Below are 56,949 nucleotides of genomic sequence, written 5' to 3'. Positions count from 1 at the left end.
GTGTCCTCACACAAATATTAAATTCACCGGGAAACCAATGTGGGAGCGAGCTTGCTCGCGATGAGGCCTGCACATTCAACATAGATGTTGTTTGACAGTCCGCCATCGCGAGCAAGCTCGCTCCCACAGGGGATCTTCGTTGGGCAGAAGATCTCTTACAAGATACGCACGCGCAGCGAACGGCCTTTGATCTTGCCATCATTCAGGCGCTGCAAGGCTTGCTTGGCGATCCCGCGTTCCACAGCCACATAGGCCTGGAAGTCGAAAATCGCGATCTTGCCAACCTGAGCGCCCGGAATACCCGCATCGCCAGTCAATGCGCCAAGAATGTCGCCCGGACGCACTTTGTCTTTACGGCCAGCGCCGATGACCAATGTGCTCATCACCGGCAGCAGCGGTGCGCCGCCCTGGGATTTGAGGTTGTCCAGCTGATCCCAGCTCAACGGCGAATTCTGCAGTAGCTCGATGGCTTGGGCGCGGTGCGCTTCGGACGGTGCGACCAGGCTGATCGCAATACCTTTCTCACCCGCACGACCGGTACGGCCAACACGGTGGATGTGGATTTCCGAATCACGGGCCAGTTCGACGTTGATCACCATGTCCAGCGCATCGATGTCCAGACCGCGCGCGGCGACGTCGGTAGCAACCAGCACCGATGTACTGCGGTTGGCGAACATGGCCAGTACCTGGTCACGGTCACGCTGTTCCAGATCGCCATGCAGGCCGACGGCGGAGATGCCTTTGGAGGTCAGGTGATCGACGGTTTCCTGCACCTGCTGCTTGGTGAAGCAGAATGCCACGGTGGACGCCGGACGATGATGCGCGAGGACTTTGACCACGGCGTCCATGCGCTCTTCCGGGGAAATCTCGTAGAAACGCTGCTCGATCTGCGTATCGTCGTGGAACGCCTCGGCCTTCACTATCTGAGGAGTGCGCATGAATTTCGCCGCCAACTGCTTGATACCCGTCGGGTACGTGGCGGAGAACAGCAGGGTCTGGCGACGCTCTGGGGTCTGGGCAATGATTTCTTCGATGGAGTCGTAGAAACCCATGTCGAGCATGCGGTCGGCTTCGTCGAGGATCAGCGTGTTCAGGCCATGGAGCACCAGCGAACCTTTGCGCAAATGCTGCTGAAGGCGGCCCGGGGTGCCGACGATGATGTGCGCGCCATGTTCCAGAGAGCCGATCTGCGGGCCGAAGGACACGCCGCCACACAGGGTCAGGACCTTGATGTTGTCTTCGGAACGGGCCAGGCGACGGATTTCCTTGGCAACCTGGTCGGCCAGTTCGCGCGTCGGGCAAATGACCAGCGCCTGGCAGCCGAAGAAGCGCGGATTGATCGGGTTCAGCAGGCCGATACCGAAGGCGGCGGTCTTGCCGCTGCCGGTCTTGGCTTGGGCGATCAGGTCCATCCCCTTGAGGATCACCGGCAAGCTTTGCGCCTGGATCGGCGTCATCTGGGCATAACCGAGGGAGTCGAGGTTAGCCAGCATGGCGGCGGACAGCGGCAAAGTATTAAAAGCGGTGGCGATGGTGGTCACGGGACTGGCCTGCAAAACAAAATGTCGCGCAGTGTACCAGTCTCGCTCTCTTCACCTGCAAATTCTGGACGAATAGTCGTAGCAGCTGTCGAGGCACGAGGCTGCGTTGGGCTGCGAAGCGGCCCCCGGGGGGCGGTCCTGCGGACACGCAACGCAGCCTCGTGCCTCGGCAGCTGCTACAGATCAGTGCTCTATATCGTGCTCGCGGTTGACCACCCGTCGGCCATCCTTTGGTGAGAGCTGGGAGAAGATGGTTGCAGCCAGCATCGCCATGATCCCGACCGTTACAAAGGTCAGCTGGAACGCGCCCAAAACCGTGCTCACGCCGTCGTTGCCAACTTTTGCGGTGAACCCGCCGAGCAAGGCGCCGGCACAGGCAACGCCAAGGCTCAGGGACAATTGCGCGACCACCGACAGCAAGCTGTTGCCGCTGCTGGCGCTGGCGTCGTCGAGGTCGATCAGGGTTACGGTGTTCATTGCGGTGAACTGCAAGGAGTTGATCGCCCCCAGAATCGATAGCATCACCAACAGCAGCCAGTACGGCGTTTGCTCGCTGACCAGGCCCATGCTCGCCAGCATTAGCCCCAGCGCCAACGTATTGCCGGTCAGCACCATGCGATAGCCCAAACGTTCGATCAGCGGTCGCGCCACCGACTTGGCGACCATCGCTGCCGCCGCCAGCGGCAACATGCTCATCCCGGCCTGGGACGGCGAGTAACCCAGCGCCACTTGCAACAGCAACGGCACGAGAAACGGCAGGGCGCCGCTGCCCAGTCGGGCGAACAGGTTGCCGAGGATGCCCACGGCAAACGTCCGGGTCTTGAACAACGACGGTGCGAACAGCGGATTCTCGATGTGCCCGGCCCGCAACCAGTACGCCGCCAGACAGGCCATGCCGGCGAACAGCAGCAGCATCACGCGCAAGTGCGGCAGGTGCATTTCGCCGAGACCTTCCATGGCGATGGTGATCAGCACCATCGCTGCGCCGAACAGTAAAAAGCCCAGGCTATCGAAGCGGGTGCGTTCGGTGCCGCGCAGGTCGGGGATGAATTTCCACACCGCGTAACAACCGACGACGCCCACCGGCAGGTTGATCAGGAAGATCCAGTGCCAGGTCAGGTATTCCACCATCCAGCCGCCCATGGTCGGGCCGATCAACGGGCCGAGCAATCCGGGAATGGTGATGAAGCCCATGATCCGCACCAGTTCCGAGCGAGGGTAGGCGCGCAACACCACAAGTCGCCCGACCGGCAACATCAGCGCACCGCCCAGGCCTTGAATCACTCGGGCACCAATCAACAGGCTCAGGGTGCTCGACAGTGCGCAGAGCAACGAGCCGAGGCTGAACAGCAGGATCGCGCCGAAGAAGATTTTCCTGGTGCCGAAACGGTCGGCAATCCAGCCCGAGGCAGGGATCAGCAAGGCGACGGTGAGCATGTAGGCGATGATCACCCCTTGCATGCGCAGCGGGTCTTCGGCCAGGTCTCGGGCCATGGCGGGCAGGGCGGTGTTGAGGATGGTCCCGTCAAGGGATTGCATGAAGAACGCGATGGCGACGACCCACGGCACCCAGCGGGCGGTGACAGCGTCGAGAGGCGGGCGGTTGGGCATGGGACCTCTTGTCAGTGAGAATCAGGTAGTCCGTGGTGACCTCTTCGCGAGCAGGCTCGCTCCCACAGGGTGTTCGCTGTCCATGTGGGAGCGAGCCTGCTCGCGAAGCTTTTTACAGGGTCAGCGTGAGTTTGCTGATCAGTGCCCCCGGCAACAACGCCGACGCTGTGGCCCGCTGGCTGTAGGTACTGGCCGACAACATCAGCTCGCGCTCCTCGGTCAACGCTTCCAGCTGCGAACCCAGCAAACTGTAAGCACTGTCATCAAACCGCATGGTGCTCACCGGCGCCTGAATCTCGCCGTTCTCGACCCAGAAGGTCGCAAACCGCGTCATGCCGGTCAGGCGTGCCGCCGGCTGATCCGAGTAGTTCAGGTACCACAGGTTGCTGATGTAAAGCCCCGTGCCCAATTGCTTGAGAATCTCTGCGTCAGGCAACGTACCGGCCGCCATGTTCACTGCGCTTGGCATTTCACCGCCGCTGGCGCCATTAGCGGTCAGGCCGTACTCGGCCGCACTGCGTGAACTGACCATCTGTGCGCCGGCCTTGCCGTTGACGATCAACCCAAGATCGCTGCGCGGATAACCTTCGCCGGAGAATGCCGGGCTCAACGAACCGCTGACCTTTTCATCAACGGACACCAACGGGCTGAACGCACTGTCGCCCGCATAAAGCTTCTGCAACGGGCTGTTTTTGCTGGCAATCGACTGCGCCGAGAAACCGCCCCAGCCCAGCATGTCCATGATTTCTCCCAGGGCCGCCGGTGCCAGATAGGCGCGGTACTGACCCGGCGCCAGGGTGTGTTGCGGTCTGCCGAGAAACGCCAACTGCTCGCGCGCCTGCGCAAAGCGCTTGGCAAAACCTTCGCTTTTCCAGTCGTGCCCGGCGTAACAGGCTTTAACCGCTTGGCCGTTTTCATGGACCAGACTGAAATCAAAGTTGAAGCTGTTGGCCTGATGCCAGCCGAACGCGCCCGAAGAACTGGCGAAGCCGCGACTGATCGGGCCGGCGGCGTAGAAACCCACCAGGTCCAGCCCTTCGGCGGCCTGGGTGATTTCAGCGACCACTTGCTCGGTGTCCGGCAGCGGATGATCTTGAACATTCTTGCTCTGCCAGCCGTTGTGGTTGAGCAGCAGGTAGGGATCCTGCGGCAGCAACGGCAAGGTTTCGCGCAGCTGTTGCAGACCTTCGGCCAGGCGCTGAGTATCGACTTCAGTATCACCGGAAAGGGTGATGTTCAGGTCGGCATGGCGACCGTCTTTGATCAACTTGAAACCGACGCTCGCCTGCTGCACCTGACCGGCCTGACGCACCTTGGCGTGGTTGAAGCGCACGAAGGCCGACGATTCCGCGGCGTAACTGAGGGTGAACTGTTCCGGCTCGCGAATCGCGTCGCGCAGCCAGTTGACCAAGGCCTTGAACGCATCGGCCTGACTTTTTGAAGTACTCATCAGGCATCCCCCCCAAACACATCAACGTTGCTGAACACACAGGCCGGTGACGCATGGCCGACGCGGATCACCTGGTTCGGTTCGCCCTTGCCGCAGTTCGGTGTGCCCAGGACCTTGACGGTGTTCGCATCGCCGACGGCGCTGAGGCTTTTCCAGAACTGAGCGGAAATCGCCCGGTAGTTGGGGTTCTTCACCACGCCTTTGAGTTCGCCGTTTTCGATCAACTGAGCCCATTCGCAACCGAACTGGAATTTGTTGCGCGCATCGTCGATGGACCACGAGCGGTTGGTACTCATCAAAATCCCGTGCTCGATGTTACCGATCAGCTGTTCCAGCGGTTGATCACCGGGCTCGATGTTCAGGTTGGCCATACGGTCGATCGGTGGGCGGTTCCAGCCGCAGGCACGGCTGTTGGCAACGCCGTCCATGCCGGCACGGAATTGCGATAGCGCGCCGCCCAATGGGCGCAGCAGCAAGCCTTCTTTAATCAGGAATTGTTTGCTCGCGGCAGTACCGTCGTCGTCATGGCCATAGCTGGCTAGCTGCTCGGGGATGTCCGGGTCGAAGGTCACGTTGAGCAGTTTGGAACCGTATTGCAGGCTGCCGAAGTCTTCTGCCTTGACGAAACTGGTACCGGCGTAATTGCGCTCGTCCCCGAGGATGCGGTCCAGTTCCAGCGGGTGGCCGATGGACTCGTGGATCTGCAGCATCATTTGGTCCGGCATCAACAGCAGGTCACGCGGGCCTTTCGGGGTGTTCGGTGCCAGCAGCAATTGCAGCGCTTGATCAGCGACTTTCGGGCCGGCACCGACCAGGCCGCAGCGGCTGATCACATCGAAGCCGCCCTGTTGGCCGAAATTTTCGCGGCCCAGGGTACGGGTCTGGCTGTCATTGCCGTCGTAGGCGGTGACGTCCACGCTCGGGTAGACGAAACGCTGGGCCTGGCGCAGTTCGGCGCCGGCGCTGTTGAGGTAAATCTGCTCGACGTTAGTGATGCCGATGCTCACCTGCCAGTTCACCAGTCGCTCGTCCTTGGGCACGGATGCGGATTCGGCGCCGAGCAGTTGGTAGCAATCGCTCAGGGACGGGAAGGGCTGGTCGAGGTTCGGCGAAAAGTAATCGGCGCGGTCGCTGGAAACGGCTTGCTCGCGCAGGTCGAGCAGGGCGTGGGGCTTGAGTCGGCGGGCTTGCTGCTCGGCTCGCTCCAGCGCGGCTTGCAGGCCGGACTGGGAGAGGTCATTGGTCGCGGCGTAGGCTTCGACGCCGTTGACCCGAACGGTCAGCATCGCGCCTTCGTCACGGCTCAGGCTCGGAGGTTCGGCGACATTCTTGCGCACCGAGAGGTACTGACCGGACTCGCGCACATAACGCAGCGAAAAGAATTCAGCGCCCGTGCGCAAAGCAGCAAAACGCTGCTTGAGTTGGGGATGGAAATCGAACATTCGGGAACCTCCTTGGTATGGAGTGGCGGTGTATCGATGTCGCGAGGGGGGAAACGTTTGCGTGGCGCTAGATTAGGCCTGCGCTGGGGGTAGGATCAAGCGCGGAGCGGTGTAGGAAGTGATTACCAGGAGAGGTGCTGTGTTTCGTAGGGCCCCTTCGCGAGCAGGCTCGCTCCCACATTTGGTCTTTGGTGTTCACAGAATCTGTGTTCACTGAAGATCCCCTGTGGGAGCGAGCCTGCTCGCGAAGGCCGCGCCTCGGTATAACGGTCTTACTGAGCAGTCAGGCTCACATCCCGCAACGGCTTGCCACGCACCGGCGCATCGCCGGCCACGAAGTAAGCAGCCTTGCTACGCGGCAATGGCTTGCGACCACGGATCTTGTCGGCGATTTTCTCGGCGATCATGATCGTCGGCGCGTTCAGGTTGCCGGTGGTGATGATCGGCATGATCGAGGCATCAACCACACGCAGGCTCTGCATGCCGTGCACACGACCTTCAGCGTCAACCACCGCCATTTCGTCGGTGCCCATCTTGCACGAGCAGGACGGGTGGAACGCGGTTTCGGCGTGTTCGCGGATGAACTTGTCCAACTGCTCATCGGTTTGCACGTCGATGCCCGGGCTGATCTCGCGGCCACGGAAAGCGTCCAGTGCAGGCTGCTGCATGATTTCACGGGTCAGGCGGATGCCGTCGCGGAATTCCTGCCAGTCCTGCTCGGTGGCCATGTAGTTGAACAGGATGCTCGGGTACTGGCGCGGATCCTTCGACTTGGCCTGAATCCGACCACGGCTCGGCGAACGCATGGAACCCATGTGCGCCTGGAAACCGTGCTCTTTCACACCGTTGCTGCCGTTGTAGTTAATGGCAACTGGCAGGAAGTGGTACTGGATGTTCGGCCAATCGAATTCTTCGCGGGTACGGATGAAACCGCCGGCTTCGAACTGGTTGCTGGCGCCGATGCCGGTGCCGTTGAACAGCCACTCGGCACCAATGGCCGGCTGGTTGTACCAGAGCAGCGACGGGTACAGCGAGACCGGTTGGGTGCAGGCGTATTGCAGGTACAGCTCGAGGTGATCCTGCAGGTTTTCGCCGACGCCTGGCAGGTCATGGACCACCGGGATGTCGAGCTTGTTCAGCAGTTCGGCCGGGCCGACGCCAGAGCGTTGCAGAATCTGCGGCGAAGCGATGGCGCCAGAGCACAGCAGCACTTCTTTGCGGGCGCGGGCTTCAACACGCTCTTCAGCGGCGCCGATCAAGTAACGCACGCCGACTGCACGCTTGCCTTCGAACAGAATCTTGTCGGTCAGGGCATGGGTGACGATGGTCAGGGTCGAGCGCTTCTTGGCGATGTCCAGGTAACCGCGAGCGGTGCTGGCGCGACGGCCGTTCGGCGTCACGGTGCGGTCCATCGGGCCGAAACCTTCCTGCTGATAACCGTTGAGGTCTTCGGTACGCGGGTAACCGGCTTGCACGCCGGCTTCAACCATCGCGTTGAACAGCGGATTGTTGCCGGCTTTCGGCGTGGTCACGCTGACCGGGCCGTCGCTACCGTGGTAGTCGTTCGCGCCGATGTCCCGAGTTTCAGCCTTGCGGAAATACGGCAGGCAGTTCAGGTAATCCCAGTCTTCCAGACCTGGCAGTTTGGCCCAGTTGTCGTAGTCCATCGCGTTGCCGCGGATGTAGCACATGCCGTTGATCAGCGAAGAACCACCCAGGCCCTTACCGCGACCGCATTCCATCCGGCGACCGTCCATGTGTGGTTCTGGATCGGTTTCGTAGCCCCAGTTATAGCGACGACCTTGCAGCGGGAACGCCAAAGCGGCTGGCATTTGCGTGCGGAAGTCTAAACGGTAGTCCGGGCCGCCTGCTTCGAGCAGCAGGACGGTGACGCCTTCGTCTTCAGTCAGACGGGTCGCCAGGGTGTTACCGGCCGAGCCGGCACCGATGATGATGTAATCGAATTCTTGGGACATTAAATGCACCCTCTTTGAAGTTGGTCAGGTCTGGCCAAGGCGAGTGCTTCGCACTCGATTCGCGAGCAGGCTCGCTCCCACAAGGACAGTGCATGACCTGTGGGAGCGAGCCTGCTCGCGATGACGGCCTCTCAGGCGAAGCAAACCCCGCCTTAGAAAACCGAGGCGTAATCGCCCAGTTCGACCTGTACCGATTTGATGCGTGTGAAGTTGTTCAGCGAGCTGATGCCGTTCTCACGGCCCACGCCCGACTGCTTGTAGCCGCCGACCGGCATCTTGGCGTCGGACTCGCCCCAGGCGTTGATCCAGCAGATACCGGCTTCCAGTTGATGAATCACGCGGTGAGCGCGGTTCAGGTCTTTGGTGACGATGCCAGCCGCCAGGCCGAAGTCGGTGTCGTTGGCGCGACGGATCACTTCTTCTTCGGTTTCGTAGGTCAGGATGCTCATCACCGGGCCGAAGATTTCTTCGCGAACGATGGTCATCTCGTCGGTGCAGTCGGTGAACACGGTCGGTGCCACGAACGCGCCTTTGGCGAATTCGCCTTCGGTCAGACGGCTGCCGCCGCACAGCACGCGAGCGCCTTCTTCCTTACCTTTGGCGATGTAACCCAGCACGCTTTCCATGTGGGCGAAGCTGACCAGAGGACCGAAGTTGGTGTTCTCGTCTTCCGGGTTGCCGACGCGGATGCGCGCAACGCGTTCAACGATCTTGGCTTCGAAAGCGGCTTTCAGGTGGCTTGGCACGAACACGCGAGTGCCGTTGGTGCAGACCTGACCGGAGCTGTAGAAGTTGGCCATCATCGCGGTGTCGGCGGCGCGATCGAGGTCGGCGTCGTCGAAGATGATCAGCGGGGATTTGCCGCCCAGTTCCATGGTCACGTCTTTCAGCGACGAGGCGGAAGCGCTGGCCATGACCTTCTTGCCGGTGTCGGTGCCGCCGGTGAAGGAGATTTTTTCGATGCGTGGGTGCTCGGTCAACCAGGTACCGACTTCACGGCCGCTGCCGGTCAGCACGTTGAACACGCCAGCCGGAACGCCAGCTTCGGTGTAGATCTCGGCCAGTTTCAGCGTGGTCAGGGAAGTGACTTCGCTTGGCTTGAAGATCATCGCGTTACCGGCCGCCAAGGCAGGTGCGGATTTCCACAAGGCGATCTGGATCGGGTAGTTCCACGCGCCGATACCGGCCACGACGCCCAGCGGCTCGCGACGGGTGTAGACGAACGAAGTGGTGCGCAGCGGAATCTGCTCGCCTTCGATGGCCGGCACCAGACCTGCGTAGTACTCCAGCACGTCAGCGCCGGTGACGATGTCGACGTACTTGGTTTCGGAGAACGACTTGCCGGTGTCCAGGGTTTCCAGGGCAGCCAGTTCATCGTTGCGCTCGCGCAGGATGTCGACGGCACGACGCAGGATGCGCGAACGCTCCATGGCGGTCATTGCGGCCCAGATTTTCTGGCCCTTTTCGGCGCTGACGACGGCGCGCTCAACGTCTGACTGGGTCGCACGTTGTACGGTTGCGAGGACTTCACCGTTAGCCGGGTTGATGGCTTCGAAGGTGGCGTCGCTGCTGGCGTCACTGTAGCCGCCATCGATGTAGAGTTTTTGCAGTTCGAAACGGGCCATATAGTCCTCGCAAGAGCATAAGTTGGTTGGCGGTAACCACCGGGCGTGCCTTATAGCTTGGGCAACGCTGGTCAGTGGCAGTTCAGGTGCTGAGCGGTTCTGTGTGCTCTAACTCACCTGCTTGGCCAGTTGGAAATCCATGTATTCGTAAGCGATCTGGTGCGCTTGCCCGGTGTCGAAAGCATCTCCCGACAGCGCACCGCGCAACCACAAACCGTCGATAAGGGCTGCCAGACCGCGGGCTGCACTGCGCGCGTCTTCGAGCGGCAATACACGGCGGAACTGGCAGCACAGGTTGGAATACAGACGGTGATCGTTGATCCGCTGCAACCTGTGCAAAGACGGGTGGTGCATGCTGGTGGCCCAGAAGGCCAGCCAGGTTTTCATTGCCGGGCCATTGACCTGGCTGGCGTCGAAGTTGCCTTCGATAATCACCTGGAGGTGAGCCCGTGGGCTGCTGTCCTCCAGCGCCTGACGACGCGCGGTGACGTTCTCGCTGAGGACACTCATCAGATACTGCGCCGTGGCAGCGATCAGGCCGTTCTTGTCCTGAAAATAGTGACTGATGATGCCATTCGAGACACCGGCCAAACGGGCGATCAGCGCAATGCTGGCGTCCCCCATTCCGACCTGATCTACCGCCTGCAATGTGGCTTCGATCAACTGCTGGCGGCGAATGGGTTGCATACCGACCTTGGGCATCTTGCACATCTCCTTAGGCCTTCCGGCGGACGTAAAACGTCTATCGGATTGAAGGCCAGTCTATTTTGTTTTGATTGAACGTTCAATCAACAAAGAATAAGATCTGCGACAATTCGTCGCTGCCTACAGGTTTTTCCTACACGTAGTTGGCGGAAAAACGACGTCTGAAAACGCTCGAAACCCCCGCGCACTGGCGCTTCCGGGCTTCGGGCTTTTTTCGGGCTGTCTTTATATCACCCGCCGGTCGGCTGCCAACTAACCGATTCGTCGGGTAACGCGTTGCCTTGTGTTCTTCTCTCGCACTGCCTGGAGCATCTGTGCCATGAGTTCTGCCTCTCTAATAAAGACCCCACCCGAGAAGGTGACGGTCAACGGTTGGGTGTTCTACACCTCTACCGCGTTGATCCTGTTGTTGACCGCCATTCTGATCATCGCCCCGCAAGAGGCCGGCAGATTGCTTGGTATTGCCCAGGCCTGGTTGTCCCGCAGCTTCGGCTGGTACTACATGGTGGTGATCGCCGCTTATCTGGTCTTCGTGGTTGGCCTGGCGTTTTCGTCCTACGGCAAGCTCAAGCTGGGCAGCAAGGACGACACGCCTGACTTCAGCTACGGCGCCTGGGCGGGGATGCTGTTCTCGTCGGGTATTGGCATCTCGCTGCTGTACTTCGGTGCTTCCGAGCCGCTGGACCACTACTTCAATCCGCCGGAAGGCGTGGCCGCCAGCAACATGGCCGCCCGTCAGGCTGTGCAGCTGACGTTCTTGCACTGGGGCCTGCATGGCTGGGCGATCTACGCGTTGGTCGGCTTGGCCGTGGCGTACTTTGCTTACCGTCATAACCAGCCGCTGGCATTGCGTTCGGCGCTGTATCCGCTGGTGGGCGAGCGCTGGGTCAAAGGCGCGGCCGGTCATGCGGTGGACGGCTTCGGCATGTTCGTGACCCTGCTGGGTCTGGTGACGAACCTGGGGATTGGTTCGTTGCAAGTGTCGTCGGGGCTTGAAAACCTGTTCGGCATGGAACACAGCAACACCAACCTGATGATCGTGATCATCGTGATGAGCACCGTGGCGACCATCGCGGCGGTGTCGGGTGTGGAAAACGGCATCCGCCGTCTGTCCAACCTGAACATCGTGTTGTTCAGCGGCCTGCTGATTTTTGTGCTGTTGTTCGGCCCGACCCTGCACTTGCTCAACGGCTTCGTGCAAAACATCGGCGACTACCTCAACGGCGTGGTGCTGAAGACCTTCGACCTCTATGTGTATGAAGGCGACAGCGAGAAGTCCGACCGCTGGTTGGGCCTCTGGACCCTGTTCTACTGGGCCTGGTGGATTTCCTGGGCCCCATTCGTGGGTATGTTCATCGCGCGTATTTCCCGTGGTCGCACGGTGCGTGAACTGGTAGCCGGTGTGTTGCTGATTCCACTGGGTTTCACGCTGGCGTGGTTGTCGATCTTCGGTAACTCGGCCTTGGACCTGGTGATGAACCATGGGGCGGTGGAACTCGGCAAGACGGCGCTGGAAAAGCCGTCGATGGCGATCTACCAACTGCTTGAGCACTACCCAGCGTCGAAAATCGTGATCGGCGTGTCGATCTTTGTCGGTTTCGTGCTGTTCCTGACCCCGGCGGATTCCGGCGCGGTGATGATGGCCAACCTTTCCTGCAAGGGCGGTAACGTCGACGAAGACGCCCCGCACTGGCTGCGGATCTTCTGGTCGGCGGTGATCACGCTGGTGACCATCGGCCTGCTGTTCGCCGGTAACTTCGAAGCCATGCAAACCATGGTGGTGCTGGCCGGGCTGCCGTTCTCGGTGGTGCTGGTGTTCTTCATGTTCGGCTTGCACAAGGCGATGCGCCAGGACGTGCAGATCGAACAGGAGCAAGCGGAGCTCGCAGCCCGCGGTCGTCGTGGTTTCAGCGAGCGTTTGACGCAGCTGGACTTGCAGCCGAACCAGTCGATTGTTCAGCGTTTCATGGACAAGCAAGTCAGCCCGGCGCTGGAAGATGCGGCGGTGCAATTGCGTGCCCAAGGCCTGGACGTGCAAACGTTGCTGGGCAAGTCGAAGCGTTGCATGGGCGTACGGATCGAGATGGAAGAGGGCAACCCTTTTGTCTACGAAGTGAGCCTGGACGGCTACCTGGCCGCGGCGAGCGAGACGGTGTCGGCTGAAAGCGCCGATGAACCCCGCGCACGTTACTACCGCGCCGAGGTGTACTTGCACAACGGCAGTCAGGACTACGACTTGATGGGCTTCACTCAGGATCAGATCACCCGTGACGTGCTCGATCAGTTTGAAAGCCATCGGCAGCTCCTTGGCCGGGTTTACAGCTAAAACTTGATAGAACGCGGTGTTTCAGTCTGAAGCACCGCGTCGAGTTCTTCGCGAGCAGGCTCGCTCCCACAGGTGACTGAGTTCTACCAGAGCAACGCGGTCGAATGTGGGAGCGAGCCTGCTCGCGAAGGGGCCATCAGCCGCAAAGCTGTTTGCCCCGATATCCCGTAAACAAAAACGCCGCGATCCTCTCGCGGCGTTTTTGTGTGTGTTGCCTTACCCCAGATTCTTGCCGAGCAGTGCGTGGTACAGCTCGCTGTCACCCAGAATCCCGACAACCTTGTTGTTGTCGTGCAGCACCAGCTTATTACCGGTCTGATAACGAATCTGCAGCGCATCGCGCATGCCGATGTTCGAATCTACCAACGTTGGACGACGACCCAACCCTTCAACCGCTTGCCCGGGAATCCAGTTCTGCAGGTCCAGGCTCGCGCCGTTCTGGCGTGCGCCTTTGATGGTGTTGCCTTCGGCCAGGTCCAGCCAGGAGTCGCCGCCCGGATCGAGGCATACCGAACCGTTGATGCGTTTGCAGTTGTCCAGGGTGCGCATCAGGCTGCGACCGCACAGTACGTTCAGCGGATTGGTGTGGGCGACGAAGGTCCGCACGTAATCGTCCGCAGGGTTCAACACGATCTCTTCCGGCTTGCTGTACTGGACGATCCGGCCGTCTTTCATGATCGCGATACGGCTGCCGAGCTTCAGGGCTTCATCGAGGTCGTGGCTCACGAACACGATGGTTTTGTTCAGCTTGCTTTGCAGTTCCAGCAGTTCGTCTTGCAGGCCCTGGCGGATCAGCGGATCGAGCGCCGAGAACGGTTCGTCCATCAGCAGAATGTCGGCATCCATCGCCAGCGCGCGGGCCAGGCCCACACGTTGCTGCATACCACCGGAGAGCTCGTCCGGCTTCTTGTTGCGCCACTGGGTCAGGCCCACCAGCTCAAGTTTTTCATCGACCAGTTTTTTCCGTTCCTTCTCCGGACGACCCTGCATTTCCAGACCGAAGCTGATGTTCTCGCGAACGGTCAGCCAAGGCATCAGGGCGAACTTCTGGAACACCATCGCAATGCGCTTGGTGCGCATCATTTTCAGTTCCGCCGGGGTGCAGGAAGCGATGTCGATCTGCTTGCCTTCGTGCTCGACGAACAGCTTGCCGCGGCTGACGGTGTTGAGGCCGTTGATGCAGCGCAGCAGGCTGGACTTGCCGGAGCCGGACAGGCCCATCAGCACGCAGATTTCACCCTTTTCGACGTCCAGGCTGGCCTTTTCGACGCCGACAATCTGTCCGGTCTTTTTCAGGATCTGGTCGCGGGTCATGCCCTGATCGAGGAGTTTCAAGGCCTCGCGCGGGTCTTTGGAGAAGATTACGTCGACGTCTTCGAAGCGAATAATGCTCATGCGTCACCCCCTACTTTGGCTTCGGGTTGTTTGCAGATACGGTCGAGCATGATCGCCAGCAATACGATCGCCAGGCCGGCTTCGAAGCCCAGGGCGATATCAGCAGTGTTCAGTGCGTTGACCACGGGTTTGCCCAAGCCGTCGGCGCCCACCAGTGCCGCGATCACCACCATCGACAACGACAGCATGATGCACTGGGTGATACCGGCCGCGATGCTTGGCATGGCGTAGGGCAGTTCGATGCGTGCGAGCAGTTGACGGCGCGAGCAGCCGAAGGCTTTGCCGGCGTCCATCAATTCTGCGGGAACATCACGGATACCCAGGTAAGTCAGGCGGATAGGTGCGGCAATCGCGAACACCACCGTAGAAATCAGGCCCGGGACCACACCCAGACCGAAGAGGGTCAGGGTAGGAATGAGGTACACGAAGGTCGGCACGGTCTGCATCAGATCGAGCACCGGACGCATCAGTGTGTAAAACATCGGTTTATGCGCGGCGACGATGCCCAACGGCACGCCGATGACCACGCAGACCAGGGTGGCGAACAACACCTGGGCAAGGGTTTCCATGGTTTCCTGCCAGTACCCCAGATTGAGGATCAGCAGGAAGGAGGCGATGACAAAAACGGTCAGGCCCCATTTTCGTTGAATGAAGTGTGCCAGTAGCGCGATGAGGCCGATCAATGCCAGCGGGTTGAACCAGGTCAGCGCAAAAGTCACGCCGTGGATCATCGTTTCCAGCGACACGGCGATTGCGTCGAAGGTGTTGGCGCCGTGTTGCGTCAACCATTCAACGAAGCCCGCGATGTACTGGCCTAAAGGTATTTTCTGATCAATCAGCATGGTAGTGAACGTCCGCATGCAAGGAAATTAACAGCCCGGGCGACCTGGATCGCCCGGCGTAAGCGATTACTGCGCGAGCTTGGCTTTCACGGCCTCCAGGCCTGGTTTACCGTCAATGGTGGTCACGCCAGCGAGCCAGGTATCGAGGACCTGTGGATTCTTTTTCAGCCAGGCCTTGGCGGCCGCGTCAGGCTTCATTTTGTCGTCCAGGACGTTGCCCATCAGGGTGCTTTCCATGTCCAGCGTGAACTGCAGGTTTTTCAGCAACTGACCGACGTTGCTGCATTCCTGCGCATAGCCCTTGCGGGTGTTGGTGTAGATGGTTGCCTGGCCGAAGTTCGGGCCGAAATAGTCGTCACCGCCGGTCAGGTACTTCATCTTGAAACGCGTGTTCATCGGGTGTGGTTCCCAGCCCAGGAACACCACGGCGGTGTTGCGGCGCTGGGCGCGATCGACTTGCGAGAGCATGCCTGCCTCGCTGGACTCGACCACCTTGAAGCCGGCGTCTTTCAAGCCGAAGGCGTTCTTGTCGATCATGCTCTGGATCAGGCGGTTGCCGTCGTTGCCTGGTTCGATGCCATAGATCTTGCCGTCGAGTTCTTTCTTGAACTTGGCGATGTCGGCGAAATCTTTAAGACCTTTGTTATACAACTCTTCCGGGACGGCGAGTGTGTATTTTGCGTTTTCCAGGTTGGCGCGCAGGGTGTCCACGGTGCCGGCATCGCGGTAGGCCTTGATGTCGTTTTCCATGGTCGGCATCCAGTTACCCAGAAATACGTCCATGTTCTTGCCGTCGGCCAGGGACTTGTAGGTCACCGGTACGGAAATCATCGTGGTTTTGGTCTTGTAGCCGAGGGCATCGAGGACGACGCTGGTGGTGGCGGTGGTGACAGTAATGTCAGTCCAGCCGACATCGGAGAAGTTTACGGTGCTGCATTGAGCCGGTTCGGCGGCTTGAGCCAGAAACGGCAGACTCAGCATGGCGGCCAACAACAACGACGGGGAACCTTTCATGGATGGACTCCTTGGTGTTTTTTTTGGCAGTGTTCCGACTGGACCACCGCACTTATAGGTTGCGGTTGGATGGCGTTTTGGAGACATCTCTACCACGGCGCCTTGCAATCGAGTCGATACGATCATGTACCAGTGAAAATCTGACGCCTACAGGGTGCGTCGTAACCAGTACAGGGATGGTCGCATCCAGTGTCGCTGACGTCGCTTACAGCTATTTTCAGCGTTTTATGCTCCTTCTGACCGTAAAAAAAACGTGAAAACGTAGCGCTGATGGCTCGCGGCGTTGGTGGGCATGAGTGCGTCGGTGTGAGACGTCGAACGACATGACAAAAGCCTGATGATGCGGCCATCTCGGCGGATTGCAGCTTGAGCGTAGCAGCTCCGTCACTGGGCGCTTTGGCGTCTGGAGTTGGCACATCCAGGAGTTCGGCAGTAATGGCTATCAGTGTTTTCGACCTGTTCAAAATCGGCATCGGCCCTTCCAGTTCGCACACCGTGGGACCGATGCGCGCCGCGGCGTTGTTCGTGCAAGGTTTGCGTGAGCAGGGTCTTTTGGAACAAGTACGGCGCGTCGAAGTTCAGCTCTATGGTTCGTTGTCGGCCACCGGCATCGGTCACGGCAGCGACAACGCGGTGATCATGGGCCTGATGGGTGAGTGGCCGGACGCGATCGATCCGTCGCAAATCGGCATTCGCATCGAAACCCTGCGCGAAACCCACACGCTGTTGCTCGACGGTCGTTTGTCGGTCCCGTTCATCTGGGCCCGGGACATGCGCCTGATCGACGAGAACCTGCCGTTCCACCCCAACGCCATGACGCTGATCGTCGAAGGCGATGACGGCGAGCTGCATCGCGACACCTACTATTCCATCGGCGGCGGTTTTGTCGTTGATGAGGCACAGGCTTCCAGCGGCGTGGTCGATCTGGACCGCACCGTGCTGCCGTACGATTTTTCCAGCGCCGTCGAACTGCTTAGCCTCTGCAAGCAGCACAACTTGCGCGTTGCAGAGTTGATGATGGCCAACGAGAAGGTCTGGCGCAGCGAAGAGGAAATCCGCGCTGGCCTGATGACACTCTGGCGCGCCATGCAGGATTGCGTCGAACAAGGCCTCAAGCACGAAGGCATCTTGCCCGGCGGACTGAATGTGCGCCGTCGCGCAGCCAAGTTGCATCGCAGCCTGCAAGAATTGGGTAAACCCAATGTCATCGGTTCGACATTAAGTGCCATGGAGTGGGTCAACCTGTTCGCCCTGGCGGTCAACGAAGAAAACGCCGCTGGCGGGCGCATGGTGACTGCACCGACCAATGGCGCGGCGGGGATCATTCCGGCGGTGCTGCACTACTTTATGAAGTTCAGCGAGGTGGTGACTGACGCCAACGTCGTCGACTATTTCCTCAGTGCGGCGGCGGTAGGGATTCTGTGCAAGAAAAACGCTTCGATTTCCGGTGCCGAAGTCGGTTGCCAGGGCGAAGTCGGTTCGGCCTGTGCCATGGCGGCGGCCGGGTTGGCGGAGATCCTCGGCGCCACACCGGAGCAGCTGTGCAACGCGGCGGAAATCGGTCTGGAACACAACCTCGGCCTGACCTGCGACCCGGTGGGCGGGCTGGTGCAAGTGCCGTGCATCGAGCGCAACGCCATTGCTGCGGTGAAGGCGATCAACGCGGCGCAGATGGCGCTGCGTGGCGACGGTCAGCACTTTATCTCGCTGGATCGGGTGATCCGCACGATGCGTGATACTGGCGCCGATATGCATGACAAATATAAAGAGACATCGCGCGGTGGGTTGGCGGTTAGCGCGGTTGAGTGCTGATTCAGTAAGACAGTTGCTCCCACATTCGACCGCACTACCCTGAGAGAGCTCGGTCACCTGTGGGAGCGGGCTTGCTCGCGAAGGCGTCAGACCAGTCAAAACTGCGCGCAAAGTGAACACCCGATTCAAAACGCGCCACGTTTTGGCGCGTCGCTTACAGATAAGCGACTTGCCCGAGATCCGGGATCCAGGTTGGCCATTACCGCCTGTCACCTGTGCTTGCGGTGACACTCTTCACCAGGTCGCTGTAGCCCTGTTCCCACAAGTGCTACCGATTTGCTCACGCCCAACGGGGCAGAGCGCCTCCCTCCGTTAATGGCACTTATAACCCCCACTCGCGGCGCGGCTTATATAGACGCGGCGCGACGTCGTTTTCAGGAGTTATTGAACGGTCATTCAACTTTAGGCATGGCATTTGCTCTGTCATTACAAAGCCCGTCTCCCACGCGAGAACGATGGCAATAACAAGAGCCTCCGCCTGAGGCCATCACCCGCTTTGTGTGAGGAGATACCGCGATGACGACGTTCAACTCCGGGGCTCAACCCCAGAACCGTGCGCCTCAATCCATCGGCTTTTTGCTGCTGGACAATTTCACGCTTATTTCTCTGGCCTCCGCAGTAGAACCCCTGCGCATGGCCAACCAGTTGTCCGGTCGTGAGCTGTATCGCTGGACCACGATCACAGTCGATGGCGGTCAGGTCTGGGCCAGTGATGGCCTGCAGATCACTCCCGACTGCTCCATGCAAAAAGCACCTGCCCTGGACACCATCATTGTCTGCGGCGGTATCGGCATCCAGCGCACTGTTACCCGTGAACACGTTTCGTGGCTGCAAAGCCAGGCGCGTCAGTCCCGCCGTCTCGGTGCGGTCTGCACCGGCAGCTGGGCCCTGGCGTGCGCCGGCCTGCTGGATGGTTTCGATTGCAGCGTGCACTGGGAATGTCTGGCCTCGATGCAGGAAGCGTTCCCGCGTGTGGCCATGAGTACCCGTCTGTTCACCCTCGACCGTAACCGTTTCACCAGCTCCGGTGGCACCGCGCCGCTGGACATGATGCTGCACCTGATCAGTCGCGATCATGGCCGTGAACTGTCGGCCGCGATCTCGGAAATGTTCGTCTACGAGCGCATCCGCAACGAGCAGGATCACCAGCGCGTGCCGCTCAAGCACATGCTCGGCACCAACCAGCCGAAGTTGCAGGAAATCGTCGCGCTGATGGAGGCCAACCTCGAAGAGCCGATCGACCTTGACGAGCTGGCGGTGTATGTCGCCGTGTCGCGTCGTCAGCTGGAGCGGCTGTTCCAGAAATACCTGCACTGCTCGCCATCGCGTTACTACCTGAAACTGCGCTTGATTCGCGCCCGGCAGTTGCTCAAGCAAACGCCGATGTCGATCATCGAAGTGGCGTCGGTGTGTGGATTCGTGTCTACGCCGCACTTCTCCAAGTGCTACCGCGAATACTTCGGCATTCCGCCGCGTGACGAACGCGTAGGTTCCAACACCACGCAACAAGTGGCGATGATGCCGCTGCCGCAAGCACTGGTGCTGTCGCCGTTGTCCGGGCCGTTGTCGGCGTTGAGTCAGGCGCGTAACGAGTCGACGTTCGCCAGCGTTCGTCTCTAGTCATAGCGGGCGTTTGAAAAATACGACGCGCTCGGTTTCCTCGAAGCCAAGCGCCTTGTGCGTCTCCTGGCTCGGCAGATTGTCGAGGCTCGTGTCGGAGGCCATCTCCAGGCAGCCCTGTGCTCGTCCCCAGTGCGCCACCTGTTCGATCAGTCGTGCGGCCACTCCATGCCGGCGCTGCTGCGGCACCACGTAGATACCTTCCAGATACACCACCGGCGAGCTGTCGGTGCCATTTACGTAGTCGCGACGCGACGAGGCTTCGGCCAGACCGACGGGGTGCTCCTGGCTGTCGTAGGCGACAAAGTTGATATAGCGTTGCGGCTCGCTTAGCTGCTGGGCGATTTCGTCCCGATGCTCCTTTTCCGAAGCATCGGGCCAGAGCGCCTGGCGCAAAGGCAGCCAGCCCGCTTGTTCGTCGGACTGGCAGTGTTGGATACGGAACATCAGCGCTCGCTCGTGGTGGGCAGGAAGGCCACTACTCTAGCAAACCCCCGACACCTCAGACGCGACTCTGCTGATACTCCGCCAATGCCGGTAACAACTGCTTATCAATGGCCTGGCGCACGGCGGGCAGGATGGTCGCGCTGCTGGTGTACATCTGCTTGACCATCGTGCGCAGTTCCGTTGCCCGTTCGTTGTTCAGACCCCGTACCGCACATTCGCAGGCCTGCTCAGCGGTTGCGCCAGGGGGCACTGCAAATCCCAACGCCTTGAGCTGGCCCAACAGGTCTTCCTGGTCAATCAAATCGGCGTACATCATGACGCAATCCTTCTTCAGGGAACGGTGTCGTGGTTCGATTCTCGTAGGGGTGCGGAGTGGCGGCAAGGACGATTTGTCGCAATGGCCGCGATACCTATGAACAGGTCGTTTTCGGCTAACTTGCCAGAGGGGAGAGTGGGCACACTGGAGTCAGCTGGCTTCACGAAGGTTTGGTCACCCTCGCGCAACGGCTCCTCAACAGTACCCACCTCTGCCCCGATCCTGTCACGGCTTGATCGGGGTTTTTTTTGCCTGTGAATCAGGGTTTTTTGTGTTGCCTGTGCAGACGCCATCGCGAGCAGGCTCGCTCCCACAGTTGATTTGTGCACGACGCAAAACCAATGTGGGAGCGAGCCTGCTCGCGATGAACGATGACGCGGTTTAACGCTGCAACACGAGGATGCGCGACAACAATTCATCACGGTCGACATAGCAACCCTGCAAATGCCGGGCGCCGGTGGCGGGGTCGAAGGCGTTGCGGGCGTGGAGGGTGCGGCGGTTGTCGAAACACCACATTTCGCCGGGATTTAACCGCGTCATCACCCGGAATCGCGGTTCCCGGGTCATTGCAATAAAGTGGCGGTACGCGTGATAGAGAGCGGGCATCTGCTCGACCGACGCATCGAACGGACCGCGCAGAAAATTCGCCAAGCGGATTTCCGAAACCTGCCCAAAGGCATCCAGCGCGATGATCGGCGCGAGACGGCGGTAGTCGCTGTGGCGGTCTTTGTTGCGGAACTCCACAGGGATTTCGCAAAGGCTTTTGAACGCCTCGGGATCTTCATCGCGCAAGGCTTCGGCAATGGCAAAACCATCAACGAAAATACTTTCGCCACCGTCGGCGTCATTGACCAGGCAATGCAGAAATTGCAGCCCCGGTTGCAACTCCCGGGTCGGCAAATCGCTGTGCAGCGGCAGGTTGAAAGCGGTGTAGGCATTGCTGTCGGCATCGGCCTTGGATTGCACGTTGAACAGCACGCCAAAATTGCTCTCGCGGATGAAGGAAATCCGCTGGGCAATCAACTTCAACGAGCCCGGCTCGGTGGGCACACCGCGGACCTGAGTCAGGCCGACATCGCGCACGGCCAGCAGCCATTGCAGCAAGGCGTCGTTGTCGTTCATTAACGCTTGGTAGTCGAACACCGGCAGCTTCAGGTTGCTGTTCCAGAGCTGGCTTTTTGGCTTGGATGCCCGGCGTTCGGCGCGGGACTCGTCATCGTAGGCGTGGGCCCGTAACCAGCCAGGATTGAAGCGGCTGAGATGGCCGTCTTGCCAGTCCACACGCAGGCAGCCTTCGGCATCAATGCTGACGTCCGAAGGCTTTAGGTTTTCGGCGACGTCGACGATTTCCAGCACTTGCTCGCGGGTGACGGTGTAGACGCACAGCGGGCACGGGCAGTTGTCCCGCAACCACTGATGATGAAACGGGCTGACACGGTCATCGGCCCACTTCACTTGAATTCGGTCCGCCAGGGTGTGTACGGCGGTCAACGCGCTGATCAACGGGTAGGTACGGAAGTCGGCAAAAGCGGCGGCGGTGTTCAATGGCGATCTCCTTGTTATTTTTTAGGGGGTAACGCGATCACTCGGCCAATGTAGTCGGGGGCGGGAAGGTCGGTTTGCTCGGCGACGATGGCTTGCAGCTTGCTCAAGGTGTCTTCGCTGAACGGTGCGGAGCGCGGCCCGGCGAGGTCGACGTGCAGCAGCATTTGCTCGTTGCCCGCCAATTCCTTCTCATCCCCCGCCAGATGCAGGCTGTGATAGAGGTGCAGGCGTTTACTGTCGTGACCGATGATTTGGGTGTGCACTTCGACGTCGGCGTCGAGCTTCACTTCGTGCAGGTAATTGAGGTGCAGTTCGAGGGTGAACAGCGAGTTGCCGCTGGCTTCGCGGTTGCTGCTGTCCATGCCCAGACGATCCATCAGCGCGTCAGTGGCGTAGCTGAAAATCAGCAGGTAAAAGGCATCGCGCAGGTGGCCGTTGTAGTCGACCCAGTCGGGGATGATTTTGGTTTGGTAGGTGGTTAGGGCGGGCATGATTTTTGGTTCCGGCAGGTGGGAATGTGTTTGATTGAAGATCCACCCCTCACCCCAGCCCTCTCCCCAGTGGGGAGAGGGGAAAGGGAGCAGATTTTCGTACTTTTCAATCCTGAGTTCGACCCGATATCGCAGGTCGCAGTATTTCGACTAAACACCTCGGTCAGTCCCCTCTACCCTCTGGGGAAGAGGGTGAGGGTCAATCTCAAGCTGACCGCAACTATTCGCTAAACGCCATCCCATGCTTCTCTTTGGTAGTTTTCACCGCCTCCAGCACCGCCAGCAAGCAATCATCACGATAGCGCTCCAGCGCCGAAATGCTGTGCGTACCCAATTGATCGCTGGTGCCATCTACCACATCATCGATCAACTTCTCGGTCAGCTCCGGTGCCGGCAGATACGTCCATGGCAACTGCAACGCCGGCCCGAATTGCGCCATGAAGTGCCGCATCCCCGCATCGCCACCCGCCAGGGTGTACGTCAAGAACGTGCCCATGAACGACCAGCGCAGACCCGCGCCAAAGCGAATCGCATCGTCGATCTCACCGGTGGTCGCCACACCGTCGTTGACCAAGTGCAGCGCCTCACGCCACAACGCTTCGAGCAAGCGGTCAGCGATAAAACCGGGTACTTCCTTGCGCACATGCAGCGGACGCATGCCCAAGGATTCGTAGACTTTCATTGCCGCTTGAACGGCTTCCGGCGCGGTGTTTTTGCCGCCAACCACTTCCACCAGCGGCAGCAGGTAAACCGGGTTGAACGGGTGCCCGACGACGCAGCGTTCCGGGTGCGTCGAACTCTCGTAGAACTCGCTCGGCAACAGGCCGGAAGTACTGGAACCGATCAAGGCATTGGGCTTGGCTGCCGCGCTGATTTTGCTGTGCAGTTCCAGTTTCAGGTCCAGACGCTCAGGGGCGCTTTCCTGAATGAAATCCGCGTCGCGAACGCATTCTTCAATGGTTGCGACAAAGCGCAGCCGATCCTGCGATGCACCCGGCGCAAGGCCCTGTTTCTCCAACGCGCCCCAGGTATTGGCGACACGTTTGCGCAGCGTGGCTTCGGCACCGGGCGCGGGGTCCCAGGCCACCACGTCGAGGCCGTGGGCGAGGGCGCGAGACACCCAACCGCTGCCGATGACACCGCTGCCCAGGGCTGCGAAGGTTTTGATTTCAGTGATAAAGCTCATGGCGACGTCCTAAAAGAATTTGGTGATCTTGTAGGAGCGAAGCTTGCTCGCGAAGACGGCTTTCCTGGCGCAAGAAATCCACCGGATGTACCGGCCTCTTCGCGGGCAAGCCTCGCTCCTACAGGCTTGTGTGTGGAGGGTCAACCGCGCTTGGTCAGGCCCATTTTTGCCCGGCCTTCCGCCGGCGTCAGAACGCGGGCGCCGAGGCGGCTGAGGATCTCCGAGGCGCGTTCGACCAGTTGGCCGTTGGTCGCCAGTACGCCCTTGTCCAACCAGATGTTGTCTTCCAGACCGACCCGCACGTTGCCGCCGAGCAACACGGCCTGTGCGGCCATCGGCATTTGCATGCGACCGATGCCGAAGCCCGCCCACACCGCATTGGCAGGCAGGTTGTCGACCATGGCTTTCATGGTGGTGGTGTCGGCCGGCGCGCCCCACGGGATGCCCAGGCACAGTTGGAACAGCGGGTCGTCGAGCAACCCTTCCTTGATCATCTGCTTGGCGAACCACAGGTGACCGGTGTCGAAAATTTCCAGCTCGGCCTTCACGCCCAGCTCTTGAATGCGTTTGGCGCCAGCGCGTAGCTGGGCCGGGGTGGACACGTAAATGGTGTCGCCGTCGCCGAAGTTCAGGGTGCCGCAATCGAGGGTGCAGATTTCCGGCAGCAGTTCTTCAACGTGGGCCAGACGGGTCAGCGGGCCGACCAGGTCGGTGTTCGGGCCGAACTCCATCGGGTTCTCGCCAGCGCCGATTTCCAGGTCGCCGCCCATGCCGGCGGTGAGGTTGACGATGATGTCGACGTCCGCCTCGCGGATGCGCTCCATCACTTCGCGATACAGCGCTACATCACGGCTGAATTTGCCGGTTTCGGGGTTGCGCACGTGGCAGTGGACCACGGTGGCGCCAGCCTTGGCGGCTTCAACGGCGGCCGCGGCGATTTGTTTCGGGGTAACCGGCACGTGTGGGCTTCTGGCGGTCGTGTCGCCAGCACCGGTGAGTGCGCAGGTGATGATGACGTCGTGATTCATGAGGCGGGTTCCTTGCAGGCGTGATGATTCCGTTCGCAGCCCGGTCGGGCTGCGAGTCGGTGGTTCAATCGAGTTTATTGGGTCGTCAGTTGCAGGTTTTCAGCGGCGGGTTTGCCATCGAAGGTGGTCACGCCTTCGAGCCAGCGTTGCTTGTCTTGCGGGTGATCTTTCAGCCATTGTTTGGCCGATTCGAAGGCGTCCTTGTGATCCAGCAGCGGCTGCATCATCCGGCTCTCGTCTTCGGCGGTGTACGTCAGGTTGCTCAGCAAGCGACCGATGTTCGGGCATTGCTCGGCGTATTTCGGCGCGGTGACGGTCCAGACCGTGGCCATGCCTTCGTTCGGGCCCAGGGCGTCGTCGCTGCCGGTGAGGTACGTCATCTTCACGTTGACGTTCATCGGATGCGGCGCCCAGCCGAAGAACACCACGGCCTCTTTGCGCCGCACGGCGCGATCCACTGCTGCGAGCATGCCGGCCTCACTGGACTCGACCAACTGGAACTTGCCGAGGCCAAACTGGTTCTTGGCGATCATCGCCTTGATCTGGGTGTTGGCACCCGAACCTGGCTCGATGCCGTAGATTTTGCCGCCCAGTTCCTTTTCAAACTTGGCGATGTCGGCAAAGGTTTTCAGGCCCTTGTCGGCGAGGTAAGTCGGTACGGCGAGGGTGGCGCGGGCGTCTTTCAGGCTTGGCGCCTCAAGCACTTTGACCTGATTGGCCGCGACGAACGGGGTGATGGTCTGGGTCATCAGCGGGTTCCAGTAGCCCAGGAACAAGTCCAGGCGCTGGTCGCGGATCCCGGCGAAGATGATTTGCTGGGAAGCGCTGGTTTGTTTGGTGTTGTAGCCGAGGCCATCGAGCAGGACTTGGGTCATGGCACTGGTGGCGATCACATCGGTCCAGTTCACGACGCCCATGCGCACGTTCTGGCATGAAGCAGGTTCGGCCGCCATGACGCTGGCGCTCAGGAAAGCGGTACCGCTGAGTGCAAGAACACAGCTGCTGATCAGTCGTTTCATCTCAGGTTCCTCGGCAGACGTTATTGTGGGTTCCGGCATCTTTGTGCGCCGGTGATGCCAAGTTACGCAGCTTAAGGCCCGCTAAAGCGCACTACGGCGACCAGCTCTTGCACTGCAGCGACCTGTCCTCTTGAATGCCATCGACAACTGGCGTATCAACGTCAACACGCTACCCGCCAACCGAGTGCGCTCCATGTCCCAGGATTTCTACTTCATGTTGATGCCGGGTTTCTCGGCCATCGGTTTTATCTCGGCCATCGAGCCGCTGCGGGTCGCCAATCGCTTTCGGGGCGAGCTGTACCGCTGGCATGTGCTCAGCGCGGACGGCGGGGCGGTGCTGGCCAGCAACGGCATGTCGGTCAACGCCGATGCGGCGCTGGAACCGCTGAAGAAAGGTGCAACCCTGCTGGTGGTCGCCGGTTTCGAACCGCTGAAATTCGCCACCCCGGCGTTGGAGCACTGGCTGCGCCGCCTGGACAACGAAGGCGTGACCCTCGGCGCCATCGACACCGGCAGTTTCGTGCTCGCCGAAACCGGCCTGCTCGACGGTCATCGCCTGACCCTGCACTGGGAAGCCATCGACGCGTTCAAGGAATCCTATCCGCAGCTCAGCGTCACCCAGGAGTTGTTCGAGATCGACCGCCGACGCATTACCTCCGCCGGCGGCACCGCTTCCATCGACCTGATGCTCGACCTCATCGGTCAGGCCCACGGCCCGGAACTGGCGATCCAGGTCAGCGAACAATTCGTACTCGGCCGCATCCGCCCACGCAAAGACCACCAGCGCATGGAAGTCGCCACGCGTTATGGCATCAGCAACAAAAAACTGGTGCAGGTGATTGGGGAGATGGAGCAGCACAGCGAACCGCCGCTGAGCACACTTGAGTTGGCTGAATCGATCAAGGTGACTCGGCGGCAACTGGAGCGATTGTTTCGCCTGCATTTGAACGACACGCCAAGCAATTTCTACCTGCGCTTGCGGCTGGAGAAAGCCCGGCAGTTGCTGCGCCAAACCGATATGAGCGTGCTGGAAGTGAGTATCGCGTGCGGGTTTGAATCACCGTCGTATTTCACCCGAAGCTATCGGGCCAAATATGCCCGGTGTCCGCGGGAAGACCGCCGGCGGTTGGGGGATGGGCGGGAGCTGGTCTGAACTTAAGTTTTGACAACACCAGAGAACCCTGTGGGAGCGAGCCTGCTCGCGATGGCGGTCTGTCATTCAAGTTGATGTCGACTGATCCACCGCTATCGCGAGCAGGCTCGCTCCCACAGTTTTGATCTGCTGTGGGCCTTACTTTTTCATCAACGCCGAGCAGGCCGCTTTGAACGCTTCATGCTGATACTTGTTCAGCGTGGCCGGCAGTTCGAAGTCGAATTTCTTGTTCTGCGCATTGATGGTTTGTGGCGACAGCAGCGTGACCTCGCAATTTTCCAGCAACTGAAAAACGCCCTCGATCTTGAACGTGGTCGGCCCACCGGCGAACTCGCCTTTCTTGCTGCGTTTCTTGATCGCAATCCTATCGATGGAGTTCTCGCGTACAAACGACGCTACCTGAGCGGCAAAGACTTTGACGTTCGCGGCTTCATCGTCATCGTCGAGGGCGATTTTCTTGGTGGCCAGGGCGACGTGGCTCAGCACCTGACCGTCGAGAGAGGCCACGGCGATGATGGCTTCGCTGCCTTTGATTTCGATGCCGCAGATTTTCATGTAAATCCCTTTCCTTGTTGGTGGAGTACAGCTTACAGCTCGAGTTGATTGGGCTTGATGCCAAAAGCTACGGCGATTTTTTCGCGAGTGGCCTTGCGGGGTTTGGCAACAGTCTCCTGCTGGGCGACATATGTATGTTTTTACTCCTGCCCAATCGACTCCAAAAACTCCGACCGCTCATCGCTCATCCGCGCGACACAATCATTTTGCGCAATGGTGAACGCCTTGCTACCGGCCGTCGCCGGAAACGCCTCAACCGCGCAATCCGCATCCCGGGTCTTCAGCCACTGCTGTTGAGCAGCCTTGAGCTTGGCGGTGAAGTCGGCCAGTTGCGCCGGGTTCTTGCCGTAGGCCAATTGCATGCGATCGGTCAGGCTGTTGTAGTTCTCTTTCAGCAGGTCTTCGGCGGTGGTTCTGCTGTAGGTCGAGCATTCCAGGGTCTGGACTTCGTTTTCGACTTTGTCGCAGGGGTTGTCGTCGGACTCTTCAGCCGCGTGTACGCCGGTCGCTATCAGTGCCAAAGCCAGGAAGATCGATTTCATTGCGCCGCCACCCCTTATTCCAGTAAAGCATCCAGTAATGCCGCGAATTCTGGCCCATGCGCAGGCCATTGAACAGGTGCCCCATGACGTCCGGCGACGACCCTTTGTCGCGGATTGACGCTTTCGGCAAACCCCCTGTCGTTTTTGCACCCGGCTGCCCCCTCCCTCAGGCATATGCTGGCCCCAAAGCGCCGACACACGATTCGGCGCATGAATCGCTAATAGGGGACAGCCTGATGAGCCCAGCCGAATTGCACGCCGACAGCATCGTTATCGACGGTCTGATTATTGCCAAGTGGAACCGTGAGCTGTTCGAAGACATGCGCAAGGGCGGTCTGACCGCGGCCAACTGCACCGTGTCGGTGTGGGAGGGCTTCCAGGCCACTGTCAACAACATCGCCGCCAGCCAGAAGCTGATCCGCGAAAACAGCGACCTGGTGATTCCAGTGCGCACCACCGCCGATATCCGCAAGGCCAAGGAGCAGGGCAAGACCGGCATCCTGTTCGGCTTCCAGAATGCTCACGCCTTTGAGGACCAGATCGGCTACGTCGAGGTGTTCAAGCAGTTGGGCGTCGGTATCGTGCAGATGTGCTACAACACCCAGAACCTGGTTGGCACCGGTTGCTACGAGCGTGATGGCGGCCTGTCGGGTTTCGGTCGTGAAATCGTGGCCGAGATGAACCGCGTCGGCGTCATGTGCGACCTGTCCCACGTGGGTTCGAAAACCTCCGAAGAAGTCATCCTCGAATCCAAGAAGCCGGTCTGCTACTCCCACTGCCTGCCGTCGGGTCTGAAAATTCACCCGCGCAACAAATCCGATGAAGAACTGAAGTTCATCGCCGATCACGGCGGCTTCGTCGGCGTGACCATGTTCGCGCCGTTCCTGGCCAAGGGCATCGATTCGACCATCGACGATTACGCCGAAGCCATCGAATACACCATGAACATCGTCGGCGAAGACGCCATCGGCATCGGCACCGACTTCACCCAGGGCCATGGCCAGGACTTCTTCGAATACCTGACCCATGACAAGGGCTACGCCCGCCGCCTGACCAGCTTCGGCAAGATCATCAACCCGCTGGGCATCCGCACCGTCGGCGAGTTCCCTAACCTGACCGAAACCCTGCTCAAGCGCGGCCATTCCGAGCGCGTGGTGCGCAAGATCATGGGCGAGAACTGGGTCAACGTCTTGAAAGACGTTTGGGGCGAATAAGCCCACTTTGAACAACGATCCCTTGTAGCAACTGCCGAGGTACGAGGCTGCGTCGGGCTGCGAAGCGGCCCCCGAGGGCGGTCCTACGGACACGCAACGCAGCCTCGTACCTCGGCAGCTGCTACGCAAAACACACAACGAATTTTCTGGAGTTAAGTTTCCATGGCCAAGATCGCCCCGCAATTGCCAATCGAAGTCGACAGCGAAACCGGTGTCTGGACCTCCGACGCCCTGCCAATGCTGTATGTGCCGCGTCATTTCTTCGTCAACAACCACATGGGCATCGAGGAAGTGCTGGGCGCCGACGCCTACGCCGAAATCCTCTACAAGGCCGGCTACAAATCCGCCTGGCACTGGTGTGAGAAAGAAGCTGAATGCCACGGCCTGGAAGGCGTTGCGGTGTTCGAGCACTACATGAAGCGCCTGTCGCAGCGCGGCTGGGGTCTGTTCAAGATCCAGGACATCGACCTCGACAAGGGCACTGCCAGCGTCAAGCTCGAACACTCGGCGTTCGTCTACGTGTACGGCAAGGTCGGGCGCAAGGTCGACTACATGTTCACTGGCTGGTTTGCCGGTGCCATGGACCAGATTCTGCAAGCCCGCGGCAGCAACATTCGCACGGTTGCCGAACAAGTCTACGGTGGCTCCGAAGAAGGCCACGACGACGGTTTGTTCACCGTCAAGCCGTTGTAAGTCGAGGACCCCGCCATGGCTTTCGAAGCAATGTTCCAGCCGATCCAGATCGGCAAACTGACCATCCGTAACCGTGTGCTCAGCACCGCGCACGCCGAGGTCTACGCCACCGACGGCGGCATGACCACCGACCGGTACGTCAAGTATTACGAAGAGAAAGCCAAGGGCGGGATCGGCCTGGCGATTTGCGGCGGTTCCTCCAGCGTGGCCATCGACAGCCCGCAAGGCTGGTGGAAGTCGGTCAACCTGGCCGACGACCGGATCATTCCGCACTTCCAGAACCTGGCCGATGCCATGCACAAGCATGGCGCCAAGATCATGATCCAGATTACTCACATGGGCCGACGCTCGCGTTGGGACGGCGAGCATTGGCCAACCCTGCTGTCGCCGTCGGGCATCCGTGAGCCGGTGCACCGTGCGACCTGTAAAACCATCGAGCCGGAAGAAATCTGGCGGGTAATCGGCAACTACGCCACTGCGGCTGGCCGCGCCAAGGCCGGTGGCCTGGACGGCGTCGAGCTGTCCGCCGTGCACCAGCACATGATCGACCAGTTCTGGAGCCCGCGGGTCAACAAGCGTACCGACGAATGGGGCGGCAGCTTCGAAAACCGCATGCGTTTCGGCCTGGAAGTGATCAAGGCTGTGCGGGCTGAAGTCGGCCCGGATTTCTGCGTCGGCATCCGTCTGTGCGGTGACGAGTTCCACCCGGACGGCTTGTCCCACGAGGACATGAAGCAGATCGCCAAGTACTACGACGACACCGGCATGATCGACTTCATTGGTGTGGTGGGTTCGGGTTGCGACACCCACAACACCCTGGCCAACGTTATTCCGAACATGAGTTATCCACCGGAGCCGTTCCTGCACTTGGCGGCCGGTATCAAGGAAGTGGTGAAGGCCCCGGTTCTGCACGCGCAGAACATCAAGGACCCGAACCAGGCAACCCGTATTCTGGAAGGCGGCTACGTGGACATGGTCGGTATGACCCGCGCCCACATCGCCGACCCGCACCTGATCGCCAAGATCAAAATGGGTCAGGTCGACCAGATCAAACAATGCGTCGGCGCCAACTACTGCATCGACCGTCAGTATCAGGGGCTGGACGTGTTGTGCATCCAGAACGCAGCGACCTCCCGTGAATACATGGGCGTGCCGCACATCATCGAGAAGTCGAACGGTGTGAAGCGCAAGGTTGTAGTGGTCGGTGCCGGTCCGGCCGGGATGGAAGCTGCGCGTGTGTCGGCCGAACGTGGCCACGACGTGACCCTGTTCGAGAAGAAAGAATTTATCGGCGGCCAGATCACGACCGCCTCGAAAGCTCCGCAACGGGACCAGATCGCCGGTATCACCCGCTGGTTCCAACTGGAACTGGCGCGTTTGAAAGTTGACCTGCGCCTGGGCGTGGCGGCCGATGCGGCAACCATTCTCGACCTGCGTCCGGACGTGGTGGTGCTCGCCGTCGGCGGCCATCCATTCCTGGAGCAGAACGAGCACTGGGGCGCGGCTGAAGGCCTGGTGGTCAGCAGCTGGGACATCCTCGACGGCAAGGTGGCGCCAGGCAAGAACGTGCTGGTCTACGACACCATTTGCGAGTTCACCGGGATGTCGACGGCCGACTTTCTCGCCGACAAGGGCAGCCAGGTCGAGATCGTCACCGACGACATCAAACCGGGCGTGGCCATCGGCGGTACCTCGTTCCCGACTTACTACCGCAGCATGTACCCCAAAGAAGTGATCATGACCGGCGACATGATGCTGGAGAAGGTTTACCGCGAAGGCGACAAGCTGGTGGCGGTGCTGGAAAACGAATACACCGGCGCCAAAGAGGAGCGGGTGGTGGACCAGGTCGTCGTCGAAAACGGCGTACGTCCGGACGAAGAAATCTACTACGCCCTGAAGGAAGGTTCGCGCAACAAAGGCCAGATGGACATCGAAGCCCTGTTCGCTATCAAGCCGCAACCTTCGCTGAGCCAACCGGGCGACGGCTATTTGCTGTTCCGCATCGGCGACTGCGTGGCGCAGCGCAACACCCACGCGGCGATCTACGACGCCCTGAGGTTGTGCAAGGATTTCTAAGAGCTTGTGGATAACCCTGTGGGAGCGAGCCTGCTCGCGAATGCAATCTGTCAGCCGCCATTGATGTCGACTGACCCACCGCTTTCGCGAGCAGGCTCGCTCCCACAGGAATCGAGCAAGGCATCCAGCTTGTTAAGCCTGCAAGACCCGAGGTCTTTGGGAGCTCCACCATGTTGAACACCCTTCTTCCAATCCTGTTGTTCGCTGCCCTGGGCCTCGCTGTCCTCGGCGCGTTGCGGCGGGTGGCTATGTGGCGCCGAGGCCGGGCTTCGAAAGTCGACCTGATCGGCGGCCTGTTCGCCATGCCTAAACGCTACATGGTCGATTTGCACCATGTCGTCGCGCGGGACAAATACATCGCCAACACTCACGTCGCCACGGCTGGCGGTGCGGTGGCGTCGATTGTGCTGGCGATCCTGGTTCACGGTATCGGCCTGCACAATCGCATTCTCGGTGTTGCCCTGTTGATTGCCTCGGCGGTGATGTTCGTCGGTGCGATTTTCATGTTCCTGCGTCGTCGCAACCCACCGGCTCGCCTTTCCAAAGGGCCATGGATGCGTCTGCCGAAAAGCCTGTTGGCGTTCTCTGCGAGCTTCTTCCTGTTGACCCTGCCGGTCGCCGGCATCCTCCCGGAAAACTTCGGCGGCTGGGTGGTGGCGGCGATCCTCGGCGTCGGTGTGCTGTGGGGCGTTAGCGAACTGTTCTTCGGCATGACCTGGGGCGGGCCGATGAAGCACGCCTTCGCCGGTGCTTTGCACCTGGCCTGGCACCGTCGCGCCGAACGCTTTGGTGGCGGCCGTTCCACCGGTTTGAAACCGCTGGACCTGAACGATCCAAACGCGCCACTGGGTGTGGAAAAACCCAAGGATTTCACCTGGAACCAACTGCTCGGCTTCGACGCCTGCGTGCAGTGCGGTAAGTGCGAAGCCGCGTGCCCGGCGTTCGCCGCCGGCCAGCCGCTGAACCCGAAAAAACTGATTCAGGATATGGTCGTTGGCCTGGCCGGTGGCACCGATGCCAAATTCGCCGGCAGCGCGTATCCAGGCAAGGCAATTGGCGAACACGCCGGTAACCCGCATCAACCAATCGTCAACGGTCTGGTGGACGCTGAAACCCTGTGGTCCTGCACCACCTGCCGCGCCTGTGTCGAGGAGTGCCCGATGATGATCGAGCACGTCGACGCCATCGTCGACATGCGCCGCCATCTGACCCTGGAAAAAGGCGCGACCCCGAACAAGGGTGCCGAAGTTCTGGAAAACCTGATCGCCACCGACAACCCTGGCGGCTTCGCCCCGGGTGGGCGGATGAACTGGGCGGCGGATTTGAACCTCAATCTGATGAGCGAGAAGAAATCAGTCGACGTGCTGTTCTGGGTCGGCGACGGTGCCTTCGACATGCGCAACCAGCGCACCTTGCGCGCCTTCGTCAAAGTGCTGAAAGCGGCCAAGGTCGACTTCGCGGTGCTGGGCCTCGAAGAGCGTGACAGCGGTGACGTAGCCCGACGTCTGGGCGACGAAGCCACCTTTCAGTTGTTGGCCAAACGCAACATCCAGACCCTGGCCAAATACAGTTTCAACCGCATCGTCACCTGCGACCCGCACAGCTTCCACGTGCTGAAAAACGAATACGGCGCCTTCGACGGCAACTACCTCGTGCAGCACCACAGCACCTACATGGCGGAAATCATCGGCGCTGGCGCCCTGAACCTCGGCCAGCACAAAGGCAGCAGCGTGACTTATCACGATCCGTGCTACCTCGGCCGCTACAACGGCGAATACGAGGCACCGCGTGAAGTGCTGCGCGCCCTGGGTATCGAGATCAAGGAAATGCAACGCTCCGGTTTCCGCTCTCGCTGCTGCGGCGGTGGTGGCGGTGCGCCGATCACCGACATTCCGGGCAAGCAACGGATCCCCGACATGCGCATGGAAGACATCCGCGAAACCGGCGCCGAACTGGTGGCCGTGGGTTGTCCACAGTGCACCGCGATGCTCGAAGGCGTGGTCGAACCCCGGCCGCTGATCAAGGACATCGCCGAACTGGTGGCGGACGCGTTGCTCGAAGACGCTGCCCCGAGCAAGCCGACCACACCGGCCCAACGTGAACCTGCGGAGGCCCACTGATGAGCGACATTATCCGCCGCGACCCACGCGCCGAATGGATCGCCCGTAACCGTTTGCACCCGCTGCACGCGGCTATGCAGCCGGCGCAACACAGCTGGATGGGGCCTAATGGCGTCATCCGCAAAAATCCCCACGGCATCGGTTTTATCGGTCCCAACGGCATCAAACGCATTGACCGCAGCGGCGCTCAACAGGGCGGGGCGAGCAAACGCTCGGCCGCCGTTGAAGTGCAATTGCCGCTGCATCAAGTGCCTGCACCTGCGTTTTACATCAGCGTGGTGCCGGACATGGTCGGCGGCCGCTTGAGCAGCCACGACCGCGACTTGCTCGGTCTGGCTCATCAATTGGCCGGCAAGGACGGCGCGGTGTTGGCCGTGGTCTTCGGCGAACACAAAGAAAACGCCTTCGCCACCGCTGGCGTCGATCGCTTGCTAGTGCTGGATGGCGAAGAGTTCAGCGGTTATGCACCGGAACAACGGGTCCAGGGCCTGCGGGCTGTGGATAACCAGTTCAGCCCGCGTCACTGGTTGCTGCCGGACAGCCGCAGTGGCGGTGGTGAACTGGGTCGACGCTTTGCCGCTGCACTGGGCGAACGCCCGGCCACGCGGGTCTGGCAGGTCAAGGATCAGGAGTGCATCGGCCGTGCTGGTGCTGGTTTGCAAGACCTTGCGCGCCCGGTCGCTCGCTTGATTCTGGCCGCCGTCGAATGCGCCGAACCTGTCAGCGAAACCCGTCACGAAGCCTTGCCGGTGGAGTTATCCACAGCGGTGGCGCGCAGTCTCTCGCGCATCGAGGATTTGGGCGCGGTGGCAGTGGACCCGGCGGCGATTCCGATGGCCGAAGCCGAGTTCATCTTCTCTGGCGGCAACGGGGTCAAGGACTGGGGACTTTTCCACAGGACCGCCGAAGCGCTGGGCGCTACCGAAGGCGCGTCCCGTGTGGCGGTGGACGATGGCTTCATGGCGCGCGATCGCCAAGTCGGTGCGTCCGGCACCTGGGTCACCGCGCGGGTTTACGTGGCGGTAGGGATTTCCGGTGCGATTCAGCACCTGCAAGGCATCGGTGCCTGCGACAAGGTGGTGGCGATCAACCTCGACCCAGGCTGCGACATGATCAAACGGGCCGACCTGTCGGTGATCGGCGAGAGCGCCGAGATTCTTCAAGCCTTGATCGACGCGGTAGAGGCTTACCGCAACGAAGCCAAGCGCGATGCGGCTTAAGGAAAGGAAAGGGTTATGAGCACGAAAATCATCAGCCTGGTGTCCATCGGCGCCCATCCGACCTCCGGCCGGCCACGTCGCGCGGAGCAGGATGCGCGGGCGGTGGAGCTGGGCCTGCAACTCGCTGGGGATAACCTGCAAGTGCTGCATGCCGGCGACGTTGCGGAACCGGCGTTGCGCGCTTATCTGGGCATGGGCCTGGAACAGCTGCACGTGCTTGAGCAGCCGGAAGGCGCCGACGCACTGCCGGCATTGACCGCGTATTTGCGTGACGCCGGGGCTCAGGTCGTGCTGACCGGTAGCCAGGCGGAAACCGGCGAAGGCTCGGGCATGTTGCCGTTCCTGCTGGCGGAAAGCCTGGGCTGGCCGCTGGTCGTGGGGCTGGCTCAAGTTGAATCCATCGACGGCAGTTCGGCGCTGGTGCTGCAAGCTTTGCCGCGCGGTCAGCGCCGTCGCCTGAAAGTACGGCTGCCGTTTCTCGCGACTGTGGATAACGCCGCGCCGAAGCCTCGGCAGAGCGCCTACGGCCCCGCCCGACGCGGGGTGTTGCAGGCGGATGAAGTCGAAGTGATCGACGATGAACTGCTGGCGGTCGCCACCCTGCAACCGGCCAAGCCACGGCCTAAACGCTTGAAGGTGATCAAGGCCAAGAGCGGCGCGGACCGGATGAAAGCCGCGACGGCCAAGGCCAGCGGTGGAGGCGGACAAGTGCTTAAAGGGTTGAGTGCCGAGGCGGGGGCTGAGGCAATTCTCAAGTTACTGATCGAAGAAGGCGTGGTCCGCTAGCGATCCTGTGGGGGCGGTAAATGGCAGTTGAATTTCGTTCGGCCCTGCGCGCGGATGCGCGGGAGATTGCTCGCTTGTTCCAGATTTCGTCAGAAGGTGCTGCGGACTACATCTGGAGCCAACTGGCGCAACCCGGTCAGGATTTACTGGACGTGGGCGCCAGTCGGTATGCCCGTGAAGACGTGGATTTTTCCTGGCAGAACTGCCTCATTGCCGAGGCACAGGGAAACGTCATTGGCATGATGCACAGCTACGTGATGCGTCACGATCCGCTGGCACCTCCAGTGACCGATCCGGTTCTGGCGCCGTACGCCAGGATGGAAATCCCCGACACCCTCTATATATCCAGCCTGGCGCTCCATGAAGGCTGGCGAAACCAGGGCTTGGGCAAGCAATTCCTCGCCTACGCTTACGACCGTGCCAACCAGCTGGGGCTCAATGGCTTGAGCCTGATCGACTACGCGGTGAATACCGGCGCCCGTCGGTTTTATGAGCGGCATGGCTTTCGTATCGTCGATACCTGCCAGATCACACCGCATCCAATGATTCGGGTCACGGGTGAGGCCTATTTGATGTATCGGCCTTAAGGCACGAACCCAATCCCACAGGGTGATGGGTTACCCACAATCCCTGTTAGCGCTTCTGTGGATAACATGTTCGCCGCTCGCCACACCCCATACAAATCAAGCCCTGCAACCCTTCGTACAAAAAACAACCAGCCTAACTTGCGGTTTTTTCACGCTTTTTTCAGAGGATAACTTTGTACGCGAACCAATACTTGCCCCCAATCTCTGTTAGCGCATCTGTGGATAAGATGTTCGCTGTCCTCTACAGGCCATATAAAACGGGCTTATCAGGCTGCTGATCAAAAAACGATCAAATCGTCATTTTAGGCCGGGAAACTTCGCGCAAACCCCGATTTATCGCGGCTTCCAACGGTTTTCCACAGATCGGCCCAAGTTGCCCCCAAAGTCTGTTGGCGCTTCTGTGGATAAGGTGTTCGCCATCCTCTGCAAGCCACGTATAACGTGCCTTACAAGCTTTCGATCAAAAAGCAACCAATCGCTGCTAAAAACCCTGCTTCTGGATAAGTCACGGATTTTCTTCAGTTTCTGTGGAGAAAGTTTTCCGTAAATCCGCACTTGTCCCCATTTGCTGTGGGCGAAGGTGTGGATAACTTGTTCGCGAACCTCTACAGCCCCATACCAGCGGCAGCTCTAAAGCGATTGATCGACATTTGAACAATAAAAAACCGCGAAGCATGTTCGCGGTTTTTTGTCTCAGCGGATCGGTCAGCCTTGAACCGGAACCCCTTTGAGGTAAGGCGCAGGTTCCGCGCCCAGATTGTTCAGCAAACGCTCGCTGTACCAGTCCACGAAGTTCACCACGCCAAACTCATAGGTCTTGGAGTAAGGGCCTGGCTGGTAAGCCGTGGAGTTGATGCCGCGCTGGTTCTCTTCGGCCAGGCGACGGTCCTGGTCGTTGGTCGCATCCCAGACCTGGCGCATGCGCTCCACGTCGTAGTCCACGCCTTCGATGGCGTCCTTGTGGACGATCCACTTGGTGGTGACCATGGTTTCCTGCGCGCTGATCGGCCACACGGTGAACACGATGATGTGGTCGCCCATGCAGTGGTTCCAGGAGTGCGGCAGGTGCAGGATGCGCATCGAGCCCAGGTCCGGGTTTTTGATCCGGCCCATGAGTTTGGCGCAGCCCTGTTTGCCGTCCAGGGTCATCGACACGGTGCCCTTGAGCAGCGGCATGCGCACGATGCGGTTACGCAGGCCGAAGCTGGCGTGGGCGTACGGAATCTTCTCGGCTTCCCAGGCGGCAGCGGAGGCGGCAACGTGGTCCTTGAAAGCCTGGTCGGCGCGCGGGTCGGTAACGTCGTCCCATTCCAGCAGGGATTTCAGCAGTTCCGGGTGCGATGCGTTGCAGTGGTAGCACTCGCGGTTGTTTTCCAGCACCAGTTTCCAGTTGGCTTTTTCGAACAAGGTGGTCTGGATCGCCACCTTGGTGTTCTCCATGTCGTACGGTTCCATGTAATGGTTCAGCGTCGACAGGAAGTCATCAATGGCCGGCGGGTTTTCCGACAGGCTGATGAAGATGTAGCCGCCGGCAGTCTTCACGTTCACCGGTTTGAGGCCGTACTCCTTCATGTCGAAGTCGGCGCCCATTTCGGTGCCGGCGAACAGCAGGCGACCGTCCAGCTCATACGTCCATTGGTGGTAGTGGCAGACCAGTTTGGCGACTTTGCCTTTTTCACTGGTGCACAGCCGCGAACCGCGGTGACGGCAGACGTTGTGGAACGCATGGACCACGCCGTCGGCGCCGCGAATCACGATGATCGGGTTCTTGCCGACTTGCAGGGTCAGGTAGTTGCCCTTGGTCGGGATTTCGCAGGTCATGCCGGCGATCAACCACTCTTTCTGGAAGATCTCCTGCATGTCGATATCAAACAGCCGCTCGTCAGAGTAAAACGGTTGCGGCAGCGAGAAAGTGCGCTCGCGCTCTTGCAGCATCTGCGCGGTGGCCTTGCGTGCGGGTTCCAGCGGATCGCCCAGGCTGATTTTTGCGGTGACGTCCATCGATTTGATCCTCAAGGCCATTCTGTGTGGCCGGCGAAAGTGGCTAATCAGGTGTGCTGCTCAGGGTGCTACGCAAGGTGTAAAGATTGTGTATTGGTATGGGGCGAGTGTGGGGCCGGCGCTCGCCAGAACCTTATCCACGAGCGACATGGCCCACTCTGTTCCCGACGCGCAACCCCCGGTAGATGTGGGCTGGTCGCGATAAGTATGTGAATGTCGCAGATAGGTAAATGGGTGGTTCGCACGTTACGCAGAATCGCCAACATAAGGCCGACCTTCGGCGGTGGAGAACAGCATGTCCAACAGCTTCCTGAATCCGGTAACCACCCAGACCTGGGCCAATGGTCGACACATCGTCCGTTGCGTCAAAGTCATCCAGGAAACCTGGGACGTGCGCACCTTCTGCTTTATGGCCGACCAGCCAATCCTGTTCTTCTTCAAGCCGGGGCAATTCGTCACCCTGGAGCTGGAAATCGAAGGCGTGCCGATCATGCGCTCCTACACCATTTCCAGCTCGCCGTCGGTGCCCTACAGCTTTTCGGTGACCATCAAGCGCGTACCGGGCGGCAAGGTCTCCAACTGGCTGCACGACACCCTGCATGAAGGCCAGGAGCTGGCGGTGCACGGGCCGGTCGGGTTGTTCAACGCCATGGACTTCACCGCGCCGAAGGTGCTGTACCTCAGCGGTGGCGTCGGTATAACGCCAGTCATGTCGATGGCTCGCTGGTTCTACGACACCAACGGCAACGTCGACATGGTGTTTATCCACAGCGCCCGTTCGCCCAAAGACATCATTTACCACCGCGAGCTGGAACACATGGCGTCGCGGATCGATAACTTCAGCCTGCACCTGATCTGCGAGAAGCATGGTCTGGGTGAGCCGTGGGCCGGTTATCGCGGTTACCTGAACCACAAGATGCTGGAGCTGATGGCACCGGACTTCCTTGAGCGCGAAGTTTTCTGCTGTGGCCCGACGCCGTATATGACTGCGGTCAAGCGCATGCTGGAAGCGGTTGGCTTCGACATGTCGCGTTATCACGAGGAATCGTTCGGTGCTACACCACCGGAAGCCCGTGCCGATGCGGTGGAACAAGCCGAAATCGCCGCAGACGCACCGGACATCGACGTAGCGGACCTGCACCAGGTGGAATTCACCGCGTCCGGGAAAAGCATTCGTGTGGCGCCGGGGGAAACCGTGCATGCGGCGGCTGCCAAGTTGGGGCTGTTGATTCCGAAGGCGTGTGGGATGGGGATCTGCGGGACGTGCAAGGTGATGAAGCTGGGTGGCGAGGTCGAGATGGACCACAACGGCGGGATCACCGAGGAAGACGAAGCGGAAGGGTTCATTCTTTCGTGCTGCAGCGTGCCGAAGGGTGATGTGCGCATCGAGTTTTGATGTGAGGCTGGAAGGTTAATTAACTTCAAGATCCACCCCTCACCCCAGCCCTCTCCCCAGTGGGGAGAGGGGGAAAGGGGGCAGATCTTCAAGCTTTTCAAACCTGAGTTCGACTCGATATTTCAGGTCGATGTAACTCGAATGAGCGCCTCGGTCAGTCCCCTCGCCCTTTGGGAGAGGGTTAGGGTGAGGGGCGGATCTTACTGACACCCTAAACCACTCAGTCGACAAACAGGTCCGGCATCAGCGGGTCGGTGGTGTCAGGCGCGAACCGATACTGTTCAAAATCCGTCACCCCGTGTTCACCCAGAATTTCCTCATCAATCAGCAATCGCCCAGTAATGCTGCGACCGCTGCTGCTCAGAATCACATGGGCGGCATCCGCCATGATCGCGGGCGTACGCGCATGCTTGAACGACTCCCGTGACCCCAACTGAAATTCAATGGCGGCAGTGGCGATCATGGTTTGCGGCCACAACGAATTGACGCTGATGCCGTAGTTTTTGAATTCCTCGCTCATGCCCAATGTCAGCATGCTCATGCCGTATTTGGTCACCGTGTAGGGGCTGTACTGGGCAAACCATTTGCTCGCCAGATTCAGTGGCGGGGAAATGCTCAGGATATGTCCGCCGCTTTTCTTCAGATAGGGCAGGGCGGCCTGGCTGCACAGGAGTACGGCGCGGGTGTTGATCTGGTGCATCAGGTCGAAGCGCTTGAGTTCGATGTGCTGGACTCCGGTCAACTTGATTGCCCCGGCGTTGTTGATCAGTGCATCAATGGCGCCGAAATGTTCATGGGCCTGGGCCAGTGCCTCACGCACCGCGACTTCATCACGCACATCCACCTGCAAGGCCAGCGCCTTTCCGCCCGCGGCTTCGACTTCCTTCGCCACGCTGAAAATCGTGCCCGGCAACTTGGGGTGCGGCTCGGCGCTTTTGGCAGCAATCACAATGTTGGCCCCGTCCCGCGCAGCCCGCAGCGCGATCTCACGACCAATCCCACGGCTGGCGCCGGTGATGAACAGGGTTTTGCCTTTCAGTGACATGCGTATGCTCCTGATTATTATTGTCTGAACGGAGGGCTCGACAAACAATGTAGACGATGGAGCAAACGCAGGAGGGTGGGGTGGACGTGAACCTTGTGGCGAGGGGATTCATCCCCGTTCGGCGGCGAAGCCGTCGTAAAACCTGCAATTTCAATCTGTCTGACAGATCACGTTGAATGGTTTTGGGGCCGCTTTGCGACCCAACGGGGATAAATCCCCTCGCCACAGGGGATCGGGTTGTGATCAGCGGGACATGACTTCGCGAATATCCGCCGCCAATTCCCGTACGCGTTCTTCTTCGGTATCCCACGAGCACATGAAGCGTGCGCCGCCGTTGCCGATGAAGGTGTAGAAGCGCCAGCCCTTGGCCGTCAGTGCAGCGATGGCCGGTTCCGAGAGTTGCAGGAACACGCCGTTGGCCTGCACCGGGAACATCAGTTCCACGCCAGGAATATCGCTCACCAGTTCAGCCAACAGTTGGGCGCAGTGGTTGGCGTGGCGGGCGTATTTGAGCCAGGCGTCGTTTTCCAGAATCCCGACCCACGGCGCCGACAGGAAACGCATCTTCGAGGCCAGTTGCCCGGCCTGTTTGCAGCGGTAATCGAAGTCTTCGGCCAGTTTGTGGTTGAAAAACAGAATCGCTTCCCCCACCGCCATGCCGTTTTTCGTGCCGCCGAAGCACAACACGTCGACGCCGGCCTTCCAGGTCAGGTCGGCCGGCGAGCAGCCAAGGAAAGCGCAGGCGTTGGAGAAGCGCGCGCCGTCCATGTGCAGGTTCAGGCCGAGCTCTTTGCAGGTGGCGCTGATGGCGCGGATTTCTTCCGGGGTGTAGACGCTGCCGACTTCGGTGGCCTGAGTCAGGGTCACGACGCGCGGTTTCGGGTAGTGGATGTCCTGGCGCTTGAGCGCGATTTCGCGGATCGATTCCGGGGTCAGCTTGCCGTTTTCAGTGCGGGCGATGAGCAGCTTGGAACCGTTGGAAAAGAATTCCGGTGCGCCGCATTCGTCGGTTTCGACGTGGGCGGTTTCCGAACAGATCACGCTGTGGTAACTCTGGCACAGCGACGACAGGGCCAGGGAGTTGGCCGCGGTGCCGTTGAAAGCGAAGAATACTTCGCAGTCGGTTTCGAACAGTTTGCGGAAATCGTCGGACGCGCGTGCGGTCCACTCGTCGTCGCCATAGGCGCGTTGGTGGCCGTGGTTGGCCTGTTCCATGGCGGCCCAGGCTTCAGGGCAGATACCGGAATAGTTGTCGCTGGCGAATTGTTGGCTCTTATCGGTCATGGCCGGCTTCCGTGGTCGAGGCTCTTATGGTGAAGAGCTTCGTGGTCAATGATGGTGCGCACTTTACCCAAGATCGTCAGGAGAGCACACGCGATGATGCTGTCAGAAAAATACAAAGACGCCGGGCAATTATGCACATGACGCAAAGGGATGGGGCACTGGACCTGCTCAAGTGGCTGGCGCTGTTGAGCATGGTGCTCGATCACCTGCGATATATCGGTTATTCCGTCGATATTCTGTATGTTCCGGGCAGGCTGGCCTTTCCGTGGTTCTGTTTGGCGATGGCCGCAAACCTGGCGCGGGCACGCGCCGTGACGACCGATGGTCAGTGGCGGTATCTGGGCTGGTTGCTGCTGTTTAGCGCCATCAGCGAAATTCCCTACCGGATGTACATTCCTGATCCCGTCACCTTGAACGTGCTGCCCACATTGGCGCTGGGATTGCTGGTGGCCCGTGGCTGGCAGGATCGAACTCTGCAAACGCGACTGTTGGCGGCAGGCGCCTTGCTGCTGGCGGCGCTGTTCCCGGAACGGCTGATGTTCGGCTTCTTCGGTGTGTTGTTGCCACTGGCGATGTTGCTGGTGATCAAGCGTTCCTGGTACTTCAGCCTGTTGCCGGGATTAGTCTGTCTGGCAGCCAATCAGTGGCCAGTGCTGTATTCCTCCGCGCGGTTTCACAATGTTGAAGCCATCCTCGGCATCGCCGCTTGTCTGATCGCGCCATTGCTGGGGCTGGTCTTGTTGCGACATGCCGGGCGTCTCAAGCCGCCGCCGATGCGCCGTTGGGCGTATGCGTTGTATCCGCTGCATTTTCTGTTGTTGCTCGCAGTGCGACAGACAATCGCCTAACCCCCGTGGGAGCGGGCTTGCTCGCGAATGCGTCAGGTCAGTCAGCATCAGTGGTGGATGACACACCGCATTCGCGAGCAAGCCCGCTCCCACAGGGGATCCTGGCTACTTCAAGGACAGTGTTCCGTCAGCCATTTCGGTTCATGTCGTAAACGCACCTTTGCGTGGCGTCCGTAGGCATTTGGCCTGTCTGCGCCGGTCATACCATCGCATTCAAAGGGCACTGTCGAAATACCAGTGCCTCACCGAGACGAATGGCGCACCGCCGCCGCTGGGAGAGACGCGATGTTCAGCAAGCAAGACCAGATCCAGGGTTACGACGATGCACTGCTGGCGGCGATGAATGCCGAGGAGCAACGCCAGGAAGATCACATCGAGCTGATCGCGTCAGAGAACTACACCAGCAAACGCGTCATGGAAGCGCAAGGCAGTGGCCTGACCAACAAATACGCCGAAGGCTATCCGGGCAAGCGCTACTACGGCGGCTGCGAGCACGTCGACAAGGTTGAAGCGCTGGCCATCGAACGCGCCAAGCAGCTGTTCGGTGCCGACTACGCCAACGTGCAGCCGCACTCCGGCTCTTCGGCCAACAGCGCCGTGTATCTGGCCCTGATCCAGCCTGGCGACACCATTCTGGGCATGAGCCTGGCCCACGGCGGTCACCTGACCCACGGCGCCAAAGTGTCGTCCTCGGGCAAGCTGTACAACGCCGTGCAGTACGGCATCGACACCAAAACCGGTCTGATCGACTACGACGAAGTCGAGCGGCTGGCCGTCGAATGCAAGCCGAAGATGATCGTCGCTGGCTTCTCGGCCTATTCCAAGACCCTCGACTTCCCGCGCTTCCGTCAGATTGCCGACAAAGTCGGTGCCCTGCTGTTCGTCGACATGGCCCACGTCGCAGGTCTGGTCGCTGCTGGCCTGTACCCGAATCCGCTGCCTTACGCCGACGTGGTGACCACCACCACCCACAAGACCCTGCGCGGTCCACGTGGCGGCCTGATCCTGTGCAAGTCCAACGAAGAAATCGAGAAGAAGCTCAACGCGGCAGTCTTCCCGGGTGCCCAGGGCGGCCCGCTGATGCACGTGATTGCCGGTAAGGCCGTGTGCTTCAAGGAAGCTTTGGAGCCAGGTTTCAAGGCTTACCAGCAACAAGTGATCGACAACGCCCAGGCCATGGCCAGCATCTTTATAAAACGCGGCTACGATGTAGTGTCCGGCGGTACCGATAACCACCTGTTCCTGGTCAGCCTGATCCGTCAGGGCCTCACCGGCAAAGAGGCGGATGCAGCACTCGGTCGCGCCCACATCACCGTGAACAAGAACGCTGTCCCGAACGATCCACAGTCGCCGTTCGTGACCTCCGGCCTGCGCATCGGCACCCCGGCGGTGACCACTCGCGGCTTCAAGGTTACCCAGTGCGTTACGCTTGCCGGCTGGATCTGCGACATCCTCGACAACCTCGGCGACGCCGATGTAGAGGCCAATGTTGCGCAGCAAGTTTCGGCCCTGTGCGCGGACTTCCCGGTTTATCGCTGAGCGCGGTTTTGGAGTAAATGACTATGCAACGCTACTCGGGCTTCGGCCTCTTCAAACACTCCCTCAGCCATCACGAAAACTGGCAGAAGATGTGGCGCACGCCGACCCCTAAAAAGGTCTATGACGTGGTCATCGTCGGCGGTGGCGGGCATGGTCTGGCGACCGCCTACTACCTCGCCAAAGAGCACGGCATCACTAACGTGGCCGTGGTCGAGAAGGGCTGGCTGGGCGGCGGTAACACCGCGCGCAACACCACCATCGTTCGCTCCAACTACCTGTGGGACGAGTCGGCGCACCTGTACGAACACGCGATGAAATTGTGGGAAGGCCTGTCTCAGGACCTGAACTACAACGTGATGTTCTCCCAGCGTGGCGTTTACAACCTGTGCCACACCCTGCAGGACATTCGTGATTCAGAGCGTCGGGTCAGCGCCAACCGCCTCAACGGCGTGGACGGCGAACTGCTCGATGCCAAACAAGTGGCGGACGAGATTCCGTACCTCGACTGCTCGAAAAACACGCGCTACCCAGTAATGGGTGCAACCGTCCAGCGTCGCGGCGGCGTGGCCCGTCACGATGCCGTGGCCTGGGGCTTTGCCCGTGCCGCCGACGCCTTGGGCGTGGACTTGATTCAACAGACCGAAGTGATCGGCTTCCGCAAGGAAAACGGCGTGTGCATCGGTGTTGAAACCAACAAAGGCTTCATCGGCGCCAAACGCGTCGGTGTAGTGACCGCCGGTAACTCCGGGCACATGGCCAAACTCGCCGGTTTCCGTCTGCCGATCGAATCCCACCCGCTGCAAGCGCTGGTGTCCGAGCCGATCAAGCCGATTATCGACAGCGTGATCATGTCCAACGCCGTGCACGGTTACATCAGCCAGTCCGACAAGGGCGACCTGGTGATCGGCGCCGGTATCGACGGCTACAACGGCTACGGCCAGCGTGGTTCGTACCCGGTGATCGAGCACACCATTCAAGCCATCGTCGAGATGTTCCCGGTGTTGTCCCGCGTACGCATGAACCGTCAGTGGGGCGGCATCGTCGACACCACGCCGGATGCATGCCCGATCATCTCGAAAACCCCGGTCCCGAACATGTTCTTCAACTGCGGTTGGGGCACCGGTGGCTTCAAGGCAACACCTGGCTCGGGCAACGTGTTTGCCGCGAGTCTGGCCAAGGGTGAAATGCACCCATTGGCTGCACCTTTCTCCATCGACCGTTTCCACAACGGTGCGTTGATCGACGAACACGGCGCTGCTGCGGTTGCCCACTAACAGGAGAAATCCCCATGTTGCATATCTTCTGTCCTCACTGCGGCGAACTGCGCTCCGAAGAGGAATTCCACGCATCCGGCCAGGCGCACATCCCGCGTCCACTGGATCCGACCAACTGCACCGACGAGGAGTGGGGCGACTACATGTTCTTCCGCGATAACCCTCGCGGCCTGCACCACGAGCTGTGGGATCACGTCGCCGGTTGCCGTCAGTACTTCAACGCCACCCGTGACACCGTGACCTACGAGATTCTCGAAACTTACAAGATCGGCACCAAACCGCAGTTCACCGACAAGACCGATAGCCCGAAAGCGGCCGCCACGGCTCTGGGAGAGAAGGTATGAGCCAGATCAATCGCCTGTCCAACGGCGGACGGATCGACCGCAATAAAGTGCTGAACTTCACCTTCAACGGCCAGACCTACAAAGGCTTTGAAGGCGATTCCCTGGCCGCGGCCTTGCTGGCTAACGGCGTGGACATCATCGGTCGCAGCTTCAAGTATTCCCGTCCGCGGGGCATCTTTGCCGCTGGCGCCGAAGAGCCGAACGCGGTGCTGCAAATCGGCGCGACCGAAGCCACGCAGATCCCGAACGTACGCGCCACGCAACAAGCGCTGTATCAAGGTTTGGTCGCCACCAGCACCAACGGCTGGCCGAGCGTGAACAACGACATGATGGGGATTCTCGGCAAGGTCGGCGGCAAGCTGATGCCGCCGGGCTTCTACTACAAAACCTTCATGTACCCGCAATCGTTCTGGATGACTTACGAGAAGTACATTCGTAAGGCTGCCGGTCTTGGCCGCTCGCCGACCGAGAACGATCCGGACACCTACGACTACATGAACCAGCACTGCGACGTGCTGATCGTCGGCGGTGGCCCTGCTGGCCTGGCCGCTGCTTTGGCAGCAGCCCGCAGCGGTGCCCGTGTGATCCTCGCCGATGAGCAGGAAGAGTTTGGCGGCAGCCTGCTCGATTCCCGCGAAAGCCTCGACGGCAAGCCAGCCAGCGAGTGGGTTGCCAGCGTCATCGCCGAACTGAAAGACACCCCGGACGTGCTGCTGTTGCCGCGCGCCACGGTCAACGGTTACCACGACCATAACTTCTTGACCATTCACGAGCGCCTGACCGATCACCTCGGCGACCGCGCCCCGATTGGCCAGGTGCGTCAGCGCATCCACCGCGTTCGCGCCAAGCGTGTAGTGCTGGCGACCGGCGCTCACGAGCGTCCACTGGTTTACGGCAACAACGACGTGCCGGGCAACATGCTCGCCGGCGCTGTGTCGACTTACGTTCGTCGTTACGGCGTGGCACCGGGCAAAAAACTGGTGCTGTCGACCAACAACGATCACGCCTATCGCGTTGCTCTGGATTGGCTCGATGCCAGCCTGCAAGTCGTCGCCATCGCCGATGCCCGCAGCAATCCGCGCGGTGCGCTGGTTGAAGAAGCGCGCGCCAAAGGCATCCGCATCCTGACCGGCAGCGCCGTGATCGAGACACGTGGCAGCAAGCATGTGACCGCCGCTCGCGTTGCCGCGATCGATGTCAAAGCGCACACCGTGACCAGTCCTGGTGAGTGGCTCGATTGTGACCTGGTTGCCAGCTCCGGCGGTTACAGCCCGGTGGTTCACCTGGCGTCGCACTTGGGTGGCAAGCCGATCTGGCGTGAAGACATCCTCGGTTTCGTACCGGGCGAAGCACCGCAGAAACGCGTATGCGTCGGTGGCATCAACGGCGTCTACGGCCTCGGCGATTCCCTGGCCGATGGTTTTGAAGGCGGTGCTCGCGCCGCAGCCGAAGCCGGGTTCCAAACGGTCGAAGGCGTACTGCCTAAAGCCCTGAGCCGTCTGGAAGAGCCAACACTGGCGCTGTTCCAGGTGCCGCACGAAAAGAACACCGCACGTGCGCCGAAGCAATTCGTCGACCTACAAAACGACGTCACCGCCGCCGCCATCGAACTGGCAACCCGCGAAGGCTTCGAGTCGGTCGAGCACGTCAAACGCTATACAGCACTGGGCTTCGGCACTGACCAGGGCAAGCTCGGCAATGTCAACGGTCTGGCCATCGCCGCCCGTTCGCTGAACGTGACCATCCCGCAGATGGGCACCACCATGTTCCGCCCGAACTACACGCCGGTGACCTTCGGCGCCGTGGCCGGCCGTCACTGTGGGCACATCTTCGAGCCGGTGCGTTTCACCGCGCTGCATCACTGGCACGTGAAGAACGGCGCAGAGTTTGAAGACGTCGGTCAGTGGAAACGTCCGTGGTACTTCCCGAAAAACGGTGAAGGCCTGCACGCCGCCGTGAAGCGCGAATGCAAAGCCGTGCGCGACAGCGTCGGCCTGCTGGACGCTTCGACCCTGGGCAAAATCGACATCCAGGGCCCGGATTCGCGGGAGTTCCTCAACCGCATCTACACCAACGCCTGGACCAAGCTCGACGTGGGCAAGGCCCGTTACGGCCTGATGTGCAAAGAAGACGGCATGGTGTTCGACGACGGCGTAACCGCCTGCCTCGCCGACAACCACTTCGTGATGACCACCACCACCGGCGGCGCTGCACGCGTGCTGCAATGGCTGGAAATCTACCACCAGACCGAATGGCCAGACCTGAAGGTGTACTTCACGTCCGTGACAGATCACTGGGCAACCATGACCCTGTCCGGGCCGAACAGCCGCAAGCTGCTCAGCGAAGTCACCGACATCGATCTGACCAACGAAGCCTTCCCGTTCATGACCTGGAAAGAAGGTCTGGTCGGCGGTGTCCCGGCGCGGGTGTTCCGGATTTCGTTTACCGGTGAACTGTCGTACGAAGTCAACGTGCAAGCCGACTATGCGATGGGCGTGCTGGAAAAAATTGTTGAGGCTGGCAAGCAGTACAACCTGACGCCATATGGCACCGAAACCATGCACGTGCTGCGGGCCGAGAAGGGCTTCATCATCGTCGGGCAGGACACTGACGGGTCGATGACTCCGGATGACCTGAACATGGGCTGGTGCGTCGGTCGCACCAAACCGTTCTCGTGGATCGGCCAGCGTGGCATGAACCGCGAAGACTGCGTGCGTGATCAACGCAAACAGTTGGTCGGCCTGAAGCCGATTGATCCGACCAAATGGCTGCCGGAAGGTGCGCAACTGGTGTTCAACACCAAGCAAGCGATCCCGATGACGATGGTCGGTCACGTCACCTCCAGTTACTTGCACAACTCCCTCGGCTATTCGTTTGCCATGGGTGTTGTGAAGGGTGGCTTGAAGCGTATCGGTGAGCGCGTGTTCGCACCGCTGGCCGATGGCAGCGTGATCGAGGCGGAAATCGTTTCTTCGGTGTTCTTCGATCCGAAAGGCGATCGCCAGAACGTTTAATGGCCTCGGGTCCTGTGGGGTGCCTGCTACTGCCTTCGCGAGCAGGCTCGCTCCCACAGGGGAACGGGGTCAAATGTGGGAGCGAGCCTGCTCGCGAAGGCGGCGGCACTGCCACCACAAGGGCCGGAACCAACAGAATTCAGGAACAGGTGCTTTATGACCGCAGCCAATGTTTACCAACAACGCCCAACCACTGGGGCCAAGGCCGAGTCGTCGCTGCATCACGCCGACCTCGCCAGCCTGGTGGGCAAGGGTCGCAAAAGCGCCGGCGTGATCGTGCGCGAGAAAAAACTCCTCGGCCACCTGACCATTCGTGGCGATGGCCATGATGCGGCGTTCGCTGCCGGTGTGCACAAAGCCCTCGGCATCGAATTGCCGGGCGCGCTGACCGTCGTCGTCAAAGGCGAAACCAGCCTGCAATGGATGGGGCCGGATGAATGGCTGCTGATCGTGCCGACCGGTGAAGAATTCGCCGCCGAGCAAAAGCTGCGTGAAGCGCTGGGCGATCTGCACATTGCGATCACCAACGTCAGCGGCGGCCAGCAGCTACTCGAACTGAGCGGCCCGAACGTGCGCCAGGTGCTGATGAAGTCCACCAGCTACGACGTGCACCCCAACAGCTTCCCGGTGGGCAAGGCCGTCGGCACGGTGTTTGCCAAGTCGCAACTGGTGATCCGCCATACCGCCGAAGACACCTGGGAACTGCTGATTCGCCGCAGCTTCTCGGATTACTGGTGGTTGTGGTTGCAGGATGCTGCCGCCGAATATGGGCTTAGTGTTCAAGCTTGAGATCGACCCCTCACCCCAGCCCTCTCCCCAGGGGGGAGAGGGGGAAAGGGAGCCGATCTCTAGCGTTTTCAAAACCTGAGTTCACCTTGATGTTTCAGGTCGATATAGCTCCAAGAGTACCTCGCTCAGTCCCCTCGCCCCTTTGGGGCGGTCCGACGTTTCGGGAGGGTTAGGGTGAGGGGTGGAATTCCCTGACACCCAGCACAAAGAACAGGAGTCACCGCACTATGAGCCGCGCCCCAGACACATGGATTCTGACCGCCGACTGCCCAAGCGTCCTCGGCACCGTGGACGCGGTGACCCGCTTTCTGTTCGAGCAGGGCTGCTACGTCACCGAGCACCATTCCTTCGATGATCGGCTCTCGGGCCGTTTCTTCATTCGCGTGGAATTCCGCCAGCCCGACGGCTTTGACGAACAAGCCTTCCGCGCTGGCCTCGAAGAACGCGGCCAAGCCTTCGGCATGATCTTCGAACTGACACCGCCGCACCATCGACCAAAAGTGGTGATCATGGTCTCCAAGGCCGATCACTGCCTCAACGATTTGCTCTACCGCCAGCGCATCGGTCAATTGTCGATGGATGTGGCCGCCGTGGTCTCCAACCACCCGGACCTCAAGCCGTTGGCGGACTGGCACCAGATTCCGTACTACCACTTCCCGCTGGACCCGAACGACAAACCGTCCCAGGAACGTCAGGTCTGGCAGGTGATCGAAGAGTCCGGCGCCGAACTGGTGATCCTTGCCCGTTACATGCAAGTCCTGTCGCCAGAGCTGTGCCGCAAACTCGACGGCAAGGCGATCAACATCCATCACTCCCTGCTGCCGGGTTTCAAGGGCGCCAAGCCTTATCACCAGGCCTACAACAAGGGCGTGAAGCTAGTGGGTGCCACGGCGCATTACATCAACAACGACCTGGACGAAGGCCCGATCATTGCCCAAGGCGTAGAGGCCGTGGACCACAGTCACTACCCCGAAGACCTGATCGCCAAAGGGCGGGATATCGAAGGGCTGACCTTGGCGCGGGCCGTTGGTTATCACATCGAGCGACGAGTGTTTTTGAACGCCAATCGCACGGTCGTTCTTTAGATCGCCATCGCGAGCAGGCTCGCTCCCACAGGGATTTGTGTCAGTGCACAGATCTCGGACACACCAAAGATCCATTGTGGGAGCGAGCCTGCTCGCGATGAGGCCCTTACAGACAACACAAGACACACAAGCAATAACCCGAGCAATCAACGCGCCGCCGATCCATGGCGACGCGACCGCTACATAAAAACAACAGCGAGGTGAAAGCATGTCTGGCAATCGTGGTGTGGTGTATCTCGGCAACGGCAAAGTCGAAATACAGAAAATCGACTATCCCAAAATGCAGGACCCGCGCGGCAGGAAGATTAACCACGCTGTCATCCTGCGTGTGGTGTCCACCAACATCTGTGGTTCCGACCAGCACATGGTGCGCGGCCGTACCACCGCTCAAACCGGCCTCGTACTGGGCCACGAAATCACCGGTGAAGTGATCGAGAAGGGCAGCGACGTCGAGAACCTGCAGATCGGCGACCTGGTTTCCGTACCGTTCAACGTAGCGTGCGGGCGCTGCCGTTCCTGCAAGGAAATGCACACCGGCGTCTGCCTCAGCGTTAACCCGGCGCGTCCGGGCGGTGCTTACGGTTATGTCGACATGGGCGACTGGACCGGCGGTCAGGCTGAATACGCGATGGTGCCGTATGCCGACTTCAACCTGCTGAAACTCCCGGATCGCGATCGCGCGATGGAAAAAATCCGCGACCTGACCTGCCTCTCCGACATCCTGCCGACCGGTTACCACGGCGCAGTGACGGCCGGCGTTGGCCCAGGTAGCACGGTGTACATCGCCGGTGCCGGTCCGGTCGGTCTGGCAGCTGCCGCTTCCGCTCGCCTGTTGGGCGCGGCAGTGGTGATCATCGGTGACGTCAACACCGTCCGCTTGGCGCACGCCAAGGCTCAGGGTTTCGAAATCGCCGACCTGTCCCTGGACACCCCGTTGCACGAACAGATCGCTGCGCTGCTGGGCGAGCCTGAAGTGGATTGTGCCGTCGACGCCGTAGGCTTCGAAGCGCGCGGTCACGGCCATGACGGCGTGAAACACGAGGCTCCGGCCACCGTGCTCAACTCGCTGATGGGCGTGGTTCGGGTTGCCGGCAAAATCGGTATCCCAGGCCTGTACGTGACTGAAGATCCGGGTGCAGTCGACGCAGCCGCGAAGATGGGTAGCCTGAGCATCCGCTTTGGTCTGGGCTGGGCCAAATCCCACAGCTTCCACACTGGTCAGACGCCAGTCATGAAGTACAACCGCCAGCTGATGCAGGCGATCATGTGGGACCGTATCCACATTGCCGACATAGTTGGTGTTGAGGTGATCAGCCTGGATGACGCGCCACGTGGTTATGGCGAGTTCGATGCGGGCGTGCCGAAGAAGTTTGTGATCGATCCGCACAAACTGTTCAGCGCGGCGTAAGGCTTCACGCAAAACAAAACGGCAACCCCAGGGTTGCCGTTTTTTTTGGCTAAGATTGTTGGTGAGTCTGAGAGCCACCCCTCACCCCAGCCCTCTCCCCATAGGGGAGAGGGGGAAAGGGGGCCGATCTCTATGCTTTTCAAACCTGAGTTCGACTCAGGAATTTCAGGTCGATGTAGCTCTAAGAACACCTCGGTCGGTCCCCTCTACCTCTGGGAGAGGGCTAGGGTGAGGGGTGGTTTACAACGCCGCCAACGCCCCTTGATACAACACCGGCCCCGTCGGTTGCCCCGTCGGTGAACCTCCCTGCGGCTCCAGACTCACCGCCAACGCAATCGGTTTGCCAATCAGCGCTTTCTGCAAATCACTCAGCTCTACACGGCCCTTCCCGCCTGCCGGAATCACACCAAGGGAAATCGGCTTCCCATCCGCTGGAATCGCCCACAACTCCAGGCTGCGCCCCGGATCAACCGCCGCCAGCGTCAGCGGCTCAACGTTCAAGTAATCCTTATGCGCTTCAACCTTCAGCGCAGGCTGCGCGTCGGCCGTCAGCAGTGTGGCGCTGTAACGTGCATTGTCGAGGTTGTAGAACACGCCCAAGGTCACGGCGATCACCAGCGAGCAAACCGCAGCCGTCACTCGCAACCAGCTCCAGAACCGACGTTTTTCTGGCATATGCAGCACTTGCGGCTCAATCCGCGCCGTAATTCCCTGCCACACCCGATCCGGTACCGGCTGCTCGGGCAGTGTGTCGGTCAGGCTCGCGAGGCTTTCTTGCCAGTGAGCCAATTCAGCACGAAGCGCCGCGTCTTCCAGCAACAACTGTTCGAAACGCCGACGAGCGGCAGAAGGCATCAAACCAATGGCGTAATCGGCGGCGAGGGCGCGGCGCAAGGTCGGGGTTTGATAGTTCATGATTCAAGGCACCTGCGCAGTCGCTCCATACCGCGGCGGATCCAGGATTTCACCGAGCCCAGCGGCGCGGCCAGGTGTTCGGCCAGTTCGGAACACGACAACCCCTGAAAGTAAGCGACGGTGATCGATTGACGCTGCATGCCTTCAAGGCTTTCCAGGCACCGGTTCAAGGCGCGGGCCTCACGGGCACTGCTGAGCTGTTCGTGGGCCGAAGGACTTTCATCCTCCAGCGCCTGTTCTTCAAGGTCGCTCAACGGCCGGTCGCGGTGTTTGCGCAACTGATCGATGGCCTGATTGCGGGTGATGTTGATCATCCAGGTCAGCGGCGCCGACAGGTGCGCCTCATAGCGCGAGGCGTTGTTCCAGATGCGCACGAAGCTTTCCTGCAACACTTCTTCAGCCAGATCCGGCCGCCCCATGAAGCGCAGCGCTACGCCATGCAGCCGTGGGCCGACGCTGCGGTAAAGCGTCTCGAAAGCGCGGCGGTCGCCCAGTGAGCACTGGGCCAGAAGCTGCCTGAGCTGATCGGCGTCGGCGATGGGAATGGCAGTTCTCCAGGCAATCGAGGTGGGCTGCTTGAGGTGTCGGTTGCAGGCAGAGGTTAGTTCACGGGGCGCGGTTATTCCATTCACGGGCGGCCACCTCGGAAACCGCCGACCCTGATGCGCAGGGCCGGCGGCATCCTTCAGCTTTTCGGCATCAGTACTTTGTCGATGACCTGAATCACGCCGTTGGACTGGTACACGTCATAAGTGGTGATGTCGGCGACGTCACCTTTTTCATCCTTGATGGTGATGTTGTGCGGGCCGTTCATCATCGCCCACAACTTGCCGCCAGCGACGGTGGTCAGTTCGGCCTTGCCGCCACCAGCCTTGATCTTCTCGGCCAGGGTCATCATGTCGAGTTTCCCGGCGACGACGTGGTAGGTGAGGATGTGAGTCAGGGTCGCCTTGTTGGCGGGTTTGAGCAGGCTATCGACAGTCCCGGCCGGCAGCGCAGCGAAGGCCGAGTTGACCGGGGCGAACACGGTGAACGGTCCTTTGCCCTTGAGGGTATCCACCAGGCCAGCGGCTTTCACGGCGGCGACCAGGGTGGTGTGGTCGGCGGAGTTCACTGCGTTATCGATGATGTCTTTGCTCGGCATCATGCTCTGGCCGCCGACGATGACCGCGTGGCTCGTGTCTGCCGCTTGCACGGTGTTCAGGACGAATCCGCCGCCAAGGGCCAGCGTCAGCAGGCTGGCAATCAACGGCGTTTTGATCGAAGTGCGTTTCATGGTGATGATCCTCGTGCAGGGAATCGGCCAGGAATGTCTGTCCGTGCTCGATATACGCGGGCGGGGCCAGACTGGATGCAGCGCCGGTCAATTATTTTTCGACTGTTCGTCGGGGGCTCGCCAAGACTCGGAACATTCCCCTGGGATGCCAGTCCAACACACGGTTTTTCGCCGCCCATTGCCGGGCGGTTTTCATGGCACATGAGGATGTCTGAATGAAGATTTCACGTGGTTTTGCACTGACTTCGCTGATGTGTCTGGCGGCCAGTCCGGTCTTTGCTCAGTTCAGCCTGTTCGATGCGGCCAATGCCCTCTCCGGCACGCAGGGCGATGACGCCGCCGCGGCCGCGCCGACCTCGCAGACGGCCGGTCTGCTGAGTGCGCTCAGCCAATTGAATGTGACACCACAACAAGCCATTGGCGGCACCGGGGCGATGCTCGGGCTGGCCAAGAATCAGTTGAGTTCGACCGACTATTCAGAGTTGGCCAAAAGCGTACCGGGGATCGACAAACTGTCCGGCGGTGGTGAGTTGGCTGTTCTCAGCGGCTTGCTTGGCTCGTCCGGTACAGCGGCAGGACTGGACAACGCCTTGGGCAACGTGAATAACATCAACGACCTGAACAGTGCCTTCAGCGCATTGGGCATGGACACTGGCATGATCGGCCTGTTTGCCCCTGTGCTTCTGCAATTTTTCGGTCAGCAGGGTGTCGGCGGTTCGCTGCTGACTAACCTGGGCGGGATCTGGGGCGCCGGCACCGGTAGTTGACGACGAATGTTTCACCTTGGGATCGTTAGCCTTGTGGGAACGATCAACTCCACAACGGTCTAAAATCCCGCTGTCCACTTCTCAAGGAAGCCCAATACGTGAAATCCCTCCTTGCACTGCTTTCCCTCGTGGCCCTGCCGGTTCTGGCCGCTGAGCCGACCCTGTACGGGCGCTACGAATACATCGCGCTGCCGGAAATCGGCGGTGAAGTGCTCAAGGCCAAAATGGACACCGGTGCCCTGACGGCGTCGCTGTCGGCCAAAGACATCGAAACCTTCACCCGCGATGGTGACGAGTGGGTGCGTTTCCGCCTCGCCACCAAAGGCGCGAGCAACAAGGTCTACGAACACAAGGTCGCGCGGATCAGCAAGATCAAGACCCGCTCCGAAGAAGACGAGGACGACAACGAAGCGGTCGAACCCACCAAGCGTCCGGTGGTCGATCTGGAACTGTGCCTGGGCAACGTCAAGCGCACCGTGGAGGTCAACCTCACCGACCGCAGCAGCTTCAACTACCCATTGTTGATCGGCGCCAAAGCCTTGCGTGAGTTCGGCGCGGCGGTGAACCCGGCACGGCGCTTCACGGCGGCCAAACCCGACTGCTGATTTCAAGTGGTCTCATTGACGTGACGTGAGCCTTGGGGCACCGTTCGCCCACTTAACTCCCGGGCTCGGACGCCATGCCTCATATCCTGATTGTCGAAGACGAAGCGGCGATTGCCGACACCCTGATTTTCGCCTTGCAGGGCGAGGGCTTCACCACCACCTGGCTTTGCCTTGGCGCCGCTGCGCTTGAACATCAGCGCCAGACCCCGGCCGATCTGATCATTCTCGACATTGGTCTGCCAGACATCAGCGGCTTCGAGACCTGCAAGCAATTGCGGCGTTTCAGCGAAGTGCCGGTGATCTTTCTCAGCGCCCGTGATGCCGAAATCGATCGCGTCGTGGGCCTGGAAATCGGTGCCGACGATTACGTGGTCAAGCCGTTCAGCCCAAGGGAGGTGGCGGCGCGGGTCCGGGCGATTCTCAAACGCATGACGCCGCGAGCGACCGCCGAGGTGTCATCGGCGCTGTTTCGCATTCACAGCGAACGGGTGCAGATCAGCTATCGCGGTCAGATTCTAACCCTGACCCGCCATGAGTTCCGCCTGCTGCAATGCCTGCTGGATCAACCCGAACGCGTCTTCAGTCGCGAGCAATTGCTCGATGCGCTGGGCGTCGCCGCCGATGCCGGGTACGAGCGCAGCATCGACAGCCACATCAAGAGCGTGCGCGCCAAATTACGCCAGGTGGAAGCCGACGCGGAACCGATCCAGACCCATCGCGGCCTCGGTTACAGCTACAGTCCGGGGCGTAGCTGATGCCTCTGGGGATTCGGATTTTTCTGGTCTATGTGCTGTTTATCGGCCTGACCGGTTACTTCGTGCTGAACACCGTGATGGAAGAAATCCGTCCCGGCGTGCGCCAGTCCACCGAAGAAACGCTGGTCGACACCGCCAATCTCATGGCCGAAATCCTGCGCGACGACTTCAAGGCCGGCACCCTGAACCAGAACCGCTGGCCCGCGCTGCTCAAGGCATATGGCGAACGGCAACCGAAGGCGAACATCTGGGGATTGCCGAAGAATC

Annotated in this window: 49 protein-coding genes and 1 pseudogene (1 of these 50 only partly in view); 24 read left to right on the top strand and 26 right to left on the bottom strand. The window is 60.3% G+C overall.

Going from position 1 to position 56,949, the window contains the following annotated elements; all coding sequences use genetic code 11:
* Positions 1–155: 155 nt before the first annotated feature.
* The 7 genes from dbpA to betI all read right to left on the bottom strand — a co-directional run bounded on the left by dbpA (position 156) and on the right by betI (position 10,347).
* Positions 156–1,541 (bottom strand): ATP-dependent RNA helicase DbpA, encoded by a 1,386-nt coding sequence (gene dbpA, locus QFX16_RS27015; RefSeq protein ID WP_283181985.1) that lies wholly within the window; start codon positions 1,539–1,541, stop codon positions 156–158.
* 183 nt (positions 1,542–1,724) lie between these two features.
* Positions 1,725–3,152, bottom strand: a complete 1,428-nt coding sequence (gene mdtD, locus QFX16_RS27010; protein ID WP_283181984.1) for a multidrug transporter subunit MdtD — start codon at positions 3,150–3,152, stop codon at positions 1,725–1,727.
* 112 nt (positions 3,153–3,264) lie between these two features.
* Complete coding sequence (locus QFX16_RS27005; protein ID WP_283181983.1) at positions 3,265–4,602, bottom strand: TldD/PmbA family protein; 1,338 nt, start codon at positions 4,600–4,602, stop codon at positions 3,265–3,267.
* Positions 4,602–6,044, bottom strand: a complete 1,443-nt coding sequence (locus QFX16_RS27000; protein ID WP_283181982.1) for a TldD/PmbA family protein — start codon at positions 6,042–6,044, stop codon at positions 4,602–4,604. The genes QFX16_RS27005 and QFX16_RS27000 overlap by 1 nt, the downstream gene beginning before the upstream one ends.
* A gap of 272 nt (positions 6,045–6,316) precedes the next feature.
* Positions 6,317–8,020 carry a choline dehydrogenase gene (gene betA, locus QFX16_RS26995; protein ID WP_283181981.1) on the bottom strand — a complete coding sequence of 568 codons (1,704 nt, stop codon included), beginning with the start codon at positions 8,018–8,020 and terminating at the stop codon, positions 6,317–6,319.
* Between the two features lie 152 nt (positions 8,021–8,172).
* Entirely contained in the window at positions 8,173–9,645 is a 1,473-nt protein-coding gene (gene betB, locus QFX16_RS26990) for a betaine-aldehyde dehydrogenase (RefSeq protein ID WP_283181980.1), read from the bottom strand.
* Between the two features lie 108 nt (positions 9,646–9,753).
* Positions 9,754–10,347 carry a transcriptional regulator BetI gene (gene betI, locus QFX16_RS26985; protein WP_283181979.1) on the bottom strand — a complete coding sequence of 198 codons (594 nt, stop codon included), beginning with the start codon at positions 10,345–10,347 and terminating at the stop codon, positions 9,754–9,756.
* Positions 10,348–10,726: 379 nt separating this feature from the next.
* Here betI and QFX16_RS26980 point away from each other — a divergent pair, with 379 nt between their 5' ends.
* The gene (locus QFX16_RS26980) at positions 10,727–12,676 is read left to right on the top strand and encodes a BCCT family transporter (protein WP_283184643.1); all 1,950 of its coding nucleotides are present in this window, start codon (positions 10,727–10,729) and stop codon (positions 12,674–12,676) included.
* 216 nt (positions 12,677–12,892) lie between these two features.
* Here the strand turns inward: QFX16_RS26980 and choV are convergent, their stop codons facing one another.
* The 3 genes from choV to QFX16_RS26965 form a co-directional block, all read right to left on the bottom strand.
* Positions 12,893–14,071, bottom strand: coding sequence for a choline ABC transporter ATP-binding protein (choV, locus tag QFX16_RS26975; RefSeq protein ID WP_283181978.1), 1,179 nt, complete (start codon positions 14,069–14,071; stop codon positions 12,893–12,895).
* Complete coding sequence (gene choW, locus QFX16_RS26970; RefSeq protein ID WP_282380591.1) at positions 14,068–14,913, bottom strand: choline ABC transporter permease subunit; 846 nt, start codon at positions 14,911–14,913, stop codon at positions 14,068–14,070. Before choW ends, choV begins: the two co-directional genes overlap by 4 nt.
* 66 nt (positions 14,914–14,979) lie before the next feature.
* Positions 14,980–15,927, bottom strand: coding sequence for a choline ABC transporter substrate-binding protein (locus QFX16_RS26965; RefSeq protein ID WP_283181977.1), 948 nt, complete (start codon positions 15,925–15,927; stop codon positions 14,980–14,982).
* 435 nt (positions 15,928–16,362) lie between these two features.
* Between QFX16_RS26965 and QFX16_RS26960 the strand changes: the two genes are divergently transcribed.
* Entirely contained in the window at positions 16,363–17,739 is a 1,377-nt protein-coding gene (locus tag QFX16_RS26960) for an L-serine ammonia-lyase (protein WP_283181976.1), read from the top strand.
* Between the two features lie 516 nt (positions 17,740–18,255).
* On the top strand, positions 18,256–19,359 hold the full coding sequence (gene gbdR / locus QFX16_RS26955) for a choline metabolism transcriptional regulator GbdR (protein WP_283181975.1): 1,104 nt from the start codon (positions 18,256–18,258) through the stop codon (positions 19,357–19,359).
* Here the strand turns inward: gbdR and aac(6') are convergent, their stop codons facing one another.
* From aac(6') to choX, 7 genes are all read right to left on the bottom strand, one after another.
* Entirely contained in the window at positions 19,360–19,806 is a 447-nt protein-coding gene (gene aac(6'), locus QFX16_RS26950; protein ID WP_283181974.1) for an aminoglycoside 6'-N-acetyltransferase, read from the bottom strand. It lies immediately after the preceding gene.
* 55 nt (positions 19,807–19,861) lie between these two features.
* The gene (locus QFX16_RS26945; RefSeq protein ID WP_283181973.1) at positions 19,862–20,122 is read right to left on the bottom strand and encodes a hypothetical protein; all 261 of its coding nucleotides are present in this window, start codon (positions 20,120–20,122) and stop codon (positions 19,862–19,864) included.
* A 381-nt stretch (positions 20,123–20,503) separates the two neighbouring features.
* Positions 20,504–21,667 carry a gamma-butyrobetaine dioxygenase gene (locus QFX16_RS26940; protein ID WP_283181972.1) on the bottom strand — a complete coding sequence of 388 codons (1,164 nt, stop codon included), beginning with the start codon at positions 21,665–21,667 and terminating at the stop codon, positions 20,504–20,506.
* A gap of 14 nt (positions 21,668–21,681) precedes the next feature.
* Entirely contained in the window at positions 21,682–22,158 is a 477-nt protein-coding gene (locus tag QFX16_RS26935) for a thioesterase family protein (protein WP_283181971.1), read from the bottom strand.
* Positions 22,159–22,378: 220 nt separating this feature from the next.
* Entirely contained in the window at positions 22,379–23,344 is a 966-nt protein-coding gene (locus tag QFX16_RS26930) for an L-carnitine dehydrogenase (protein ID WP_283181970.1), read from the bottom strand.
* A gap of 140 nt (positions 23,345–23,484) precedes the next feature.
* Entirely contained in the window at positions 23,485–24,372 is an 888-nt protein-coding gene (gene cdhC, locus QFX16_RS26925; protein WP_283181969.1) for a 3-dehydrocarnitine:acetyl-CoA trimethylamine transferase CdhC, read from the bottom strand.
* 74 nt (positions 24,373–24,446) lie between these two features.
* Positions 24,447–25,391 (bottom strand): choline ABC transporter substrate-binding protein, encoded by a 945-nt coding sequence (gene choX / locus QFX16_RS26920; RefSeq protein WP_283181968.1) that lies wholly within the window; start codon positions 25,389–25,391, stop codon positions 24,447–24,449.
* A gap of 193 nt (positions 25,392–25,584) precedes the next feature.
* Here choX and QFX16_RS26915 point away from each other — a divergent pair, with 193 nt between their 5' ends.
* Positions 25,585–26,544: a GlxA family transcriptional regulator gene (locus tag QFX16_RS26915; protein ID WP_283184642.1), complete on the top strand. Its 960-nt coding sequence runs from the start codon at positions 25,585–25,587 to the stop codon at positions 26,542–26,544.
* A 138-nt stretch (positions 26,545–26,682) separates the two neighbouring features.
* Here the strand turns inward: QFX16_RS26915 and QFX16_RS26910 are convergent, their stop codons facing one another.
* From QFX16_RS26910 to QFX16_RS26900, 3 genes and pseudogenes are all read right to left on the bottom strand, one after another.
* Positions 26,683–27,099 carry a DUF3010 family protein gene (locus QFX16_RS26910; protein WP_283181967.1) on the bottom strand — a complete coding sequence of 139 codons (417 nt, stop codon included), beginning with the start codon at positions 27,097–27,099 and terminating at the stop codon, positions 26,683–26,685.
* Between the two features lie 32 nt (positions 27,100–27,131).
* Positions 27,132–27,224, bottom strand: a pseudogene (locus QFX16_RS26905) (helix-turn-helix domain-containing protein); the annotation flags it as partial.
* Between the two features lie 15 nt (positions 27,225–27,239).
* Positions 27,240–27,641 (bottom strand): lysozyme inhibitor LprI family protein, encoded by a 402-nt coding sequence (locus QFX16_RS26900; RefSeq protein ID WP_283181966.1) that lies wholly within the window; start codon positions 27,639–27,641, stop codon positions 27,240–27,242.
* 236 nt (positions 27,642–27,877) lie between these two features.
* On the opposite strand from QFX16_RS26900, the gene QFX16_RS26895 reads away from it, so the two are divergent.
* From QFX16_RS26895 to QFX16_RS26865, 7 genes are all read left to right on the top strand, one after another.
* Positions 27,878–28,855 (top strand): dipeptidase, encoded by a 978-nt coding sequence (locus tag QFX16_RS26895; RefSeq protein WP_008033250.1) that lies wholly within the window; start codon positions 27,878–27,880, stop codon positions 28,853–28,855.
* A 162-nt stretch (positions 28,856–29,017) separates the two neighbouring features.
* Positions 29,018–29,548, top strand: coding sequence for a DUF5943 domain-containing protein (locus tag QFX16_RS26890; RefSeq protein ID WP_003194877.1), 531 nt, complete (start codon positions 29,018–29,020; stop codon positions 29,546–29,548).
* A 15-nt stretch (positions 29,549–29,563) separates the two neighbouring features.
* Entirely contained in the window at positions 29,564–31,624 is a 2,061-nt protein-coding gene (gene dgcA, locus QFX16_RS26885) for a dimethylglycine demethylation protein DgcA (RefSeq protein WP_283181965.1), read from the top strand.
* 170 nt (positions 31,625–31,794) lie between these two features.
* On the top strand, positions 31,795–33,744 hold the full coding sequence (dgcB, locus tag QFX16_RS26880; RefSeq protein ID WP_283181964.1) for a dimethylglycine demethylation protein DgcB: 1,950 nt from the start codon (positions 31,795–31,797) through the stop codon (positions 33,742–33,744).
* Positions 33,744–34,964 carry an electron transfer flavoprotein subunit alpha gene (etfA, locus tag QFX16_RS26875; protein WP_140893677.1) on the top strand — a complete coding sequence of 407 codons (1,221 nt, stop codon included), beginning with the start codon at positions 33,744–33,746 and terminating at the stop codon, positions 34,962–34,964. Before dgcB ends, etfA begins: the two co-directional genes overlap by 1 nt.
* Positions 34,965–34,979: 15 nt before the next feature.
* Positions 34,980–35,750, top strand: coding sequence for an electron transfer flavoprotein subunit beta (gene etfB, locus QFX16_RS26870; RefSeq protein WP_283181963.1), 771 nt, complete (start codon positions 34,980–34,982; stop codon positions 35,748–35,750).
* Positions 35,751–35,770: 20 nt separating this feature from the next.
* On the top strand, positions 35,771–36,337 hold the full coding sequence (locus QFX16_RS26865) for a GNAT family N-acetyltransferase (RefSeq protein ID WP_283181962.1): 567 nt from the start codon (positions 35,771–35,773) through the stop codon (positions 36,335–36,337).
* 705 nt (positions 36,338–37,042) lie between these two features.
* Here QFX16_RS26865 and gbca read toward each other — a convergent pair.
* The gene (gbca, locus tag QFX16_RS26860; RefSeq protein WP_283181961.1) at positions 37,043–38,338 is read right to left on the bottom strand and encodes a glycine betaine monooxygenase oxygenase subunit; all 1,296 of its coding nucleotides are present in this window, start codon (positions 38,336–38,338) and stop codon (positions 37,043–37,045) included.
* Between the two features lie 295 nt (positions 38,339–38,633).
* On the opposite strand from gbca, the gene gbcB reads away from it, so the two are divergent.
* On the top strand, positions 38,634–39,734 hold the full coding sequence (gene gbcB, locus QFX16_RS26855; RefSeq protein ID WP_131060653.1) for a glycine betaine monooxygenase reductase subunit: 1,101 nt from the start codon (positions 38,634–38,636) through the stop codon (positions 39,732–39,734).
* A 220-nt stretch (positions 39,735–39,954) separates the two neighbouring features.
* Here gbcB and QFX16_RS26850 read toward each other — a convergent pair whose 3' ends face one another.
* Together QFX16_RS26850 and QFX16_RS26845 are read right to left on the bottom strand one after the other, a co-directional pair.
* Entirely contained in the window at positions 39,955–40,779 is an 825-nt protein-coding gene (locus tag QFX16_RS26850) for an SDR family oxidoreductase (RefSeq protein ID WP_283181960.1), read from the bottom strand.
* A gap of 243 nt (positions 40,780–41,022) precedes the next feature.
* Positions 41,023–42,063 carry a threonine aldolase family protein gene (locus QFX16_RS26845; protein ID WP_046045314.1) on the bottom strand — a complete coding sequence of 347 codons (1,041 nt, stop codon included), beginning with the start codon at positions 42,061–42,063 and terminating at the stop codon, positions 41,023–41,025.
* Positions 42,064–42,194: 131 nt separating this feature from the next.
* Here QFX16_RS26845 and QFX16_RS26840 point away from each other — a divergent pair, with 131 nt between their 5' ends.
* From QFX16_RS26840 to fdhA, 8 genes are all read left to right on the top strand, one after another.
* Positions 42,195–42,911 (top strand): TraX family protein, encoded by a 717-nt coding sequence (locus QFX16_RS26840; RefSeq protein ID WP_283181959.1) that lies wholly within the window; start codon positions 42,195–42,197, stop codon positions 42,909–42,911.
* Positions 42,912–43,196: 285 nt separating this feature from the next.
* The gene (gene glyA / locus QFX16_RS26830) at positions 43,197–44,450 is read left to right on the top strand and encodes a serine hydroxymethyltransferase (RefSeq protein ID WP_283181958.1); all 1,254 of its coding nucleotides are present in this window, start codon (positions 43,197–43,199) and stop codon (positions 44,448–44,450) included.
* Between the two features lie 23 nt (positions 44,451–44,473).
* Positions 44,474–45,724 (top strand): sarcosine oxidase subunit beta, encoded by a 1,251-nt coding sequence (locus QFX16_RS26825; protein ID WP_007947735.1) that lies wholly within the window; start codon positions 44,474–44,476, stop codon positions 45,722–45,724.
* Positions 45,725–45,738: 14 nt separating this feature from the next.
* Positions 45,739–46,068 (top strand): sarcosine oxidase subunit delta, encoded by a 330-nt coding sequence (locus QFX16_RS26820; protein ID WP_008147095.1) that lies wholly within the window; start codon positions 45,739–45,741, stop codon positions 46,066–46,068.
* Complete coding sequence (locus QFX16_RS26815; protein ID WP_283181957.1) at positions 46,065–49,082, top strand: sarcosine oxidase subunit alpha; 3,018 nt, start codon at positions 46,065–46,067, stop codon at positions 49,080–49,082. The genes QFX16_RS26820 and QFX16_RS26815 overlap by 4 nt, the downstream gene beginning before the upstream one ends.
* 156 nt (positions 49,083–49,238) lie before the next feature.
* On the top strand, positions 49,239–49,871 hold the full coding sequence (locus QFX16_RS26810; protein ID WP_134420538.1) for a sarcosine oxidase subunit gamma: 633 nt from the start codon (positions 49,239–49,241) through the stop codon (positions 49,869–49,871).
* Between the two features lie 227 nt (positions 49,872–50,098).
* Positions 50,099–50,956, top strand: a complete 858-nt coding sequence (gene purU / locus QFX16_RS26805; RefSeq protein WP_283181956.1) for a formyltetrahydrofolate deformylase — start codon at positions 50,099–50,101, stop codon at positions 50,954–50,956.
* A gap of 208 nt (positions 50,957–51,164) precedes the next feature.
* Entirely contained in the window at positions 51,165–52,364 is a 1,200-nt protein-coding gene (gene fdhA, locus QFX16_RS26800; protein ID WP_007947729.1) for a formaldehyde dehydrogenase, glutathione-independent, read from the top strand.
* 240 nt (positions 52,365–52,604) lie between these two features.
* Here the strand turns inward: fdhA and QFX16_RS26795 are convergent, their stop codons facing one another.
* From QFX16_RS26795 to QFX16_RS26785, 3 genes are read right to left on the bottom strand one after another with little or no spacing between them, the layout of a single operon-like run.
* Entirely contained in the window at positions 52,605–53,279 is a 675-nt protein-coding gene (locus QFX16_RS26795) for an anti-sigma factor (RefSeq protein ID WP_283181955.1), read from the bottom strand.
* Positions 53,276–53,911 (bottom strand): sigma-70 family RNA polymerase sigma factor, encoded by a 636-nt coding sequence (locus QFX16_RS26790; RefSeq protein WP_283181954.1) that lies wholly within the window; start codon positions 53,909–53,911, stop codon positions 53,276–53,278. The genes QFX16_RS26795 and QFX16_RS26790 overlap by 4 nt, the downstream gene beginning before the upstream one ends.
* A 53-nt stretch (positions 53,912–53,964) precedes the next feature.
* On the bottom strand, positions 53,965–54,555 hold the full coding sequence (locus tag QFX16_RS26785; protein ID WP_283181953.1) for a fasciclin domain-containing protein: 591 nt from the start codon (positions 54,553–54,555) through the stop codon (positions 53,965–53,967).
* A gap of 215 nt (positions 54,556–54,770) precedes the next feature.
* On the opposite strand from QFX16_RS26785, the gene QFX16_RS26780 reads away from it, so the two are divergent.
* From QFX16_RS26780 to creC, 4 genes are all read left to right on the top strand, one after another.
* Entirely contained in the window at positions 54,771–55,322 is a 552-nt protein-coding gene (locus QFX16_RS26780) for a DUF2780 domain-containing protein (protein ID WP_283181952.1), read from the top strand.
* A 98-nt stretch (positions 55,323–55,420) separates the two neighbouring features.
* Complete coding sequence (rloA2, locus tag QFX16_RS26775; protein WP_283181951.1) at positions 55,421–55,927, top strand: retropepsin-like aspartic peptidase RloA2; 507 nt, start codon at positions 55,421–55,423, stop codon at positions 55,925–55,927.
* A 74-nt stretch (positions 55,928–56,001) separates the two neighbouring features.
* Positions 56,002–56,682: a two-component system response regulator CreB gene (gene creB / locus QFX16_RS26770; protein ID WP_283181950.1), complete on the top strand. Its 681-nt coding sequence runs from the start codon at positions 56,002–56,004 to the stop codon at positions 56,680–56,682.
* A protein-coding gene (gene creC / locus QFX16_RS26765; RefSeq protein WP_283181949.1) for a two-component system sensor histidine kinase CreC crosses the window boundary here: on the top strand, positions 56,682–56,949 show its start. The gene runs 1,154 nt beyond the window's last position; the window shows 268 of its 1,422 coding nt (coding positions 1–268); its start codon is at positions 56,682–56,684; its stop codon lies off the right edge, out of view. The genes creB and creC overlap by 1 nt, the downstream gene beginning before the upstream one ends.

This window comes from Pseudomonas svalbardensis, assembly GCF_030053115.1.
In the GTDB taxonomy this organism is placed as follows: Bacteria; Pseudomonadota; Gammaproteobacteria; order Pseudomonadales; family Pseudomonadaceae; genus Aquipseudomonas; species Aquipseudomonas svalbardensis.
Note: the sequence above shows the minus strand (reverse complement) of the source record. Positions and strands in the feature narration are given on the sequence as shown.

What these genes read in the sequence shown, in the direction of transcription:
- mdtD (WP_283181984.1), bottom strand. Translation starts at nt 3,152, where the DNA reads ATGCCCAACCGCCCGCCTCTCGACGCTGTCACCGCCCGCTGGGTGCCG.
- QFX16_RS27005 (WP_283181983.1), bottom strand. Translation starts at nt 4,602, where the DNA reads ATGAGTACTTCAAAAAGTCAGGCCGATGCGTTCAAGGCCTTGGTCAAC.
- QFX16_RS27000 (WP_283181982.1), bottom strand. Translation starts at nt 6,044, where the DNA reads ATGTTCGATTTCCATCCCCAACTCAAGCAGCGTTTTGCTGCTTTGCGC.
- betA (WP_283181981.1), bottom strand. Translation starts at nt 8,020, where the DNA reads ATGTCCCAAGAATTCGATTACATCATCATCGGTGCCGGCTCGGCCGGT.
- betB (WP_283181980.1), bottom strand. Translation starts at nt 9,645, where the DNA reads ATGGCCCGTTTCGAACTGCAAAAACTCTACATCGATGGCGGCTACAGT.
- betI (WP_283181979.1), bottom strand. Translation starts at nt 10,347, where the DNA reads ATGCCCAAGGTCGGTATGCAACCCATTCGCCGCCAGCAGTTGATCGAA.
- choV (WP_283181978.1), bottom strand. Translation starts at nt 14,071, where the DNA reads ATGAGCATTATTCGCTTCGAAGACGTCGACGTAATCTTCTCCAAAGAC.
- choW (WP_282380591.1), bottom strand. Translation starts at nt 14,913, where the DNA reads ATGCTGATTGATCAGAAAATACCTTTAGGCCAGTACATCGCGGGCTTC.
- QFX16_RS26965 (WP_283181977.1), bottom strand. Translation starts at nt 15,927, where the DNA reads ATGAAAGGTTCCCCGTCGTTGTTGTTGGCCGCCATGCTGAGTCTGCCG.
- QFX16_RS26960 (WP_283181976.1), top strand. Translation starts at nt 16,363, where the DNA reads ATGGCTATCAGTGTTTTCGACCTGTTCAAAATCGGCATCGGCCCTTCC.
- gbdR (WP_283181975.1), top strand. Translation starts at nt 18,256, where the DNA reads ATGACGACGTTCAACTCCGGGGCTCAACCCCAGAACCGTGCGCCTCAA.
- QFX16_RS26945 (WP_283181973.1), bottom strand. Translation starts at nt 20,122, where the DNA reads ATGATGTACGCCGATTTGATTGACCAGGAAGACCTGTTGGGCCAGCTC.
- QFX16_RS26935 (WP_283181971.1), bottom strand. Translation starts at nt 22,158, where the DNA reads ATGCCCGCCCTAACCACCTACCAAACCAAAATCATCCCCGACTGGGTC.
- QFX16_RS26930 (WP_283181970.1), bottom strand. Translation starts at nt 23,344, where the DNA reads ATGAGCTTTATCACTGAAATCAAAACCTTCGCAGCCCTGGGCAGCGGT.
- cdhC (WP_283181969.1), bottom strand. Translation starts at nt 24,372, where the DNA reads ATGAATCACGACGTCATCATCACCTGCGCACTCACCGGTGCTGGCGAC.
- choX (WP_283181968.1), bottom strand. Translation starts at nt 25,391, where the DNA reads ATGAAACGACTGATCAGCAGCTGTGTTCTTGCACTCAGCGGTACCGCT.
- QFX16_RS26915 (WP_283184642.1), top strand. Translation starts at nt 25,585, where the DNA reads ATGTCCCAGGATTTCTACTTCATGTTGATGCCGGGTTTCTCGGCCATC.
- QFX16_RS26910 (WP_283181967.1), bottom strand. Translation starts at nt 27,099, where the DNA reads ATGAAAATCTGCGGCATCGAAATCAAAGGCAGCGAAGCCATCATCGCC.
- QFX16_RS26900 (WP_283181966.1), bottom strand. Translation starts at nt 27,641, where the DNA reads ATGAAATCGATCTTCCTGGCTTTGGCACTGATAGCGACCGGCGTACAC.
- QFX16_RS26895 (WP_008033250.1), top strand. Translation starts at nt 27,878, where the DNA reads ATGAGCCCAGCCGAATTGCACGCCGACAGCATCGTTATCGACGGTCTG.
- QFX16_RS26890 (WP_003194877.1), top strand. Translation starts at nt 29,018, where the DNA reads ATGGCCAAGATCGCCCCGCAATTGCCAATCGAAGTCGACAGCGAAACC.
- dgcA (WP_283181965.1), top strand. Translation starts at nt 29,564, where the DNA reads ATGGCTTTCGAAGCAATGTTCCAGCCGATCCAGATCGGCAAACTGACC.
- dgcB (WP_283181964.1), top strand. Translation starts at nt 31,795, where the DNA reads ATGTTGAACACCCTTCTTCCAATCCTGTTGTTCGCTGCCCTGGGCCTC.
- etfA (WP_140893677.1), top strand. Translation starts at nt 33,744, where the DNA reads ATGAGCGACATTATCCGCCGCGACCCACGCGCCGAATGGATCGCCCGT.
- etfB (WP_283181963.1), top strand. Translation starts at nt 34,980, where the DNA reads ATGAGCACGAAAATCATCAGCCTGGTGTCCATCGGCGCCCATCCGACC.
- QFX16_RS26865 (WP_283181962.1), top strand. Translation starts at nt 35,771, where the DNA reads ATGGCAGTTGAATTTCGTTCGGCCCTGCGCGCGGATGCGCGGGAGATT.
- gbca (WP_283181961.1), bottom strand. Translation starts at nt 38,338, where the DNA reads ATGGACGTCACCGCAAAAATCAGCCTGGGCGATCCGCTGGAACCCGCA.
- gbcB (WP_131060653.1), top strand. Translation starts at nt 38,634, where the DNA reads ATGTCCAACAGCTTCCTGAATCCGGTAACCACCCAGACCTGGGCCAAT.
- QFX16_RS26850 (WP_283181960.1), bottom strand. Translation starts at nt 40,779, where the DNA reads ATGTCACTGAAAGGCAAAACCCTGTTCATCACCGGCGCCAGCCGTGGG.
- QFX16_RS26845 (WP_046045314.1), bottom strand. Translation starts at nt 42,063, where the DNA reads ATGACCGATAAGAGCCAACAATTCGCCAGCGACAACTATTCCGGTATC.
- QFX16_RS26840 (WP_283181959.1), top strand. Translation starts at nt 42,195, where the DNA reads ATGCACATGACGCAAAGGGATGGGGCACTGGACCTGCTCAAGTGGCTG.
- glyA (WP_283181958.1), top strand. Translation starts at nt 43,197, where the DNA reads ATGTTCAGCAAGCAAGACCAGATCCAGGGTTACGACGATGCACTGCTG.
- QFX16_RS26825 (WP_007947735.1), top strand. Translation starts at nt 44,474, where the DNA reads ATGCAACGCTACTCGGGCTTCGGCCTCTTCAAACACTCCCTCAGCCAT.
- QFX16_RS26820 (WP_008147095.1), top strand. Translation starts at nt 45,739, where the DNA reads ATGTTGCATATCTTCTGTCCTCACTGCGGCGAACTGCGCTCCGAAGAG.
- QFX16_RS26815 (WP_283181957.1), top strand. Translation starts at nt 46,065, where the DNA reads ATGAGCCAGATCAATCGCCTGTCCAACGGCGGACGGATCGACCGCAAT.
- QFX16_RS26810 (WP_134420538.1), top strand. Translation starts at nt 49,239, where the DNA reads ATGACCGCAGCCAATGTTTACCAACAACGCCCAACCACTGGGGCCAAG.
- purU (WP_283181956.1), top strand. Translation starts at nt 50,099, where the DNA reads ATGAGCCGCGCCCCAGACACATGGATTCTGACCGCCGACTGCCCAAGC.
- fdhA (WP_007947729.1), top strand. Translation starts at nt 51,165, where the DNA reads ATGTCTGGCAATCGTGGTGTGGTGTATCTCGGCAACGGCAAAGTCGAA.
- QFX16_RS26795 (WP_283181955.1), bottom strand. Translation starts at nt 53,279, where the DNA reads ATGAACTATCAAACCCCGACCTTGCGCCGCGCCCTCGCCGCCGATTAC.
- QFX16_RS26785 (WP_283181953.1), bottom strand. Translation starts at nt 54,555, where the DNA reads ATGAAACGCACTTCGATCAAAACGCCGTTGATTGCCAGCCTGCTGACG.
- QFX16_RS26780 (WP_283181952.1), top strand. Translation starts at nt 54,771, where the DNA reads ATGAAGATTTCACGTGGTTTTGCACTGACTTCGCTGATGTGTCTGGCG.
- creB (WP_283181950.1), top strand. Translation starts at nt 56,002, where the DNA reads ATGCCTCATATCCTGATTGTCGAAGACGAAGCGGCGATTGCCGACACC.